Below are 57671 nucleotides of genomic sequence, written 5' to 3' on the forward strand. Positions count from 1 at the left end.
TCACCGAAGATAGCTGCTTCTTCCAGATGTGGATAGCTCGACAAAATAAATGAAGTTACACCAGCGTCTGCGTATTCTAACAAACGATCTGATACTTGATCCGGTGTACCGACAAACATCAATGCTCCACCTGAACGAACATTAGACAGACCTGCCCACAGATTTGGTCCAACAACAAAGTCATTGGCTGCGGCTGCATCACGAATTTGGTTTTGACGATTTTGTCCGGTTGCACCTGTTTTGCTAAATGCAGCTTTGGCACGCTCGATCGTTGCAGGATCAATGTCCTTGATCAAATTGCACGCGGCTTCCCATGCTTCTTCCTCTGTATCACGAACGAGCACCTGAGCACGCATACCAACGCGGAGCGGACGCAGTGTGCCAGTATGCTCTGCATGCTGACGCTGCGATTCCTGCAATTCCTCAATCTGCTGCTTGATCATATCGAGCGGCTCCGACCACATGAGGAATACATCCGCATATTCAGCACCGACACTTTTTGCCATAGGAGAGCTACCGCCGAAATAAATCGGCAAGCCAGGCTGTTGCACGGTAGCAGGACGGCTTTTCCCGCCGTTGATTTCGTAATATGCACCTTTATAATGCAGTTTATGATCGGTAATGGACGCTTCTGCACCAGCACCAAATTCGGTTGAAGCCAGTCCAGAAGCTTGTCCCCATACGCCTTTAATAATATCTAAGTATTCACGAGTGCGCGCATATTTCTCATCATGTGCCCGGGCAAGTGGGTCGCCAAGTTCTTCCAGATCATCAGGTGAGCTACCGGTCACGATGTTAATACGAGCGCGCCCACCTGATAGTTGATCAAGTGCGGCTGCCATACGTGCAGTTAAAACGGGAGCAATCAGACCTGGACGTACTGCTACAAGTGGCTTCAGCGTCGTAGTTGCACTAATGATCGCAGAGCCGACAACCCACGAATCGATACATGCGCCACCCGTTGGAATCAGTACAAATTCAAAGCCCGACTTCTCGGCTGTCTGAGCAACATCGGTTAAATATTCAAGGGTTGGCTTACGCTCGGAATCGCGCCCGAGACTTGTACCGTCACCCATCGTAGGCATAAACCAGCCAAATTCAACTTGATCACGGTAAATAGAATCAGAAGACATAATGATAGCTCCTTTATTATAGAGAGAAGTAATAGTGCACAATCGATGTTTATTCGTTATTGTATCTAATCTGGGAGCAGATGATTTTCATTGTTCAGGCAAGCACATTATACACGTGTATACATAATAAATAACATCCCAGTTGTAGTCGTTGCCAATTAGTTACAAACTAATCCGACAAGCATACTTGGTATAAAAATACTAGCATGTTCCATCTAGTGTGTCAACGCTCTAACGTGAGCTAGATTATGAGAAGTATCGCTGAGAAAATAGTATCTTTTCTTTTATAAAAAAGCACAAAATCACGAAAAAGAAAACAGATTATGTTAGGCTTATACGCAAACATGGTGTATTGGTGCAGCCTACGAGTTTGCGTACACGCTCTAGTAGACTGACCGTGGTAAATAGACAGTTTGATATTGCATAGCAGCGATATTATCCTGCTACAATGCCAGTGTATTTTTCATAAGATGTAGTCAATCAGGCATCGAATTTAAACTGGTCAGCCTACTAGGAGGTGTCTTCAAACTGCTTCGTAGGCAGTTCGATGTGTTTTTTTTATTAGATTACGCTTGTATACGCAGCTCAACTCACCTAAAACGCGATCAACTTGAATAATAAAATGACAACGTGGAAGGTTTGAAGACATTGCCTAGTAGATTGTCTCAAATATATTTACGGTTTGTCGATCTAACCATTGCTTGATGATGAATAGGTTAACGTACGTTCAAACACAATTTACATTTGAGACAGACTACTAGAACTATGAATGCAAACGTAAACGGATTCCTGTATTTTTTATAAAACACTCCGAATTCCTATTTGGCTACATGCTGTCTCTGTTGTAAACTGGTACATAAACTCAGCTTCCGGTAAGATCAAGCTGACCCTGTATAAGTGTCTGATGAATATACTCAACGATTTCATAAACCGCTATGAATCAATATGTGCAACTTAACTGGTACGGTGATGATATAAGCGTTATGTGATCATGTAAGCTAATCGTTTCATCTAAAGGAGAATAAGCGTATGAATAATCCATTATCTGCTGCCTCGCAACAAGAGGTACGCTCATCGACTACATCTAAAGCTAGATCATCTGCATCCAGTTCTACGCACAATCAGAACGAGCAACCAACGAGCACAACGAATACGAAGCTACCGCAACATTCAGCCCAGCTATCGATTGGAGAAGTGGCGGAACGACTTGGACTTAGCGTACATTCGCTACGTTTTTATGAGCGTGAAGGACTGATGCTTACTTTAAAAGTGTCGCGCGATGGAGGTGGAAGACGTCGCTACAATGAAGTTGATGTAGAGTGGCTGCGCATCTGTATTTGCTTGCGTGCGTCAGGAATGCCAATTGCGCAAATTCGACGCTTTGCGGAGTTGGTTCGATTAGGACCAGGCAATGAGCATGAACGTCTTGCGATTTTAAAAGAGCATCAGCAACGTGTCATCGATCAGATGCAGCATTTAAATGAATGTTTAGATGTGATTACAAATAAAGCCAATGTATATGAAAACTATATTTCAAGCTCGTTAGATCGTGCATAAATGGAAAATAAGGGCTTGACCTAGAGTTCACTCTAGGTTGTAAAGTAGACCTGTGATCAATTTCAAATGAGTAGGATGAGAGGAGAATACAAATTATGACAAAAGCTTATCAACAAACACCGCAAGAAAAGATTAACTCCGGATTCGGTTATCGCAGTACAGCAGATGATGTACTGGCAAGTATTGATCTGTCCGGTAAGCTGGCACTCGTTACGGGTGGTTACTCTGGTCTTGGATTGGAAACGACGCGTGCGCTAGTGAAAGCAGGTGCCCATGTGATAGTGCCTGCTCGTCGCCCGGATGCTGCACGTGAAGCACTGGCTGGAATCGAAAAAGTCGAAGTCGATGAGCTTGATCTGTCTGATTTGGACAGTGTACGTGCGTTTGCCCAACGTTTCCTGGATCGTGGACGCAGTATCGATGTGGCAATTTTAAATGCAGGCATTATGGCTTGTCCAGAGACACGTGTCGGTCCTGGTTGGGAATTACAATTTGCGACCAATCATCTCGGACATTATACATTGATCAATCTGCTCTGGCCTGCTTTAAAAGCTAATGGTGGTGCGCGTGTCGTTGCCACATCGTCAACAGGTCACCATCGCTCACCGATTCGTTGGGACAATTTGAACTTTGAAGGCAATTATCAAAAGTTTGAAGCGTATGGACAATCGAAAACGGCGAATGCATTATTTGCCGTAGAACTGGATCGACTTGGTGCAGCACATGGCGTGCGCGCGTTTGCCGTGCATCCAGGTGGAATATTGACTCCGTTACAACGCCATATGCCCAAAGAGGAAATGATTGCGCTCAACTGGATTAGTGAAGATGGAGAAACCGTTAATGAAGCGTTTAAAACACCGGAACAAGGTGCAGCAACACAAGTATGGGCTGCAACTTCGCCACAGCTTGCAGATAAAGGTGGCGTCTATTGTGAAGATTGCGATATCGCAGTACCTTATCAAGCAGACAAACCTTCCGCCGGTGTGAAAGAGTATGCGGTTGATCCAGAACAAGCAAAACGTCTATGGAAACTGTCAGCAGAGCTGACCGGTGCAGACTTGTCCAAAGCATAAATGACTGTATAGGACGATCAGCACAGGCGTCGACATCATAAGGCGAGCTGAAATCGTCCATTCGGACGAATTGTAAATGACAGTATTCTGTTATACTGTTCGTACGCCCATCCGCTCAGCAACGAATGGAACTGTGATTGCGCATTAAATTTACTATATTTTGGGAAATAATCGATTCGATGATTATGCAAAAGGGTATAGTAGAGGATGTGGTACACTTTCATTTACGGGAGGAATGCAATCATGTTAACCCAACCTTATCGTCCGGTTGCTTATCGTAATGAGCATAGGCATGGCCATACGGATCAGACATTGTCTGAACCACGTACAGGGCAGATGATGACACCGTCCGTAAAAGATGCAGTCATCCACTTTGGCACAACTCAGGATCAACACAATACGCGTGAAAAATTGCAGGAAAAAATGGGATTGGTCGGAATTTTTCATATGATCGCCGGTCGTGAAGCAAGAAACAATATGTTGCGCGGCAGACTGGAAGCGACGGGAGAAGATCATTTTGTTATTCGCCATGCGCATAACGGTCAGCGCGAAGTGATCTCGTTTGCGGAGCTGGATCATGCCGTATTTACCGAATCGACTTCAGCGTATACGAATATTTCCGGTCATGCGGCACCAACACGTCAGTTTTTGCCACAGCAATAGACGATCAATCAAATCTTTTATGCTAATAAAATACTAAACGCCGATTATACGGAAAAATTCCGTACAATCGGCGTTTTTTGCTGTAAGGACGATGGGTGCTATAAGCGGCGATTTGGCAAACAATCGATAGGACAACATCGCTAGTAAGATGTCTCAAATAAAAATTGTGTTTAAACGTACCTTAACCTATTCATCACCAAGCGATGATTAGATAGACAAACTGTAAATTCACTGAAGACAAGCTACTAGTAGGCTGTCTCAAATGGAAATTGTGTTTGAACGTACGTTAACCTATTCATCATCAAGCAATGGTTAGATCGACAAACTGTAAATTCACTGAAGACAAGCTACTAGTAGATTGGAGTTCTGCTTGATTTCTATATAATGATAATGGCTTTTGTAAGATCAAGTGTGCATTGGACACACTGTTGCTGCGGTTCATTACGCTTCATTACTGCGATACGGAATCATTATAATCTTGTAATTTTTGCGTAATTTGAGCGGCGGCATCGTCAAGCGCTTGTTGAGGTGTCTTTTTACCAGTCAACGCTTCTTCGATCGCAGTTTCGGTCAATTGACGTGCTTCAGGGAAAATACCCATTACCGCACCTTGTGTAGCTGGATCGATCTTTGTATGATGCAATTGATCGACAGCGGTTTGGAATTGCGGATATTTTTTCAAGTTTTCTTTCATTAGATCGATATCATATGCTTTTTTCGTAATCGGGAAGTAACCGCTATTTACAGACCAGTAGGCTTGATTTTCCGGTTCAGCCAAAAATTTAATAAATTTCCATGCTGCTTGTTGTTCGGCAGTAGGGTGGTTGTTCATAATCCACAAGCTTGCACCACCAATAACAACGCCGCCTTTATCTTTATAAGCCGCCGATGGTTTAGGCAATGGAGCTGTACCGAGTTCGAATTTACCTTGAGAGTTTTTCAGCAAGTTGCGCAGTGCGCCGGTACTGTTCATCGTAATCGCTGTTTGTTCGGCAAGGAACGCTTTGTCGGTATCATCCGGTTTACGACCGAGATTGAGCATCGCTTTTTCATCGACCATCTTTTTCCACCATGTTAGTGTATCAACTGCCGCTTTGGAATTGATCGTCGACTCTGTTGCTGGTGCGCTGCGGCCATTATCGTTATTTAATATTTGTACATCCTGGTTTGCCAACAACTGCTCAAGCAGCCAGCCGTAGATCGGGAACGCCGCTGGTGTGCCTTTTGCCGCCAGTTTTTTCGCCGCCGCTTCAAAATCGGCAAATGTTGTTGGCGGATTGGCAGGGTCAAGTCCAGCAGCTTTAAATAAGTCTTTATTGTAGTAGATCAATGGATTAGACGTATTGAATGGCATCGAATATTGCTTGCCATTGAATGTGTAATAGCTCAAAATGTTTTGTTCAAAGCTGGACAGATCGTATTTGTCTGCATCGATAAATTGCTGCATCGGCGTAATCGCTTTGGAATCGATCATATAACGGCTACCTACATCGTACACTTGCATTAATGTAGGCGCATCATTCGTACCAACTACGGTTTTGAATTTGCTTAGTGCTGTATCGTAGTCGCCCTGGAATACGGCTTCGACTTGCACATCTTTTTGGGAATCGTTAAATTTTTTCACCAGATCATTTACGACATTTTCCAGACTACCGCCCATCGAATGCCAGAACACAACTTTTACAGGCCCCGAACTTGTCGCTGTCGCTTCACTATCCGCAGCGGCTGCTGGCTGAGAACCTGAAGAAGCACCGCCTCCGCTACAAGCTGCCAAAAACAGAAACAGACTTAATGCAAGCAGACTCCATTGACGTGTGAACAACGATTTGAATTTCATGAGTGAATTTGCCCCTTTAACATAAGTTAATAGTCATATGAAACGGTATTGCAAGGCGAGCGATGTTACAGTAAAGCAAGGATGATGACCATTTGACTGTGCCGAATATTTCACAATTAATTCATTCATGTAGCGACTTTTTAGCAACGTTGTGAAAATGTACTGTTGTTATCCTTTTAACGACCCAGCAGTTAAGCCACCGACTAGACGACCAAGCCCAACCGCAAGCAAAATGAGCGAAGGCAGCAGCACAAGTACGATTCCTGCCATAACGACATTCCATGCAGTCGATTCGGCAAATTGCAACATGCTCACACCGATCTGTACGGTGCGCATACTGTCGGAATTCGTAATGAGCAGTGGCCACAAATACATATTCCAATGTGTCAGAAAAGAATACACACCAAGCGTCGCCAGCCCGGGAATCGATAATGGCACAACGAGTGAAGCGAAAATACGCAGATGACCACAACCGTCGATCCGTGCCGCTTCCATCAGTTCTTTGGGCAGTTGCATAAAAAATTGCCGCATCAAAAACGTTCCGAACGCGGTAGCGAGAAAAGGCACGGTTAAACCAGCATACGAATCGAGCCAATTCCAGCTGCGCACTGTCAAATAGTTCGGAATAATCGTCACTTCCCACGGAATCATCATCGTAGCGAGAAACAGCGAGAACAGCAGCTTACGTCCCGGAAATCTTAAAAAAGCAAATGCATAAGCAGCCATACAAGAAGTCGCCAGCTGACCGATCGTAATGATCAAGCTCGTCAGCAAGCTGTTTGTCATAAAACGCAAAATCGGAATCGTATTCAGTACATCGATAAAGTTTTGCACATTCCAGTGAGACGGAATCAGCTTCGGCGGATATGTAGCCGAATCCGCAGCAGTCATGAACGAGTTGGACAATGCCGTCCAGAACGGAAACAGAATCAGAATAGAAGCAAAGATCAGCACGGTATATGCCGAGCCAAGTCGAACCCAATTAGGTTTCACTGGTAATGCACCTTCTTTTCACCGAATTTGAACTGGATGATCGTCAAAATGAGAATTAACACAAACAATACAAGCGCCTGCGCACTGCCTGAGCCAAAGCGGAAATTTACAAAGGCATCCTGATACAGATTGAACACAAGCACATTCGTGCTGTTAACCGGCCCCCCTTTAGTTAGTATGTTAATTTGCCCGAATGATTGAAACGCACTAATGATCGATGTGACCGTAGCGAAAAACAATGTCGGTGAGATCAGCGGTAATGTTAAACGGAAAAAAGTAAGCAATGGCCCAGCGCCGTCCATCCGGGCGCTTTCGTAAATTTCCTCGGATACGCCTTCCATACCGCCCAGCAGCAAAATAAACAGAAAGCCTACATTCATCCATACGGTCATAATCGAAATGGAAATGAGCGCCCAGTTGGGGCTTGTTAACCATTGAATGCCTGGCAAACCGATAAGTTGTAACAAGTAGTTGGGCATACCGAGCGTTGGGTGAAACAGCATCATCCAGATGACCGAACCGGTACCGACCGAAATCGCCAGCGGCAATGAGAAAATAAACCGGAACACTTTGCTGCCGCGCAAATGAGTACGACAAATCGCGGCAAGAATTAGTGCGAGCACGATGGACGTGGGCACTGTAAACAGCATAAATTGCACGGTGACCCATAAGCTGTTCAAAAAGCCGCTCGCTTCAAACAGACGCTCAAAATTGCGCAGTCCGATATATTTGGCAACATCACCGCGCGGTGTCGTGGAATGAAGACTTAAGTACACCGACTGTACTAACGGATAAAATAGAAAAATGCTGAATAATGCTACCGATGGAGCGAGAAACAATGCAGCTAGTGAATATTCTTGTAACCGACCAGTGCGACGGGGGAGGCGTATCCGGGATCGCTCGCGATCCATAGTTCGTTTGAGCGTGCGCCTTGAAGGCACAACCGACGATTTGTCCAAAACAATCAACCTCACTTTGTTGTATAGTTTCAATGCCTTTCGCACACATGCATACGATGCTGTTCACCTGCTAAAGTATAAAGAGCGCATGTTAAGAGAACGTGATGAAATTGTAAAAATTTTGTTGTCTAGACGACTTCACAGGAGGTCGGGTAGATTTGACTGTTTTTGTTTTCGCGCTATAATATAATTAGGCAACGTCTATACTTACATATGAAATGAGGTGAAACCATTGGGAAATTGACGGTACACATGAAATGGCGCACAATTCAAAAATCTACTATTCGAAGGAGGTGAACCCGTTGCTGTATCGATATCCGCTTAGCGGACGACAGCGCGGGAGACACACTTGACTGACCCCTTACCCAGTTTATTGAGCATTTTGCTCGTATTTGTACTCGTATTGTTAAATGGTTTTTTTGTGGCGGCGGAATTTGCAATGGTTAAAATTCGCAGCAGTCGATTGGAAACACTAGTTGATGAAGGTAATACACGGGCGCGCTTTGCGCAGTCCATTGTGAACAATTTGGATGCCTATTTGTCGGCATGTCAGCTTGGTATTACGCTGGCATCTCTGGGACTTGGCTGGATTGGTGAGCCGGCGATTGCCGATCTAATCCGACCAGTATTCACAGCGATAGGCTGGAACAACGAAATCGCCATCCACAGCGTTTCGATTGCAATCGCCTTTATCATTATTACGATTTTGCATATCGTGCTGGGTGAGCTTGCTCCGAAGTCGCTTGCGATCCGTAAAGCGGAGACGGTGACACTTTGGACAGCTGCACCGATGTTGTTGTTCCACAAAATAATGTATCCTTTTATTTGGATGTTGAACGGCATGGCTAATGCATTGCTTAAACTGTTCGGTATTGCTCCGGCATCCGAACACGAATCCGCTCATACTGAAGAAGAGATACGCATACTGATGAAAGAAAGCAACAAGAGCGGGCTGATCGATAATACCGAACTGGCGCTGGTTGATAATATATTTGAGTTTGCCGATACAACCGCCCACGAAATTATGATTCCACGTACCGAGATGATCTGTCTCAGTCTGCATGCTTCGCGTGAAGAAAATTTGCAGATTGCCCTGAATGGTATGTGCACACGGTATCCGGTGTGCGATGGCGACAAAGACCATATTGTCGGCTTCTTGCACATTAAAGACCTGTTGCGTTACCAGATCATTGACTCGGTCAAGCTGATTCGTCCGATTATTGCTGTACCGGAATCGATCAAAATTAGCGAGCTGATGAAATTAATGCAGCGCGGCAAAACACAAATTGCCATTTTGATCGATGAATATGGCGGTACAGCAGGTTTGGTGACGCTGGAAGATATTATGGAGGAGATTGTTGGCGAAATACAGGATGAGTTTGATCATGAGCGTCCGATCATTGAGCCGATCAACGAAATGATGTATTCCATCGATGGAATGATGCTGATTGAGGAGTTTAATACACGCTTTTCGCTTGATCTGGACATGTCCGAATACGATACGATCGGCGGTTGGCTGTATTCCCGTGTTGAATCCCTGCCTCCTAAGGTAGGACAAAGCGTGGCGCATGACGGGCATTTACTCGTAGTTGAAGAAGTGGAAAATAAACGCATTTCGCGTATCAAGCTGGTCATTACACAATTCGCTGTGACGACTAATCAGGCAGGAGCTTGAATAAGCAGCTCGGATCATGCTATGTTCAGTCCGATCATGCCGATTAATATGCAGCAAAAGTAGCGTAAAAGGCAACGTAAAGTGAAGCGGACGGAATAAACAGTGTCGTTGTTTCAATCGAACGACATGCAGCAACAACGCATACAAAAAAGGAATGGATCGTTTAAACCGATCCATTCCTTTTTTGATTACTGCGCTTATGAGCTGTGTATCGGCTCATTCGCTAATCCAAATACAGTTAGTTTTGCATATGAAGGCGAATTTGGATGCTTTGCATGCTAAATGCTCGCACTAGATATGAGTGAACGGTGTATATGCACATCGGAACATTTTATGATCCAATCACCAGCGTCGATGGTGATCGTGCGTCAACTGTAACACAATTAACGGCGGCGATCCGCTTCTTCCACTTCAGCGTCAATCTGCTCGTCTGCTTCATCGACCTGAAGTTCAGTATCGCCTTCGCCATGACGTTCATACGTACGGGAAGCAGGCCCTTCTTCTACATGGCGATGGTTGCCTTCGATATCGTTAGCCGCAAAGCTTTCGACACTTTCGGTAAAGTTTTCCTCGTCTGCTGCGCCTTCAGCCAACTCATTATAGCTGTGTACTTCGCGCTGTGCACTCATCGCCGGGGAGTCGGCAACACCGTAATCTTCCACTGCCTGCCATGCACCGGCATCGTCAAAACGACCGGTGTTATGCTGGCGATTTTCGCCCGAACCTTTGGCAGGCGGGGTAATTAGGTCTTCTTCTACCGGACGATAGTCATTTACATTGTCCTGCTGTGGGCTTTCGTCCACCAAATACGTCGTAAATGGCAATGCTTGCAAACGTTCAAATGGAATCTGTTTACCACTCACTTCGCTAATGCCGTACGTACCGTCTTCGATCCGCTGTAAAGCCGCGTTCACCTGTTCCAATGTATCGCTCATCTGATCATCGATCGCCAGATCGCGTTCACGTTCAAACGTTTCCGTACCGAGATCAGCAGGATGATTGTCGACTGCGGACAGTTCACCTGTAGACATACGCTCCGATTCGATTTGTCCATCCATTGTATCTTTATCGACATCAAAATGCCGTTCCAATTCCTTTTTTTCTTCCAGTAAGCTATTTTTAAGTTCTTCGATTTGTGCGTTCGTTAAATGGTTCATGATGAGGACTCCCTTCGGTGTTAAACTGCATGCAGCTGCAATTACATGAAGCTACCGCTTGTTATGCATTTCATTACCCTGTGTGCAAGCGAATTAATCTTTGGGCAGTTAGAAGGGATGGAGCACTTAATCGTAATCGATACTGTTTTGCTCGATGACGTTAAAACAGCATCCAGGTTGGTTAATACAACAGAGACCATTGTGTATCATTTTGGCTTAATTTCTACAATATGGCTTTTTATTGTAGATCATATGTGTACTTGTATAACGGATGATGTATAAGTTTAAATGCGTACAATGTATTCAATTTCAGTGTTGGCGAATTTTAAACACGAGCTGCAACTGCACGAAGTAGAATGTATTTAGCGCAGGTAATTATTTGCCATATGCGTAGCGATCATTCGGATGTTATGAACTAACATGTATTTGGATCAAAGTGTGATATTACTGTTGTTTTAATAAGCACAGAAAATCGTTACAATGATTGAAAAGTCGGCAACAACGGCGGAATCTATTTCTTTTTTGAAATGAGCACGATGGGCGGATAGCGCCACATACTTTCTATTACGAGAAAGGGGAATTTATAATGAAAGCACTCACGTTTCAAGGTAAACAAAAAGTCAGCGTCAAAAATGTAGAGGATGCACGTATTCAAAAGGATGACGATATCGTAATTCGTGTCACTTCGACGGCAATCTGTGGTTCGGATTTACACATTTTTAATGGAGCGATGCCGGTTGTGCATGACGATTATATTATCGGACACGAGCCGATGGGGATCGTAGAAGAAGTTGGTCCTGGTGTTACACGTGTGAAAAAAGGCGATCGTGTTGTCGTTCCATTTAACGTATCATGTGGTGAATGTTTTTTCTGTAAACATCAGATGGAAAGCCAATGCGACAATTCCAACAAAATGGAGGAGAAAAATACAGGCGCTTATTTTGGCTTTGACATTTACGGTGGTTATCCAGGTGGTCAAGCTGAGCTGATGCGTGTGCCGTATGCGAATTTCTTACCATTTGTCGTGCCAGAAGCGGCTGAAGTGACCGATGAGCAAGTGTTATTTCTGTCCGATATTATTCCAACCGCATACTGGAGCGTGGAAAGCGGCGGCGTGAAAGCTGGTGATACGGTAATCATTCTCGGTTGCGGCCCGGTCGGTCTGCTCGCACAAAAATTCGCTTGGCAAAAAGGTGCCAAACGCGTAATCGCTGTCGATCATCTGCCGTACCGACTCGCTCATGCCAAGCGTACAAACAATGTCGAAGTGATTAACTTCAAAGAAGTCGATGAAGTCGATCAACATTTGCTAGAGATAACTAGTGGTGGTGCGGATGTTGTGATTGATTGTGTCGGGCTGGATGCGGAGAAAAATGTAGGCGAACGTTTACAAACCGCATTGAAGCTGCAAGGCGGTAGTCTGAGTGCTTTTAATATCGCCGCTAACGTCGTGCGCAAATTCGGCACGATTCAAGTTACCGGTGTATATGGGGAAACGTATAATGGCTTTCCGCTCGGTCATCTGTTTGAGCGTAATGTAAAGCTGGCGATGGGTCAAGCACCGGTCGTGCATTATATGCCAGAGCTGTTCAAACAAATCGTCGACGGCAAACTAGATGCCACCGATATTATTACACATCATATCCCACTACAGGACGCGGCGCATGCGTATGATATTTTCAATGATAAGCATGATGATTGCATTAAAGTCATTTTAAAACCGTAAGTGGCAGTGTAACAGATCGATAATGGATAGAAGCGATCGTTTAACTTAATTTTATGTCTTATTGAAACAACTAATAAAAAGCGGATAATATATTCATTTCTGTCGTTACAAACACGTCTAGTAGCTTGTCTCAAATTTATTCAGGAATTGCGTTCATCTGAATGCTACACGGTTCAAGCAGGATTCAGATGGACGCAACCTTACATCTTCTTGAGACAAGTCGCTAGTATGAATGCTTTTATCGTTGTTTTATCACTAAACAAGCCTGCACTAGATTCGTTTAACGTGCAGGCTTTGTGCTATGTCATTTATAATGTGCAAGCGTAAACAAATGCAGGGATGTGATCGGGAAGCAATTCCTGTTATTTTTCGTCTAACCAATCATGCATAACAATTGTGCTGACATAATGGCAGCGTGACGTAGTAGGAGCGAGCGCTCGTTTTATAGGTAAACAGTATGCCAACACAAACAGGCACCCTTATGGATGCCTGTCTGTGTTTATTGTAAATGTTGTTTTAGAACTTGTTGCTGTTACAGATTGTACTGATCTGCAATCCGTTAAAATGCCCAACCGCCATTTTTGAAAATAGGCTCTTTGGTGCCGTCGGCAGTGATGCCGTAAATGTCCATTTCGCCAGAACCGATCATAAAGTCAACATGGGCAAGGCTGTTGTTCAGACCACGTGCAGTCAGTTCTTCACGGGACATTTGTTTGCCGCCTTGCAGGTTGAATGCATATGCACTACCGATCGCCAGGTGATTTGAAGCATTTTCATCAAATAGTGTATTATAATACAAAATATTCGATTCCGAGATCGGCGAACGATGAGGAACGAGTGCTACTTCGCCCAAATAATGAGAGCCTTCGTCCATTTCGACCAGATGTTGCAATGTTTCTTGACCTTTCTCTGCTTCCACGCCAACGATTCGACCGTCTTTGAATGTCAGCTTAAAGTTGTCGATAATCGTGCCACCGTAGCTAAGCGGTTTTGTGCTGCTCACATAACCGTTCACATCCGTTTTGAGGGGAGCGGTAAACACTTCCTCGGTTGGCATATTAGCGATAAACGCATCACCACGTTCGCTGACGCTATCTGCTGCCGCCCATAGATGGCCTTCCGGCAAGCCGATCGTCAAATCTGTACCTGGTGCGATGTAATGCAATTGCTTGTACGCTTTTTCATTCAAATAAGCGGATTTCTCGTTCAGCAACGACACATGTTTTTGCCATTCTGCAATCGTATCGCCTTCGCCAACACGAACCGCTTTAAAAATATAATTCCACATGCTGTTCACTTGCTCATCTGCAGGCAGTTCTGGAAATACTTTGGCTGCCCAAGCCGCAGACGGTACAGCTACGATCGACCAACTCATTTTGTCGGACTGTACATATTCGCGATATTTGGACAGCACGGTGCTGGATGCTTTTTGAAAAGCGGCGATCCGTTTGGAATCGATGCCTTTCAGCAGATCAGGATCATCCGAAATGACGTGTAGGACAGCACCTTGATGCTCGGCAAGCTCCTCCATTTCGGCTGCATACCATTTCGGTCCAATCTCAAACGATTCATCCGGTGCAAGCTCATAACGCAGACGTGTAATCTGGTCATCGCTCCAGTTGATTCTAACAAGCAAAGCTCCGGCTTCATACGCTTTACGTGTCAAAAGACGAACAAATTCGGCTGCATGAATAGGAGCGTTAATGATCAATTTCTGCCCAGCCTGTACGTTAACGCCAACGCGTATAGCCAGCTCGGCATATTGCTCAAGATGAGTTTGAAAATCTGACATGAATAGTTCCTCCGTTTCGACTGTCTGTATGTGCATCGTTTATGCGCACCGAATAAAAGTAGGCATTACGAGATAACTGGGATTGTTGCTGCAGATAACCCGTCCCGTCTATTTTACAAGATGTGCCCGTTAATGAAAACCTTTACCGCAGATAAAATCGTTAAAATTAATGTATACAATTACATAAGGTGTGAACAAGGTTGGAAATATGGGTAAATTCTTATACAATACGTTGTACATCTCACTGTTATCCGCAGAACCGAGATCGCTTCCCAGACGAAGGTATGCAGATCAAAACGGTGCAGGAGAGAGGGGAACATTCATGATGGAAGACTGGAAACAAGCACAGGAAGCATTAAGCCAAATTACGGTGACTGGCAGTGAGGATAATGAACCGGTTGTGATTTCCGGTTATGCGGAAGGGGTACGCTGTGTCGGCATAGGCACAGATGCGGCTGTATTTACGTATGATCAGACGCCAGGCTATGCGTTTAAAGTGTTCACCGAACAGGCAAAAGACAAAATTCAGGTAGAGTTATCGGTATATGAGCGTTTAAAAGGTTCAGCTTTTTTTCCGATTTGTTACGGTCATAATGACAATTATCTTGTGCTCAGCTATGAAGCAGGCCCTACTTTACAAGACTGTTTGCTGCAAGGGATCGAGGTGCCCAAACAGGTCATTATAGATGTGGAGGCAGCTCGTAAATACGTACGAGGTGTTGGCTTGAATCCGCGCGATATTCATTTAAAAAATGTCATTATGCAGCATGGTCGCGCCAAAGTAATCGATGTATCCGAATATATCCATGAAGGCGATGATCGACGTTGGGATCATCTTGTATGGGCATATGAGCAATTGTATGATCGTATCGCCGGCAAAAGTATCCCGTCATGGGTGCTTGATACGATCAAAAACTGGTATGCGCGTATCGGAAGTGTAAATAATACGCTTAATGTAGAAGAACTAGCCAAAAAAGCGGGTGATCTGTTTTCACGATATATGAAATAAATAAACCGTCAACAGGCAGGGGCTCTATTTAAGCTTTGCAGATGCATATGTAATGTAAACATGATAACGTCAGTATTACTTTTAGCTAGCTTGTCCGTTTCCTAATGACTTTATATGCTTATTGCGCTATATGGACGCAAAGCATTTGCTTGACAAAAAGCCTCCTGCTTAGCACTGAATCGGTTATTGTACCGAAGTGCGCTTGTGTCAGGAGGCTTTGTCGTGATGTTTGTTATTTTCATATTTATATTTATTTATATTTGTGTTGCATCATGCGCATTACAGTTTGCAGCCAGCGATCAATTGTTGCAATTCTTCTGCCATTACAGACAAATGGCGGGCAGAGGAAGCGACGTCTTCCATCGTAGACAATTGCTGTTCGCTCGCAGCATTCACTTCTTCGATACCAGCATAACCTTCTTCTGACAATGCACTTAGATGTTCCATCGCTTCGGCAATTTGGCGGGATTGCAAGTTCGTATTGTCGATCAATTTGCCAGTTGTGCCAATCCGCTGAGCAGTGCTATCTACCGATTCACGAATCGCTTCAAAAGCAACCATGACGCGCTGGCTTCCATCTACTCCCGCTTGTACGCTGCCAACCGATTCTTGTGCTTGGGCGACCGCACTTTGGCTTTCCCGCTGTACATCCGATACAAGTCCGGTAATAAGTGTGGACGATTCCGCTGCACTTTCGGCAAGCTTGCGAATTTCTTCAGCGACAACGGCAAAGCCACGGCCTGCTTCACCAGCACGCGCTGCTTCAATGGAAGCGTTAAGTGCAAGCAAGTTGGTCTGTTTAGCAATTTGCTGAATAGCGGAGGAAGCATAGCCGATTTGCTCTGATTTTTCATTCAACGTTGTCAGCACGTGCAAAGTAGAGTTAATGTCATATGCCAACTGCTGGATACGACTCGTAATATCGCGTACTTCACCTAAACCTTGATCTGCATTATGTTTCATCGTTGTCGTCAGTTCATCGATCTCTCTGCTCGTATTAGACACTTGCTGCATTTGATTTGCCATCGTATTCACCGAATCAGTTACGTCAATGACCGTTTTCGTTTGCGATGACATGCCTGTAGCCAATTCTCCTGAAGATACCGCAATATGGGAAGAAGCCTGAGCGGTTTGATCTGCACTTGCTGTCAGCTCCTCAGAGGAAGCGGACAATGTCATTGCACTGTCATCGACACTTTTTATAATTTTACGCATACTTTCAATCAGTTTGTTAAAGCCGTCTGCGACTAGTCCGATTTCATCGCGAGCTTGATAATCGGCAGTGACGGTCAGATCACCATTAGCTGCTTGTTGCATCAAGTTTTTGACACGGGTGAGCGGATTGGAGATCAATCTAGTAATCCAGATTCCGACTAGCAATGATACGATAATACCGGCAGCAATTACAATAATGATAATCCATGTGGATGTGGAATACGTTTTGTCTGCATTTTCTTTGCTTTGGGTAGCTTCATTAATCATATTGGTGCGCAGTGCGTTTACATTTTCATTTAAAGTTGTACGATAATTTTCCAAATCGACGTACTTAGCTTGGGCTTCACTTACGTTATCGGCAAGCAGTGAATCAAGTAAAGACTGGCGCGTTTGCGCAAATTGATCGGCTGTTTTAACCAGATTGGCTAAAAGTGTCTGGTTAGCAGGGCTAAGTTGCATTTGTTGAAGCTGGGCATACTGTTTTTTCGTATCATCAGCAGTTTTTTGCACATCATCAACTAACGCTTTCTGTTGATTGTCATCGGTAGTATGCATTAAACGTAATAACTTTACGGCATTAGTGCTATAGTTAATCGGAATTTGATCCATTACCATTAACGGCCGCAGATTCGTTTCATACACATGAGTGGAAATGTTTGCCATCGTACGGGTTGAGCTTGTTCCTGTTAGCCCGACGATAGCGAGCAGCAGCATATTAATAGCGATCAAAATAATAATTTTAGTACGAACGCGAATATTTTTCATAGTTATCATTCCTTTTCTGTTCTAAGATAGTTAATTTGCTGTAAGCATTGTGTAAGTGATCTAAGCGATAATAAAGCTAAGCGTAAAACGCAATAAGAGAAGTGATACATACAAAATTGAAGGCGTTATCATAAAGACGGTAATCGGGAAGCGAAAATATTGTGCTTGCTTGTTTATCACTTTGTTGAAGATGAAGCAAGGCAGTTCGATTAGCACACAAGACCTAAGCGATGATGAAACACAACCGTCTGACACTGTACGTATCGATTAGTGATTGCCATGTATAAGCAGAAAATATAGCAGCCTCCGCTCCTAGGCTATCGATCTATTATGGGATATATATACTGCGTCTTTCGATTTAGAAATACATTGAGAAGTTGAATCGTTATAACTAATTGAATTAATCTTAACCGGATTTGATTGCAGAAAAAATAGGAAATATATCTTATTTTGTCGAAAATGATCGAATTAAGATAGGATTTGGTAAATGCAACTTATTGGACATTTCATGATGGCACGATTAAGCTGGATATAGTGCGGTTAAAACTACGATAGACGTGTGTTTGCAGTCATTTTGACATCCATATGATCGTTATCGTACGATCGACATCATTGCTCACAGTGATAAGGAAAGGAATGAGAATCATGACAGAGCAGTTAAATCCTATTGCCAAAAAGCATCTATATATAGGAGGAAAGTGGGAGCACGCCGTTTCCTATACGCCATTGTATGCTCCATATAATGGCGTATTAATCGCTGAAGTAGCAGAAGCGACCGTAAGAGAGGTAAGGCTGGCGATTGCAGCTGCAGCTGATGCGGCGGCGACGATGAGGACGATGCCGGCTCATCAACGGGCATCCATTTTGGAAAAGCTCGTTCAGTTGCTGGAACAACGCAAGGAAGAAGCGGCACGACTAATTGCGCTGGAAGGCTCCAAGCCGCTTAAAGCAGCGCGCGCAGAAGTAGCACGTACGATTGAAACGTATAAATTTTCCGCTGAAGAAGCCAAACGTATTCATGGTGAAACCGTGCCGCTTGATGCGGCAGTAACAGGTGAAGGCAAGTTTGGTTATACGATCAAAGAACCGGTCGGTGTTGTCGGTGCGATCACACCGTTTAATTTTCCGATGAATCTCGTCGCCCACAAAGTAGGCCCAGCGCTTGCGGCAGGCAATACGGTCGTCTTAAAACCGGCAGAGCAAACGCCGCTGTCTTCTTTCCTGTTAGCGGAATTGCTAGAGCAGGCGGGTTTGCCGGCGGGCGCACTGAATGTTGTTACCGGTGATGGCAAAACGGTTGGCGACGCGATCGTCACGGATGATCGGGTCAAAGCATTGTCGTTTACCGGTAGCCCTGCTGTTGGCCTATCGATCCGTGCCCGTTCCGGTCTGAAAAAAGTGACGCTAGAGCTTGGTTCCAACTCAGGACTTATTATCGATAAAGATACCGATATCGCCAATATGATCGATCGTGTAGTCGGCGGTGCATTTGGCAATCAAGGTCAAGTGTGCATATCGGTACAGCGCATTTATGTGCATGAGCAACTGTTCGATTCATTTGTGGAACAGTTTGTTGCGGCTACCGCTAACCTTAAGCTAGGTGATCCATTGTCCGAGGATACGGATGTGGCGGCAATGATTTCACACAAAGAGCAGCAGCGGGCGCTGGAATGGATTGCGGAAGCGATCGAACAAGGAGCCGAGGTGGTATGCGGTAATAAAGTGGACGGCGGCTGCCTAAAGCCGACGGTGCTATTACATGTGTCGCCACAAGCGCGTATCGCTTGTCGCGAAGTGTTCGCTCCGGTAGTGATGATCAACCGGGTCAGTAGTATGGACGAAGCAGTACAAGCGGTGAATGATTCCGATTATGGACTGCAAGCAGGCATTTATACGACGACAATTGATACGGCATTCCGGGCGATTCGGCAGCTTGAAGTTGGCGGTGTGATCATCAACGACATTCCATCCTTCCGTGTTGATCAAATGCCTTACGGTGGAGTAAAGCAAAGCGGAATCGGTCGTGAAGGTGTTAAATATGCGATGGAAGATATGTTGGAAACTAAATTTGTCGTATTTAATCAGCCGCGTTAACATCAGGCATCAAGTTGGAGCTGCAAGCAGATTGCTGAGCACTCCATTGAGAAGATAGTACGATGGCTTGGAATCGTCAGCTATGTCCAGTAAAATGTAATATAGTCTAGCTCATGTCTGTAAATCAGTGATACTGCATTTCCTTTTTACACAATTAAATGTGTTTCAAGCCTTATCACATCATTGTTATTAACTTCAATTGTTCGTGATTCCTATACAAAATGATGCAGTGGCTAAAATAATATGTAAAACAAGACTTATAATTACGTAAATACGTAACTATAGGTCTTGTTTGCGTTATAAATTCGCTTTTTATTTGACCGTTTGTTAATTAAAGGTACGCCGTATGTTAGTTATTGAACTATTTTGCATATTTTTTCATTTTTTTAGTTAAAAGGGTATTTATTTTTTTTAGGAATCGTGATACGCTTTCTCCCGACACCAAATGTGTTCCATTAATTGCCAATTGAGGCTAATGTGAGGTGAGGAAGCGTACATAGTGACATGAGCAAGGGCAGGCCGCTATACATAGCTGGCAGTGCATGTGGAACAGGCAATAGCTGAACTCCGTTTGATCTTTCTGGCAATGCACAACGCTTCACCATTTGCATTACAAAAAAACCAAGTGAACAGGGGAGAATACTTTGAAAAAAACAGTTGGTCTTTTACTTGCAGGTAGCTTGCTCGTCGGTGCTACAACGTCCGCTTTCGCAGCAGAAGCAAATGATTTGGCTCCACTCGGTGATTACACACCGAAATTAATCACACAAGCGACAGGCATTACTGGCGCCAATGGTGATGCTAAAGTATGGAAATTTTTGGAGAAACAAAAGCGTACGATCGTAACCGATAATACCGCTGCTGCGGATGTAAAAGAATTGTTCGAAATTACAAAACGTCAATCCGATTCCCAGACAGGCACAGAGCACTATCGTCTGAATCAGACATTCCAAGGCGTGCCGGTTTATGGTGCAGAGCAAACGCTGCATTTTGACAAAGCTGGTAATGTGTCGCTGTATATGGGTCAAGTCGTTGAAGATGTATCCGGTAAGCTGGAAGCTTCTGACGCTAACCGTGGCGTAACCGAGGATGTGTATGCTGTTAACAATAAAGAGCTGGTAACACCGAACATCAGCGCTTCCGAAGCGATCTCAATCGCTGAAAAAGATGCCGCTGCCAAAATCGGTACGCTCGGTGAAGAACAAAAAACACCAGAGGCAAAACTGTACATCTATGCACCTGAAGATCAGGCAGCACGTCTTGCTTATGTAACAGAAGTGAATGTATTGGAACCGGAACCACTGCGTACGCGTTATTTTGTCGATGCTAAAACCGGTTCGATTTTGTTTCAATACGATCTGATTGAGCATGCAACAGGTACAGGTAAAGGTGTACTTGGCGATACGAAAACATTTACGGTTGGCACATCCGGTTCTTCTTATGTGATGGTAGACAATACACGTGGTAAAGGTGTGCAAACGTACACCGCTTCTAACCGGACTTCACTGCCAGGCAGCACGGTAACGAGCAGCAGCAGCACATTTAATGATCCAGCATCGGTTGATGCGCATGCGTATGCACAAAAAGTATATGATTTCTACAAATCAAACTTTGGTCGCAACAGCATTGATGGCAATGGGCTGGCGATTCGTTCGACAACCCATTATTCGACTCGTTACAACAATGCGTTCTGGAACGGGACACAAATGGTATACGGAGACGGTGATGGTAGCCAATTTATCGCATTTTCCGGCGATTTGGACGTAGTTGGTCATGAGCTGACGCACGGTGTAACTGAGTATACCGCTAATTTGGAATACTACGGTCAATCCGGTGCGCTGAATGAAGCGATTTCCGATATGTTTGGCAATACAATCGAAGGCAAAAACTGGATGATTGGTGATGCGATTTACACACCAGGCATCTCTGGTGATGCATTGCGTTATATGGATAACCCGGAAAAAGGCGGACAGCCTGCCCGGATGGCTGATTACAAAAACACAAGCGCCGACAATGGCGGTGTGCACACAAACAGCGGTATTCCGAACAAAGCGTTCTACCTGCTAGCACAAGGCGGTACATTTGACGGTGTGAACGTAAACGGTATCGGTCGCTCGCAAGCGATTCAAATCGTCTATCGTGCATTGACATACTATCTGACGTCGACATCGAATTTCTCTAACTATCGTTCTGCCCTAGTGCAAGCATCGACTGATTTATATGGTGCAAGCTCGGCTCAAACGACAGCGGTGAAAAACTCGCTGAGTGCAGTTGGCATTAACTAATTTACAATTGCTTTTTCCTGCTTAATGGAATGGAGCAGTCGATATGCATCATACGCATACCGACTGCTCCTTCTATTATCCTTTTGTAAAAATTAGCGGCATTATAGCGATAATTAACCGGTTGTCAATAAAAAAAAGTGATTTTTGACCATTTGTTTAATAATATAACTCTAAATGTAATCTATATTTTAAATTTTATAAAAAATTCCTTTAATTTAGCTAAAAAAGTATTTATTTTCTTTAGGAATCATGATAATATTTTCCCAACACATACTAAGGTGTTACATTATTTACATAGTTATGGAATTAAAGGGAGGTGATGTTGTTCAAAGTATGCTTTTCGATCTGCCTCATACATAATCGTTCTTTTACACTCTAGCATTGGCTATATGCCAAACAGGGGCAAGCAGCAAGCACAATCATACGGCAGAATGTTTTGCGGATGGGATGGATGTACGCTTATTGAGCGTCGATTGCACCTGGAGCGACAACGTCGCTGCGATCGATCCGATGTATAGTTCAATAAGCAGTTACCTATGAACGAACGGCTGAACAAACGGCAATCTATATTGCCCATTTTACAGGAATAGGGGATAATTCTATGAAAAAAACGGCAAGCTTTTTACTCGCAGGTACATTGTTAATTAGCGCTAACACATCCATTTTTGCAGCGGGCACAAGCGAACTTGCACCACTGGGCGATTACACACCAAAAATGATCACGCAAACGAGCATTAGTGGCACTTCGAACGATGATAAAGTATGGAAGTTTCTGGAGAGGCAAAAACGCTCACTCGTTCCAAGTAGCGCATCGTCTGAAAATGTAAAAGAACTGTTCGAGATTACGAAACGCGAACCAGATGCCCAAACAGGCACAGACCACTATCGGATTGCGCAAACGTACAAAGGAGTGCCTGTCTATGGTGCAGAGCAGACGCTGCATTTTGACAAAGCTGGCAATGTATCGTTGTATATGGGTAAAGTTGTCGAAGATGTGTACAGTAAGCTGAGTACAGGCGAGAGCACAGCCGCAGCGAAAGTAACGGATGATGTGTACAACACTGAAAATAGTACAAAAGCTATTAATAATCTTGTAACACCGGATATTAGCGCTTCAGAGGCGATTGGAATTGCCGAAAAAGATGCTGCTTCCAAAATCGGGACACTCGGTGAGGCGCTTAGCCCTGAGCAGGCGAAGCTATACATTTACGCACCGGAAGATCAGGAAGCACGTCTCGTCTATGTGACCGAGGTAAATGTGCTTGATCCGCAACCGCTGCGCACACGGTATTTTGTCGATGCCAAAACCGGTTCGATTCTGTTCCACTATGATCTGCTAGAGCATGCAACCGGTAGCGGTAAAGGTGTACTTGGTGATGCGAAGTCGCTAACGGTCACGCAATCCGGTTCACGTTATCTGCTGCGTGATAAGACCCGTGGTGGCGGAATCGAAACGTATACGATCAACAACCGTACATCCGGTTCGTTGTCAACGGTGTCCAGCAACAGCTCGGTATTTAACGATCCGGCAGCGGTAGATGCGCATGCTTATGCCGCTAAAGTGTATGATTTTTACAAAAATACGTTTAACCGCAACAGCATTGACGGCGCTGGCATGAGAATCCAATCGGTTACACATTACAGCAGCAACTACAACAATGCGTTCTGGAACGGTACGTATATGGTATACGGTGATGGCGATGGAAAATTATTTGCCCCATTGTCCGGAGCGCTGGATGTCGTCGGTCATGAAATGACACACGGTGTAATTGAACATACGGCGAATCTTGAATATATGAATCAATCAGGTGCACTAAATGAAGCGCTTGCCGATATGTTCGGTAGCGTCATTCAAGGCAAAAACGACTGGTTGATCGGTGAAGATGTGTACACACCTGGCAAATCCGGCGATGCGCTTCGTTCGATGGCTGATCCGACGCTGTATGGCGATCCAGCCCATATGGACGATTACAAAAACTTGCCAAACACCGAAGCCGGCGATTATGGCGGTGTGCATACGAACAGCGGCATTCCGAACAAAGCGTTCTACCTGCTGTCCAATGGCGGAACATTTGAAGGTGTAAACGTAAAAGGCATCGGCAACAATCAAGCGATTGCGATCGTATATCGTGCGCTAACATTGTATTTGACATCGACTTCTGATTTTGCGGATTTCCGTGCAGCGATGACACAAGCAGCGACCGATCTGTACGGTGCAAGCGCCAGCCAGACCGCTTCTGTAAAAAGCGCCTTTGATGCTGTAGGTATTTTTTAGGCTAGACCGTCTATATGATGTATAATGACCTGTCTGTTAATGGCTGCTCATCTGCAATACGTGTGAAATAGTGGTATATGTCTCAGGTGGTGCAGATGAAGCGAAAGCAAGCTAATATAGGCAACCAACAATATATATGTTGAAAACAAACATAAAATGTTGGTTTAGGTCATTGTAATACCGACGACTGATCATTCCCCCGATCAGTCGTCTTTTTTGTGTAATTTGTTTCTGCAATCCGGTTTTCATTCCTAAATTGAGTCTTAGCGCCTACTCGCACAAATGAAATCGTTTTAAGTTTACATCTTATGAAAGAGATAATCCGTAAATGAAAGATAATGAATATAAACAGGGACTTTAATCCCAAAAATTAATGTTGTTTTATGTCGCAAAAAATGATCTGATTTACATATAATTTTACTTTATCAACATTATAAATTTGTTTTACAAGAAAATTTTCAAAAAAATCAACAAAAATGCAAAGAATGATGCTATGATAAGCGACATAACAAATCATTTCTCTTTGAAAACCCACAAAAAGGAGTGGAAGACATGGAACGCGAATTAGCTTTGGAAATTGTAAGAGTAACGGAAGTAGCAGCGTTGGCTTCGGCTCCCTGGATGGGTCGCGGCGATAAAAACAGCGCAGATGAAGCAGCAACACTTGCGATGAGAGCGATGTTCGACTCGGTATCGATTAACGGTACCGTCGTCATCGGCGAAGGGGAAATGGATGAAGCACCGATGCTCTATATTGGAGAAAAAGTAGGTCATACGGAGGCTCCCGAAGTGGACGTGGCTGTCGATCCGTTGGAAGGCACAGCGATCGTGGCAAAAGGGCTGAACAATGCGCTATCCGTAATTGCGGTTGCCGATAAAGGCAATCTTTTGCATGCGCCGGATATGTATATGGAAAAACTAGCGGTTGGGCCCGCACTGGTCGGTAAGCTGAGTATCGAAGACCCTGTTGATGTGACACTGCGCAAAGCAGCCAAAGCACTCGGCAAAAAGATGGCGGATTTGACGGTCATGATTCTGGATCGTGATCGACACGAAAGCATTATTAAAGTGCTGCGCAAAACAGGCGTGCGCATCAAGTTTCTAAGCGATGGCGATGTGGCAGGTGCGATGGCACCTGCGTTTCCAGAAGCAGGGATCGATCTGTATATCGGTTCCGGCGGTGCACCAGAAGGGGTACTTGCAGCAGCTGCATTGTCTTGCCTTGGCGGTGAAATTCAAGGCAGATTGATGCCCGCCAATGCGGACGAGTTCGCTCGCTGCAAAGCGATGGGCATTGAAGACCCTTATCGTGTGCTGACTATGCAGGATATGATCGGTACCGACGATGTGATCTTTGCTGCAACTGGCGTGACACCAGGCGAAATTCTCGGTGGTGTTCGTTATTTGGCAGATGATCGTGCCGAAACCCATTCGATCGTTATGCGTGCTAAAACTAAAACGATCCGTTACATTAAATCGCTACATTACTTGCCGAATAAAGAAGTCGTGCACAAAGTGCAACAAATTCAAGCATCCGGTTCACCAGAGCAACGTCGTTCTGCCGCGATTGATACGGTAAACGCCAAATCTAAACAAGTAGCGGTGACACAGGCATAAGTGCAGTGCAGTGCAGCGATGCGTTATATCCGACGAATAGCGTATCGCTTCCTTTAGCCGAATAGCCAAACCTACATTGAACACGCTCACTGGATATGGATTACGAATGCTGGAGAATGCTGGATTGGCAACATGTACGCTCTAGTGAATGAACAGTTGATCTGAAATGACGTTATCACAACTTGATGTGATTGATCGGTGTTCTCTCCATTCAACAGGTGTGTGGTCTCCCCCATACACCTGTTGCCGCCAGGAAGCATCGCCTTATGCTTAATGGAGAGCACTGTTAATCTATATTGTATTACCTCCGCATTTGGGCAGCCCAGTAAGGGTTGCCTCTTTTTTGTTTTGAACACTACGGTAGATTTAGAGCTGAACATAAGCGGTTATGTTATCGTGTTGCAGCTGGTAACATTTTGAATGAAAAACGATAGCTTATAGGGGCTACTGTGCGAGATAGTGTTTTCAAACCTTTATCATCGTCATTTTAGTAGTCAAAATGATCGTACTGCAAGCGAAATAAATTGCTTAGCCCATCGCCTAATGCAAATAAAACATATCGAGCTGTCTGTAAAGCAATGTGAAGACATGTTCTAATGAGCGAGTTAATGAAGAACGATATGGAAGCGATGTCCAGGCAAGTTTGTTACGGTTTGAACTGCATCGTAAAATCGGCTACGATAAAAGGACATCCCTAGTATACAGGGAACTTTAGCGGGCGATATGCCATCGTTGTAGAGAAGCGTTTTGTCCGTATGCTCTCGATCGGCACATGAGCCAAAGGAGGAAATTATGATTATTGGAGTCGTATCGGATACACATTTGCTCAGTCATCGGTTAATTGTTCCGACCACATTGCTGGAAGGATTGGCAGACGCTGAGCTGATTATTCATGCGGGTGATTTTTGTGATTGGGGCGTGTATGAGCGTCTGGAGCAGATTGCACCTGTTGAAGCGGTAGCAGGCAACAATGATGCGAACGACATCGTAAAGCGGCTCGGAGAACGGAAAATTATTGAGCGCGGAGGTAAACGTATCGGCATCGTACACGGTGATGGAGGTTTTCGCGGTAGTACGCCAGATCGTTCCTTTCATGCGTTTACACCAGCTGAAGTCGATGTGATCGTGTTCGGTCATTCTCATGTTCCGTATGCGGAACAACGTGAAGGTGTACTGTTATTCAATCCCGGTTCGCCTACCGATAAGCGTATGCAGCCGCGTTATTCGTACGGCAAGCTATTTATCGAAGCGGATGAGATTCGGTATGAGCATTATTTTTTTGATAAAGAACAGACGGGTAGGTAAGCTGGAAATAAAATAGAACACCGTAAACAACAGTTATTTTTCGCATCCATAGTGTAGTGGAAACGCTATCTTATGACGTGGGAGGACTTGTCGATTGCGTGTGTTCTATTTTTTATGAATTTTTAAGATTTTTATGAGCTATTCTTAATGTTGTTCATCCAAAATACATATACGTCTTATTTAATAGAGCAACGGGATGTGTCTGATGATCGGTCAGACGATCTGCGACCGCTAAACGGTTATGAGCGGATATGCTCTATGCTACATAACCGCGCATGTTAAGGATGTTTTATATCATCCAATCATTATTCAATTCGGGAGGAAGTTCAATGCAATCCAACACAACTACTGTATCTCGTTCAAGGGTGGATATTCCCCTTATTCTCATTTTGCTGCTTTCTGCCTTTTTGAATATATGGCACATATGGGATAACGGCAATGCCAATTCGTACTATACGGCTGCCGTCACAAGTATGCTTCAAAGTTTTCACAATTTCTTTTATGCTTCATTTGATCCTGCCGGCTTCGTCACGATCGATAAGCCGCCAGTCGCGTTCTGGCTGCAAACGTTATTTGCGGCTGTATTTGGCGTGCATGGCTGGAGCGTTACATTACCGGCAGCATTGGCGGGTGTCGGCTCGGTCGGTTTGCTTTATTTAATTATGAAGCCGACATTTGGCATCTATGCAGCACGAATTGCTGCCTTGTTTATGGCAGTTACACCAGTGGCTGTCGCTGTACAGCGTTCGAACAATGTAGACGGATTGCTCGTTTTCACATTGCTGCTCGCTACTTGGATGCTGATGAAAGGCATTCGTTTGCACAAGGTAGGCTGGATTTTGGGCGCATTTGCGCTGATCGGTGTGGCATTTAATGAAAAGATGTTGCAGGCGTATATGATTTTGCCGGCAGTATATGTATTTTATTGGCTTGCATTTAAAGTGAACTGGAAAAAGAAATTATCTGTTTTACTGATTAGCACCGTTATTTTGGCAGCGGTATCTCTGTCGTGGCCGATAATTGTAGATAGCGTGCCAGCTAGTCAGCGTCCTTATATTGGCAGCAGTGAGACGAATTCAGTGCTGGAGCTGGCGTTTGGATATAATGGGCTTAGCCGGTTGACCGGAGAAACACAAACATTCGGTAGTGGAGGCGATATGCCGGGTACAAATGGTGCTGCTGCTGGAGCCAATCCAGGAGAGACGGCGACTAGCAATGCGGAAACAGGCAGTATTGCAGGCAATCCGCTTAGCGCAGGTATGATTCAGGGCGGATTGATCCAGCCGCCGGGTGGTGGTGATTTGCAGCGCCGTACCGGAGGGATGTTTAATACCGGTGATGCAGGGCCATTGCGTCTGTTCCAAAAGGCATTGTCCGGGCAAGCGAGTCTGCTGCTGCCATTTGCCATTTTGTCATTAGTGGCGCTGTTTGCCCGTTTGCGCCGGTTTAATTGGCGTGAGCCAAAGCATACGGAAATGGTGTTCTGGTTGTTGTGGCTCATTCCAGTTGGTGGATTTTTTAGCATTGCGAACTTTTTTCATCAATATTATTTGATTATGCTGGCACCGCCTGTCGTAGCGATTGCTGGCGCTGGATTGATTGCGCAATGGCGTGATTATCGTGCAGGCAATGGCTGGTTGGCATGGTTGCTGCCGCTTAATGTCGCTGCTACAACCGCATTTCAATTGTATGTTATTTATCCATATCGACATGAAATTAATGCATACTGGTTCTATCTCATTGCAGCGCTAGGAGGGCTCATTACACTCGGATTGCTGATCGGTACTCGTATGCAAACGATGAGCCGTAGCAAAGCTTATCTTACCGTTGCCGCAATAGGCGCATTACTGCTGACACCGCTGTATTGGTCTTCTTTTCCGATGATGAATCCGTCCAGCAATATTGCGCTGCCATACGGTGGGCCGCTTACGGAAATGGATTTTGGCGGTGGTGGACGCTCAACTAATGACCGGGATGCACAATTAACTGCCACCCATTATGATCGTAGCCGTACAGACAGCATATCTAGCGGTTCAGCAGCATCCAGTCAGAGCGGAGCTTCCGGTAATAGGAATGGTGGAGCAACAGGTGGACAAACATCAACGAAACATGATCGCGATCGGTCGCGAGGTGGCGGTATCGCTGATTCGGTCAATGAAAAATTGCTGCAATATGTAACCGAAAATAATCATGGCGAGAAATTTCTATTTGCGGTAACTAATGCCAATTCAGCATCTGCTTATATTATCCGAACTGGAAAAGCGGTGATGGCGATGGGCGGATACAATGGTAATGATCCGATTTTGACAGTCGATAAATTAAAAACATTAATTCGCAATGGTGAAGTGAAATATTTCCTGTTAAATGGTATGGGGCGTGGCGGTTCAACCGAAGTCGCGGAATGGATTAAACAACATGGTACGATTGTGCCTTCAGCCGATTGGGAAGAAACATCCGGTTCGGTAATCCAAAACAGCATAAGCGATTCCAAAGACAAAACAGATACGAATGCAAGCGGCATGATGAATCCGGCGCGCGACAAAAATGACTTGGGCGGATTTGGTATGATGACGAGCACATTGTATGAGATTACACGGGAAGATTTGAACGACTAATATACGTTATAACCAGTATATTGACCAAGTTAAATGTTAGTTTTGATTGTGTACTTGAATCCTGATCGATGCGATCTTAAAACAGATTCAACACTTAAATTAATCTCGGTCAAGGTGCTAGCTGTGTTTTACTTGCGGGAATATAGTTTTGATGATCCTGTCATTCTTTTGGAATGGCAGGATTTTTAATTTTGGAGTTGGATAGCTCATTTAGGTTGATTTATCCCTATATTGTTAAGAGTCTAACAGACGATTGGATAAAGACAATGTATTAGCCGTGCCGGTCTGTCCTGTCTGCTGTTCGTAAACACCAGATACATATGAATAAGATGCGAATTACGTTTCAATCAGCAGCACTAGTTTACATATTAACGTATAAGCATTTTTATGTAAGTGCTGGATTTGTTCATTTATTGAATGCTTTATCCAAAAATGTGAGTAGATGATACTGTGCACATCCGAGCGGACGTATATACAACGATGTAGGTTGCGAACAGTATTTCATGTTGCTAATTAAGCTAAAGGGGGCTATATGATGATTGATAGTAATACGTATTACGATTGCATTATTGTAGGTGGGGGCATTGCCGGGCTTCAGGCAGCCGTCCAGCTTGGACGATATTCAGCACATCGTGTGCTAGTCATTGATGCGGGAGTTGGACGTTCCACATTATGCCAAAATTATGGCAATCTACTCGGTTTTCCCGATGGTGTATCCGGTGAGCAATTGCGTGAAATCGGCAGACAGCAAGCCGAACCGCTTGGCATTGAATTTCATCAAGATCGCATATTGGAAGCAAAGCGTCAAGATGATCATTTTTTGTTAAAAGGGGCAGAAGGGGAAAGTTACCGTGCACGGACATTGCTAATCGCGACCGGATTGATCGATCGTTTCCCTAGATTGCCAGGGCTTACGGAAACGCTCGGTTTTAGCATGTATGTCTGTCCTGATTGCGATGGGTACGAGATCGAAGGTCGCCGTACGGTTGTGATCGGAGCGGGGGAGGCGGGTGCGCAGATGGCGCTTATTTTGGCACCGCGTACCGATCAGCTTCTGTACATTAATCATGAAGGCACATCGTTTAAGCCGGAAACGATGAAACGTTTGCAAGAGCATGGGATCGATTATATCGAATCTGCTGTCGATCGTGTAGAGCATAGCGGGGATGGGATGTTGGAAGCAGTCAAGCTAAAAGATGGACAGACGATTGAGGCGGAACGCGGCTTTATTGCATTCGGTGGCAATCATGTCAATTCTGAACTTGCCGAGCAGCTCGGTGTGGAAACATTGCATAATCACCATATTGAAGTGGATGCACGCTCCAAAATGACGAATATTGAACATGTATGGGTCGCTGGCGATCTTGCCGCTCATTCGGAACAGGCGAATATCGCGATGGGGGAAGGTGCACAGGCAGCCATTTGGATACACAAAACGCTGTCACGTATGAAAAACAATACGTCCGTTCACACCGGGCGCTAAATTCACTGCACTACTGCCATCATTGATTTGGAGCTGATGGAATGCTATTGCTGGCAAGGTCGCGATAACAAAGCTATTCTACTTTATTTTGGCGGAGTTGTTATGGTATGATGTTGACGATATACTATTTTGTTGCCAGGTGGGATGCAATTGAGTTTCCATCCTAAAAAAGGGTTTAAACTTGTAACTATCGTTAGCTTTATTATTATTGTATCCATTATGCTTACGATGCTAATCTCCATTCATTCATCTTACAGCATCAGCAGGCAATCCCTGGTCAATAACTATTTGAGCGGAAATTACGATCGGGCGATGGACTTGTCCGCAGCTACCGGTGATTTGCTCGTTCGTATTCAGAATAGCGTCAATTCGATGGCGGAAATCTGGCAGCGCAATGAACGTATTGATCCTGCACTTTTGAATGATTTGTATGCAACCCATCGCGAGTATTTTGAATCGCTTACGATCGTGCGCAAAGATAAAGTGCTAATGGAAATCGCCTCATCCAACAAGAAGCAATTGCAGATCGGAACGAATGTGGATGGCCCGATTGTGCGTACTCTGATCAAGCTGAGAGAGCCGCAGATGACGGAGCCTTTTATCGGTAAAACGGGCAATTTGCTCATTCTCGTCACTAGCCCATTGTTTGACAAAAACAACGATTATTACGGCTATATTGCAGGCACGATTTATTTGCACGATTCTAATATTTTGCAGCTTATTTTGCAGCAAAAATACGAGTCTAACGGTTCATACGTGTTTGCGGTCGATTCTAAAGGGAATGTCATCTTTCATCCTGATCCGAATATGATTGGGAAAAATTTTGCGTCCAATGAAGTAGTATGGAAGCTAATGGCAGGGCTGAACGGATCAATGGAGTATACGGATAATGATGGTAAGTCATTTTATGCGGGTTATGCGTACAATATGAATTCGGGCTGGGGAATCGTATCGCAAACGCCAGCGGATGTTGTAAATGCGCCACTCAATGATTTGCTGGAAAGCAGCATTTTGCAATCATTACCGTTACTGCTCATTACGCTGGCTGCGGGTTGGCTGCTTACATATTTGGTTGTGCGCCCGCTTCATATGCTGGCAGAGTATTCTAACCGGATGTTGAAAGAATGGAGTGCAGATGACATGCCACCGATTCGCTCGGCAACGTATGAGATTAAGCTGCTCTATTCCACTCTGCGTGTGACAGCTAGACAAATGCAAAAGTATATTCGCAAGCTGCGTAATGAAACAGCATTGGACGGCTTGACCGGGCTTGCCAATCGCCGTAATTTTGATGCGACATTAGAGGCATGGTGTCTGGCAGAAGAACCATTTGCACTTATTATGCTCGATATTGATCATTTTAAGCGGGTTAATGATACGTATGGTCATTTGGTCGGTGATCAGGTAATTCAGCATTTGGCAGCAACGATGCGGAATGTATCGCGTGAGGGAGACCTTTGTTTCCGTTATGGTGGGGAAGAATTGGGTATTTTGGTGCGTGGAGCCAATAGTGGGCGTGCTTATCTTTTGGCAGAGCGGTTACGACAGACTGTCAATGCGATGCCAAGCCCGTCCGGTCAGTGTATTACGATTTCGCTCGGAATTGCAGTTTTTCCGGAACATGGAAGTTCGGCGGAAGAATTGATTGTCAAAGCGGATGCAGCATTATACACGTCCAAACATGAAGGACGCGACCGCACAACGATCTATGCACAGCAAGCTGTAACAACTGTGCCGGAATAATCACGAATCGTATACGCAAGCATAGTAGCGCCGAAGCATGTTGACGAAGATCGTAGTCATCAACACGCTTCGGCTATTAGTGCAACGATACATAGCGGCTTGAGCGCCAGTTAGGAAAATTGAGTTTGGATGTTGTTTAGTATGATTTATTTAACTCGGAAAATCACTTTGAACTAGGATAGAATGGCTTCGTTTGACGAATAACATACGTTGTACTTTGTTACAGAAGTTGGAAATTTTTAAAATGATTTTGGTAAAATCAGTTAGTACAGATGGAAGGCTGGGTAAATAATATGTGGGAACGTCGATATACAATTTGAAAGTTAAGCTAAGAGCGTAAGTGAGTCGGGCTACATAATTGTAGCGTTACCGCTTCACGATCTGCTGCCTGACCTCAAGCCGAAAAAGATAATTTATGCCAAATCAGCAATATTGTCCGCTGATTGACATTTACCATAACTACACACTGCTGATCGATCATGCTGATAAGATGGACAATGATCATTTGGTTCGTATCATGTTATGGCGTAATTACTGTGCTTATTAAATATACAGTATAGTTAATCTATTGCTAAAGCGCTACCAAAATGTATATCGATCTCTCATAACAACAAATACAAAACACTATTGGAGGGACTATTGATGAAAAAGAAATCGAATATTAAAAAACCGGTTTATGCACTTGCTTCAATGACACTTGCGGCATCATTGCTGCTTCCTGGCGCAGCTTTGGCGGAGGAAAACACAGATGCTTCCGGCAGCTTCAACCTCAATAGCAATACGTATTTGTCCAATACCGGATGGAGCGGTAATACAGGCAGTATGACTTCTACGAATCAAGCGATGACGAATGGACAATCCATTTTTTACGATAATGCCAACTCGTTTGGCTATACATGGGCTTACCCGGCGGATGCAACAGGTGTGCAATCTTCCCCTGCCGTGTCTTATGGCTGGCATTGGACAAATGGGTATGAAGGTGCAGGCAATATGCCAGTCGATGTATTCCGTGATAATGCCCGCAGCAGTTCTTCCAGCCGCAGCACACAAATGAAAAATATCGATACATCGGTAGCTTACTCGACTGCTGATGCGACCGGTGATTATGCAACAGGTTATACGATGTACATTCATAGCACACAACAGGCAGGGATGGAAACGACGCCAAAAGCTATAATTAAAGTAATCACATCCACGTCCACTAATCCGGCTGCTACGGATGAGACCGGGATGATGAATACATCTGAGGCGGCGAATCGCGCCGAGACGAGCACAGGCAACGATATGTTTGCCGGCAATACCGCAGCTGCATCCGGTAATATGATGCAAGCGGATTCCAATGCCGGAGCATGGGGGCAATGGCTGGATACGATTAGCCTTGGCGGTTCAACCTGGAACGTCTATCGCAGCACGAGCAATAGCGATAATACCGTAACCGTAGGCAATATGAATGATACTGTAACATTTACGTATGTGCGCACCGCCAATACGAATGCGATTTCGCTGAATTTGACTGATTTTGTGAAAAACTTGCTTGATCGTAATGAGCTGATGATAACAGGGGATTATATTAGCGGTGTAACATTCGGTACGGATGTGATGAGCGGTAGTGGTAAGCTAACCGTAACGGACTGGAATATTAATGTACAATAATCGGTTAGTCGAGTAGATCGCTTGACACCGGAATGATCGCTGCATAACAAAAAAGCTGCTTTGCCATTCGGCAGCAGCTTTTTTGCTATAAGTAGCATCGTTATAGTATGTCATATGTGTAGATCAAGCTTGCTCTGTTTCTGCCAGCAAAGCTTGAGTGCAAAACTAGGCTAGCGACAGATGATCTAAGTCCGGTAAATTGCCTACAGGCATCGGATAGCTGAACCAGTAGCCTTGAAATTCCTTATACCCCAGCTCTACAAGACGATCCCATTGCTGCTGATCTTCGATCCCTTCAGCAACCACTTGCAAATTCAGCGCTTCAGCCATCGTGATCAACGCTTTAAGCACAGGCGGGTTCATTTGGGTTACAAATGACCGGTCAATTTTGATTTTATCGATCGGAAGACGGGTGAGCATGCTAAGGGAAGAATAACCTGTACCAAAATCGTCCAATGAAATCGTATAGCCTTGCTCACGCAGTTTGGACAGTGAAGATTGCTCCTCGACCGCATTGCTTGTCGCTACACTCTCGGTAATCTCCAAATCAATACAGTTAGCATCAATACGTTCTTCTTCTAAAATGCGATTTAACCTGTAAATGAAATCCGGATCATCCAGCTGAATTCTGGAAATATTGACCGCAATTCGAATGCGATTGCCGTATTTCCGTTGCAGTATCGGCAAATCACGGCATACTTGACGAATGACCCAGTCTCCAATCGGGATAATTAGACCGGTTTCTTCGGCTACCGGGATAAATTCGGCGGGTGATACAAGCTGCTTATGATTTTTGTGCCAGCGCAGCAACGCTTCCACGATCACTACACGCTGCTGCTCGGTACTGTAAATAGGTTGATACAAAAGCTGCAATTCATCTCGTTCCAAGCAGTGATTTAAAGCAAGCTCATGATGAAAACGAATAATTTGCTCATAACGAAGCGATGTGTCAAATACGTGGTAACGGCTGCGTCCTTGGCTTTTGGCGTAATGTAGCGCGATGTCCGCATGACGTAGCGCCGTCTGTGTGTTGATGTCCTGCCGTAACGGAGCAATCCCGATGCTGGCGGTAATCTTCACTTCCCGATCCTTTAATATAAATGGGCCACTCAGCGCACGCAACATCATCTGTGCAGTGAGATGTGGAACCCGTTCCATATTCTGGCATACAACGAGGAATTCATCGCCGCCGAGTCGACAAATAATCTCTCCATCTGTAAATAGCTGCTTGATACGCGCAGCGACTTGGATCAATAATGCGTCACCATTCTCATGACCCATCATATCGTTAATGCCTTTAAAATTATCGATATTGAGCAGCAGCAACGTCCCGATTTCGATCTTGTATTCATACAAAAAGCGCCTGTTAAACAAATGAGTCAATTCATCGTAATAGGCGTAAAACTTTAGCTTTTCTTCATATCTGCTACGTTCGGTACAGTCCCGGGTCACACAGATGAGATGCGTGATACGTTGATCGTCGTCGCGCAGGGGAGAAATAATACTTTCGCCGCTCAGATTACCGTTAGGCAGCACGTTTCCGTCCTCAAAGCGTGTGCTCTTGCCGGCAGATAAAGCTTTCATATATTTGTTATGCAAATAATTTGCCATCTCCGGTTCATTTGCATAACAATCAAAAAAAGTTTTTCCTAAATCTTGCTTACTTACACTACTGAATTTTGCAGCCGAACGATTCACATAGCTGTAATAAAACTGCTCATTATGCACACGCATAACATACACAAAATCTTCGATTGCATCCAGAGCGAGAGCAAGAAGCGGAGGTATTTCATTCAAATCATTAGACATGCGTTCCACTCCCTCGACCATGCTTTTACAATGTCGTTTATCTCGTCTTCTCAAATGATTCATACTATTCAAATGATTCACACTATATAGTATAGTTCGGTCAAATGCACCTATATGCTTAGCAATAATTGTATAGTTTCCATAAATGTTAATCATAAAAGGTGAGCAAACTTATTTTATAGCGATATTCGACTTTATTTTACATATAATATGTGACAAAAGCGAAAACACGTTGCAGCTTGGTTGCAAACGTGCAGACGATACCGGATAATACCAGAGAAATAAGCATAGCACAGGAGGTCTATTTTTCATATGAAACCAATTATCGAAATCGCTAGGCAGATCGGAATAGAGATGGAATACATAGAGCCTTATGGAAAATACAAAGCAAAGCTTGAACCGGGACTACTGGAGCAATGGCAAGGCAAGCCTGACGGTAAAATCGTACTCGTAACCGCCATCAATCCGACCCCGGCGGGTGAAGGTAAAACATTGACATCGATCGGGCTGGCGCAATCGCTGTCTGCGCTTGGTGTGCGAGCGATTGCGGCATTACGTGAACCATCGCTTGGTCCGTGTTTTGGTATGAAAGGTGGAGCGACAGGAAGCGGACGTGCGCAGATCGTACCGGCTGACGATATTAATTTGCATTTTACAGGCGATATGCATGCGATTACGAGTGCGCACAATTTGTTGTCAGCGATGATTGACAATCATCTGTATCACGGCAATGAACTGGGCATCGATCCGAACCAAATAACATGGAAACGTACGGTCGATATGAATGACCGCAGCTTACGCAGCATTGTGCAATGGTATGGCAAATTTGCGCCGTCATGTACGTAATTTGCAGTCATTCGGCGTGCCAGTTATGGTGGTGATTAATCATTTTGCTGGTGATACGGTGCAAGAACTGGAACTGATTGAGCAGGAATGCAGCCGCTTGAATGTGCCGGTGGAAATATCACGCGTTTGGGCAGAAGGAAGTGTGGGAGGAGCAGCGATGGCACGTTGTTTGCTACATGTATTGGAGACGCAGTTGTCGACATTTACACCATTGTATGCAGACGAATGCTCGCTGACAGATAAGATCGAACGCATCGTCACATCGATTTATGGGGGGGATGGAGTCGTATATGCGCCTGCAGCGCGCCGGATGTTGGAGCAGTTGGAGCAACAAGGGTTTGGCGTATTGCCGGTATGTATGGCAAAGACACCGTATTCGTTTACTGATCAGCCGAGTCGGCTTGGGGCACCGAGTGGGTTTTCGATTCAAGTGTCTCGTGTGTCACTGTCAGCAGGGGCAGGCTTTGTCGTCGTGGAAACAGGCAATACGATGAAGATGCCTGGTTTGCCGCGTGTCCCTGCAGCAGAACGTATGGTGATGGATGAACACGGTATGATTGATGGGTTGTTTTGAATACTGTGCCTATAGCAATAATGAGTGATGGATCATAAGGGATAAAAGACCGCATAAATAATAAGCATAGGTCGATTTATCCCTTGTGTATTGTTAATGTATATGATATTAATTAAGCATAATGTAAATTATACAAAAATTGTTTTTGAAAGCGTTATCTTTGTTGGGGATAATGCTTATTGTTAGCAGCAATGGTAGAAAGATATAACTTCATATAGGCATTTATGATCATTATGAAATTTGGAAGGGAGATTGTTATCGATGACACCAACGAGCAAAGTCATGCATACATTTAGCCCCAAACAAGTGCGTATTCAGGATCGTTTCTGGTCGGATTATCAGCGATTAGTGAAGGAGGTCGTCATTCCGTATCAGTACGATGCATTGCATGATCGGATTGCGGATGCAGAGCCGAGTTATGCGATTCGTAATTTGGAGATTGCTGCTGGGCGATGTGAAGGTGAATTTCACGGTTTTGTGTTTCAGGATACAGATGTGGCGAAATGGATTGAAGCGGTTGCGTATTCGTTAATGACAGCGCCTGATGCGGAACTGGAACGAATGACGGATGAGGTGATCGCCTTAATTGCCGAGGCGCAAGGGCAAGATGGTTATTTGAATACATATTTTACGATCAAGGAGCCGGATAAACGCTGGACAAATCTGGTCGATTGTCATGAGCTGTATACTGCCGGGCATATGATTGAGGCTGGTGTAGCTTATTATGAAGCGACAGGCAAGCGTCAGCTGCTGGATGTAGTATGTCGGTTGGCAGATCATATCGACGGGCAATTCGGCGCAGAAGCAGGCAAAAGGCGTGGTTATGATGGACACCAGGAAATTGAGCTGGCGCTGGTGAAATTGTATCGATTGACAGGGGAAAAACGGTATGTGCAGCTAAGTCAATTTTTTATTGATGAGCGCGGGCAGGAGCCGAATTATTTGCGTCAGGAATGGGAGCGACGTGATCGATATAGTTTTTATGGCGGCGCTCAGCAAGAGCGAATTAATCTGGAATATTGTCAAGCACATTTGCCTGTACGTGAGCAAAAGGTCGCCATCGGGCATGCGGTACGTGCGGTATATATGTATACGGCAATGGCGGATTTGGCGCGTTTGAATGGGGATGAGCGCTTGCATGAAGCTTGTCGTACATTATGGCGTAACATCGTGGATCGTCAAATGTACATTATCGGTGGGATCGGTTCTACCCATCATGGCGAGGCGTTCACATTCGATTACGATCTACCAAATGATACGGTCTATGCGGAAACATGCGCAGCGGTCGGGCTGGTGTTTTTTGCGTTTCGGATGTTGCAACTGGAGCCGCATGGCGAATATGGGGACGTATTGGAACGCGCGTTGTACAATAATGTGATTGGCGGTATGTCACAAGACGGGCGGCATTATTTTTACGTGAATCCGCTGGAAGTATGGCCGGCAGCGAGTCATCATAATCCGGATAGACAGCATGTGAAACCGGTGCGGCAAAAATGGTTTGGCTGTTCTTGCTGTCCGCCCAATGTCGCCAGACTGCTCGCTTCACTCGGACAGTATGTGTATACAAGTGCAAACGAGACGATTTATACGCATCTGTTTATCGGAAGCGAGACGACAGTTGGCATCGGCGATCGTGCTGTCACGCTTCGGCAGACGACAGAGTATCCGTGGCAGGGGACGACACGTTTCAGTTTACAGGTAGAGCATCCGCTTTCGTTCACACTAGCGCTACGATTACCTGGTTGGTGTCAGCGAGCGAAGTTGCTTATTAATGGGGAGCCAATCGATTACACATCGATGCTACGACATAGTTATGTGCATATTCAGCGTCAATGGACAGCAGCCGATACAATCGAATGGAGTATGGATATGGATGTGCAAGTTATGTATGCACATCCTGAACTTCGCGCCAATGCTGGACGAATCGCTTTACAGCGCGGCCCGCTCGTCTATTGTATCGAAGCAGCGGACAATGAAGCAGCGCTTGCTTCGCTGGCGATTCAAACGGAACTGCCGCTGCAAGCGCAGCAAGACGACCGTATATTAAATGGATGTATCGTCATTACAGGTACAGCGGTGCGTGAGCGAATGGATGACGAACAGCGCTTGTATCGTTTACAAGCGCCGGAACGGGTGAAGCAGTCTTTTACCGCCATTCCTTATTTTCTGTGGGGCAATCGTGGGGAAGGCGAAATGTCGGTTTGGTTGCGCAAAGCGTAAGCGATAGGTAGATGTGAGCGGCGATGAAAGGGAAGTAGTACAGATTATGGCTAGGTACGCATTACTGGCTGATTAGGCTGTAATGATCGATAAGAGGGCGCTTGACTGTATGAAGGTCAAGCGTCGTTGTTATTGGAAGGCTGTTATAACGTTATTTATTTGACCGCTTTGACCGCTGACTTTGACTGCTTGTTGGCGTCGCTAAATAAAGAAGTAATTGAAATATCTCCCAAATTTGCATGAAGTGCGGTCAATGTATTAGTATGCTCGATTGGATCATATCATAATAAACAGTCATTTTGTTGCTCATCATTGAAAACGCTTGCATTTTACATAAATTGGAGTTATTTTAATAATAAGCACGTTGTTTTTAGCGCTCATTTTACTCGTAAATACCGGTCTTTAGCGCATAACGCTTTATGCATTGCAGAGTGATTGTAATTCCATTTCAAAGGAGGAATTCATGATGGCGATCTCGCATGTGCTTGTCCCCTATGATGGTTCATTGCATTCCCAGCGTGCGCTTGAACGCGCAGCAGCGTTGGCTGAAAGTTTGCAGGCGGAGCTTGAGATTCTGTATGTAGATTGTGCAGCAGTAGATGAGCTGCGCCAGCCGCTTATTATGACATCGAGTGAATTGGAAACGTATTTTGATCATAAAGAGGATGAGGTACGTCACAATCTGCGCCAGATGATCGCTCGAATTCCGAATGCGAAGACAGTCATCATCTGCGGCAATGCCGCCAAAGGGATCGTTGACTATTCTATGCAATCCAATCCGGACTTGATCATTATGGGTACGCGTGGGCTGAGCACGATTAATGAATTAATGAAAGGCAGTGTCAGCCGTTACGTAACGCAACGTGCTACGGCACCGGTAATGATCGTTAAATAAGCGCTGATGATCGACAATATCATTTTTATGCGTTGGCACGGATAATTGGCAAGCATCGACGATTGTGAGAAATTATAAATTAAGCATACTGCGCAGCTTGTTTGTTCATAACATAAATTGCTGCGCGAAAACGAACTAACAGCAGAACGAATACCAAAAAATGAATAGCTAAATGAATATGCATTTAGACCGTCCGCATGCCAGTTGTATGAGCGGACGGTTTTTTTGCGATTTGGATCGGTAGCGAGACGTTCATCTGTGACTTCATTCGGAACATTTGTTCTTATTTTTTTGCGCAAACTATTGTAACTCATCAGATGAACCGTTAAAATAAAAAGGAGAATATAGTAGGGAGGTCTTACATTGGCTAAAGCAAAAGTGGCCAAGCGTCCAACACGCGATGAATTTGTTCTGGAAGAACTCGGTAATCAATTGACGGAAGCCTATCGTGAAAAATCGGAAATTGTCCTCACCGTATGGGGTTGGGAAGAAACCGTACGTGGTCAGATCGTAACGATGGATTCCCGAACTGGCAAAGTGCATCTGCAACAGATGGAGGATTTATACAAAATTCCGTTTATGGATATTATGCAAGTGAATTACCCGCGCGATTAAATGATGTATTTAAGTACATGCTGACTTAGCCGATTGACGGCTAGGTCAGTATTTGTTATGGGCAGGTTTTAGTTTCGGAAAGGAGTGCAGCGCAGTAAATGAAGGTAAGCCTAGCTCGTTGCTATTATTTTGACTGCGCTAAATGTGAAGTTTGATGTCGTATAGCTGAAATATGTTTATTTTAGGATGCAAGTTCATTTTGTATGAAATACATTCGATCAGTTGAAGTGACAAATCTTTATTTTTATACCTTAAAGTTCTATATATTAATAGTCAATTCTGAATTATCGGAAAGGAGAACTAGCGCATAAGACGAATGTATAAAAGGCAGTATTGAATGCGCTTACATAAAAGGAGGAATTCGATGATAACACCGCAAATGTCAAACGCTGATGCTGGAACAACAGGACAGACAGAACATAACGCCAAGACGCTAGAGCACAATGTACGATTGAAAACTACGCACAAACAGGGAGGATTTGCCAAGCTATGGCGCCGTACTTGTGTAGCTGTATTTGCTGGCTTGATGCTAACAAGTATGTATACTGCACTGCCTAGCGAGCAGGCTGTTGCAGCGACAGGTTATAAGTTTGATTTTGGCAATGGCGTGGTGCAAGCTGGTTATACAGGGGTTCGTGCGGAGGACGGTTATAGTGCGGCACGTGGTTTTGGTTTTAATACACCAAACAATATGCGCAATGTGTCTGCTTCCGGTTCGGGAGTCGGCAGTGATTCCGTGCAATTTCTCGTTTATGGCATCAAAAGCAGCAATACATTCAATGTTGATCTGCCGAACGGCTTGTACAATGTTAAAGTAATGCTGGGCAATACGACTCGTTCCAGTGTCGCTGCTGAAGGGGTTTATCAGCTCATCAATATGACCGGTAACAACGCGGAAGATCAGTTCCAAATTCCAATTACTGATGGGCAATTGAATCTGCTCGTTACCGAGGGCAAGGCTGGAGCTAATTTCACTTTAAGTGCGCTGGAAATTACGCAATTGTCTACTAATCCGCAGACACGACCGACCATTTATATCGGCGGGGATTCTACGGTAGCCAATTATTATCCGCTCGATACTAGCGTACAAGGTGGTTGGGGACAAATGTTGCAGCAGTATGTAAATCCATCCAACTATTTGGTGCGCAATATAGCTTCCGGTGGGCAGATTGCACGCGGTTTCCTTAATGATGGACAAATGGAAGCGATTTTGAAATATATTAAACCAGGCGATCTGTTTATCGTCCAGCTTGGTATTAACGATACGAATCGGAAAAACAACACAACCGAAGCCGAATTTAAACAATATATGCGCGATATGATTCGTCAAGCGAAAGCAAAAGGCGCAACCGCGATTTTGTCCACTCCGCAAGGGCGTGCCACCGATTTTAACAGCGCTGGTGTACACGATGCGAAAGGCAGATGGTATCGGTCTGCAACTGTTGCATTGGCACAAGAAGAACAGGTGCCATTAGTTGATCTGAATGTGATTAGTTCTAATTATTTTACATCGATTGGTCAGGCGGCTACACTTGATCTGTATATGGACGGCGATTCATTGCATCCGAATCGTGCGGGAGCGATTCAATTGGCACGGCTTGTATCGGAGGAGCTGCAACGTCAAGGTTTGCTACCGTGATCCCGTTTGATTGCAGATCGTAGGAGTGGGCTAACGGATTGTGCATTATCGCTGTATAGATGAGTAAATGAAACGGAACGATAAACAATGAATACACCGGCAAACAGTTCGCTTGATCTGTTTGCCGGTGTATTGACGTCTGCAAAAACGGTATAGACGCGAAAATTTGTCTTTTTTTATACATACGAAAAATAATGTAGTATAATATGATAAGCATTTTTGCGAGGATATGGAGGAAGATAGAGATGACAATGCAGCTCATTGATCCGATATTGATCCAGCGTCGTTTAAACGAACTTCAAGATCAGGATTTGTATATTCACTTAGAAATGACGACTGGCGCGTATGCGTCCCATTTGGACAGCAGCAAGCACCCGTCAGCGACATTTATTAGCAATGCACGTCTGCGTTACAGTACAGGCTCGATTTCGGAGCAAGCGCCCTTTTTCCGTGTTGGTCTGAAAACGGAAACCGGTTGGGTCTATTCCGAAGGCTTAACCCATTATGAAGATACCGAGCAGGAGCGTCTAATTATGGCAGGTCATGACGCGCAAGGCAAGCTTGTCGTTGCATTGCAGCTCAGTAAGGAGCCTTTCTAATGAGTAAGGAGATGAACCCGATGAAACTGACGCTACCTGACAATTCCCGTATATTGGTTGTATTGCCTCATCCGGATGATGAGTGCTACAGTCTGTCCGGTACATTGTCCAAACATATTGCCGCTGGCGGGCAAGTGACGTATGCTTGCCTTACATTGGGCGAAATGGGACGTAATATGGGCACACCGCCATTTACGAACCGTGTCAATCTGCCTACGATTCGCCGCGAAGAATTGAAAAAGTCCGCTGATGCGATCGGTATTCAAGATTTGCGTATGATGGGCTTCCATGATAAAACGATTGAGTTTGAAGATCGCCAAGTGCTGGATGGTACGATCGTCAAGCTGTTGCAGGAGCTAAAGCCAGCGGCAGTGTTTACCTTTTATCCAGGCTATAGCGTACACCCTGATCATGATGCTACAGGCGCTGCCGTTGTGCGTGCATTCGCTCAATTGCCGGAAGCAGAACGTCCGCCGCTGTATACGATGGCATTCTCCCGTAATTGCACCGATGAAATCGGTTATCCTGACGTGGAAAATGATGTGAGCGACTTCGTTCAAAACAAGCTTGATTCCATCCATGCGCATCGTTCTCAATTTCCTTCACCAGGTGAACTGGGCAAAAGTAAAAAGATGGATCGTGAGCTGCGCGAACGGTTTAGCCGTGAACGTTTCTGGACGTATCATTCCTTTACGCAGTCTTAATTGTTACCAAAACAAAGAGCAAAGCCGTTTTGCCCGTCAGGCAAGGCGGCTTTGTTGCGTGTAGGCGTTGCTTGCATATTAGAAGTTTTGCCATATCATTTAACAATGTTGATATATAGGTGGCGATTCGATTTGATCTGTTTGTCTGCTCATCGCTATCTTACAAATCGTTTTGATTTTGGATAAGATAACGCTTACAATATAGCTGTTGTTGTATTTTATTTCAAAAGGAGTGTATGACGATGGAGCGAGTATCGTTTGTGTTAAACATACAGCCGGAAGATCGTGATGAATACATACGCCGACATCAGGCGGTTGATCCGGAGTTGTTAGCAGCATTCGGACAGGTTGGTATTCGCACGTACAGCATTTTTCTGCATGATGGGGCGCTATTTGCATATATGGAAGTTGATAATTATCGGCAGGCGATGGAAACGCTGGCTACTCATCTCGCCAATACGCGCTGGCAGGCATATATGTCTGATTTGCTGCTAATTAATGAGCAAGGAACGACGTCGCAAGACATACCAGAAGTGTTTCATTATGAAAACTATGCCTGAATAGATCATAAGTACGCAAGTCATTACAAGCACAAAGCACTGCTACATTGTTTCCATTAAATTCATCGTATGCCTATGTTATGATCGCTTTATCATGAAACATGTTGAAATGCGCTTGAACGTGATTTTGAATGGAGAAATCCTACTAATCGTAACGTTGTTGCTGATTTTTGCCCATGCTTTGTAAGCAAGACGTGCAGCAATAACACTAATTTGACGCCAATCGACAACCTAAAGTTGTATCAGCACCTCTAACATGTCATCATAAGTGTTGGAGGTGTATTTGTAATGAAATATGTACATTATGAATGGAATGGTCAACGCCAGCTTGGTATTCGTTTGAATGAAGGTATTTTGCCATTGGCTGTACTGGAGCAGCAGTCCGGTGGAACGCTGCAATTGCCGCAAACGGTCGAGCAATTATTGAACACCACGGAGCTACATACACAGATTGAGCAATGGCTTGAGCAAGCAGCAAACATATCGTCTGAACAGTTCATACAGGAGCAGGACGTTCGCTGGCTGCCCCCAGTATCGCAGCCTGGCAAAGTGATCTGCATCGGGCTAAATTATCGTAAACATGCTGCCGAAACTGGCATGGCAGAACCGCAAACACCGATCGTATTCAGCAAATTTTCCGATACGGTAGCCGCTCATTTGGACATTGTGCCTTTGCCGGCGTTCAGCCAGCAGGTCGATTATGAAGCAGAGCTGTGCATCGTCATCGGCAAAAAGGCGGAGCAAGTGAGCCAAGCAACAGCGCTTCAATATGTGTTTGGTTATTGTGCATCTAATGATGTGTCCGCACGGGATTTGCAAATGCAGACGAGTCAGTGGCTGTTGGGCAAAACATGTGCTAATTTTGCTCCAATTGGGCCGTATCTTGTGACCGCAGACGAAGTGGGCGATCCGAATTCGCTAGGCATTCGTGCATATGTCAATGATCGTATCGTCCAACAGTCCAATACATCGGATATGATCTTTCACTGCGATGAAATTGTGCATTATGTATCCCAATATATGACGCTGTTGCCGGGGGATATTATTTTGACCGGTACACCGGAAGGCGTTATTCTCGGACAGCCGCCAGGCGAGCAGCAATGGTTGAAAGATGGCGACCAAGTGACGATTGAGATCGACAAGCTCGGACGGCTCACGAATACGTTCAAGGCTGTTGCCGCTAAATAAGCGATTGGATTGAAGTGCATGTGGAGCTTGCCCGATAAGAGGCGATACCGGTTATGGGCGGCAGCAACGGTATGGACTAGTGATCATAAGTTTGCGGTAAGGGACGAACGGTTACTTTTGACAACCAGACGTACAGGATGTCGGTGACAGCACGCTGCAAACACGTTATTATGAAAGAAGTGGACACAAATAGAGAAGGGGTCTGTGAATGAAGTTTAGGGAATGGATAAACCATGAAGGGATGAGACGGATCATTGTGCTTGGGATATTGATCCTGCTGATCTATTCAATGTTGAGCATGATGAATATTGTACTGATGACACTGCTGTTAACGATTTTGATCGGCAGTCTGTATAAAGGAGTCATGAAGCTGTTTCAAAAGGTAATTCCCAATGTATCTCCGTTTTTTGTTATTCCGCTCGTTTATGTCGTATTGCTGGCGGTAATTAGCTGGGGGATTTATCGGATGGTGCCGACTGTCAGTATGCAGGTTGTGCAAATTTACGATATGATTCAGAATGTGTACGCCAATCCGCATGCAAACAAATGGAATCATTATGTAGTGGAATTGATGCGTACGCTGAATATCGAGCAGCTTTTGGAAAATGTAGGTAAATTTATCGGTCCCGGTTTTACGGTATTGTTGAAAATTAGTCAACTGGGATCGCAATTGTTTATCGCGATTTTGCTCAGTTTGTTCTTTTTGCTTGATCGCTCGCATATCGCACGTTTTACAGCGTCATTTCAAGATAGCAAGCTAAGCTGGTTTTTTACCGAAGTTGGTTATTTTGGCAAAATGTTTTTAAATACATTTGGCAAAGTGATCGAAGCGCAATTGCTTATTTCGTTTATTAATACGATTTTGACGATTACGATGTTATGGATTATGGGCTTTCCTAATCTGATTGGTCTAGCCGTGATTGTATTTGTACTTGGACTGGTGCCGGTAGCGGGTGTGTTTATTTCGCTCATTCCACTTGGATTAACTGCACTGAGTGTGGGCGGTATTAAATATGTTGTTTATTTGCTCATACTTATTTTGATTATTCATGCGATTGAAGCGTATCTGCTCAATCCAAAGTTGATGTCAAGCAAAACGAATTTGCCGGTATTTTATACGTTTGTCATTTTGATCTTTTCCGAGCATTTTATCGGGCCGTGGGGCTTGATTATCGGGATACCGTTATTCGTCTTTTTCCTCGATCTGATCGGTGTGAATCGCGTCAAAACGTCCAGCGGTTCTTATCCACCGCATGCTGCTAAAGAACAAGTATCTCCACCAGATCAACTTAGTTAATTAGCGCATGCTCATATGATACTAAAATGATGGATAGTTGATCGTAAAAAGAAGCCATATTCCTAATTCCTGCAAACGATGTTGTACGCTCGATTTCGTTTGTAAGAGCGGGAAAGTGGCTTTTTGTTTATGACAGTTGATGATTACGATGTACGTTTGGATGATCGTAGTTATCGTTTATGCCTAAGCATAGTATGAAATTATATTTTACAATCGCTCAATCAATGGAAGCTTAATTCACTTTGAAGTTACGATAAACGTAAAGTCGATCAGCAGCGGATTGTGATGTGTTTAATGATATAGTTTATTTTAATGCGTATGTGCAATTTTGGATGTTAATTTGATTAATATTTTACAAAAAAAATTACTTTTGCATATATTTCCATGTTAGAATGATAACGTTATTCTAATTTCATAATACATAGGAGGAAACATATGCTTACATGTACTGAATGGCGGTCAAAGTTGGCAAAAAGTTTGCTAGCGTTTTCATTGTTGATGCCGCTGCCTGCTGCACTGCTGACAGGAGGGATAGCGCATGCCGAAACTGCAAGTGACCCGGCTCCATTTATTGAAGCGAAAATCATTAACGGCAATGCTGGCAAAAAAGTATTGTTTGACAACTCGCATGCACAGACTGCGGGTGCAGCAGATTGGGTCATTGATGGCGGGTTTTCCGATTTTGCGAATGCGCTAGCTAATGATGGTTATGATGTTAAAGAGCTGCGCAAGTCAGTTCCGTTTACATATGCAGATTTGAGTACGTATGACGTATTTGTCATCGCTGAACCGAATGTGCCGTTCAAAACGAGTGAACAGGATGCGATGAAGCAATATGTGCAAAATGGCGGCAGTATTTTCTTTATCGGTGATCATTATAACGCAGATCGTAACAAAAACCGTTGGGACGGTTCCGAAGTTATTAACGGATATCGGCGTGGGGCATGGACAGACCCTGCCAAAGGCATGTCTGCCGAAGAACGCAATTCCGCAGCGATGCAAAATGTAGTTAGCTCGGATTGGCTGTCTGATAACTTTGGTGTTCGTTTCCGTTATAATGCGCTCGGTGATATTAATGCAAACAACATCGTTGCTCCCAATCAGGCATTTGGCATTACGGAAGGGGTGAACAGTGTAGCTATGCATGCTGGCTCCACACTGGCGATTACCGATCCGAGCAAAGCGAAAGGGATCGTGTACTTGCCGCAAACTAAAGACGCCTGGCCGAATGCTGTCGATCAAGGTGTGTATAATGGCGGCGGTGTAGCGGAAGGGCCGTATGTTGCCGTATCTAAGCTTGGTGCCGGTAAAGCGGCATTTATCGGTGATTCTTCCCCGGTCGAAGATGCGACACCTAAATATTTGCGCGAAGAAAACGGCGCCAAAAAGACGACATATGATGGCTTCAAAGAAGTGGATGACGGCAAGTTGCTCGTCAATGCGGTAAACTGGCTGTCCACCAAGGAAAGTTATACGAGTTTGGCGCAAGTAGATGGATTGCAGCTCGATCAGCCGACTGCACTGTTGCCGATCGAAACGCCGCAAACATCAACTGAGCCGCAGGCAGAACCGTGGGCAGCACCGGCTGCCGGTTATAAATGGTGGGATTCCTCAACGTTTAAGCCAGGCGCGTATGGCAGCTCGGTAAAGGTGACGAATCCAGCCTATAGCCTTGTCTATCAGTCCCAGTTGCCCAATGCCGAACCGTTCCAAATTCGCGTAGTTGCGGATGATTTGCTACCAAACAGCACTGTATCTGGCTTTAGTGCAGGCATTTATGTAACAGGCGGCACACAGGTGGCGCAAATTCAAAACGCAGATGGCACATGGCCAACCTCATACGGGTATAGCGCTACGTATAGTTTAACTGCGGACAGCAAAGGTCATGCGATCAAAGATTTGACCGTACGTATAAAGCCGGGTACAACAGGTGCTGCCAGCTTGCGTTTACGTCAAAATGGCGGTAATGTGCTCACTCAGTCCGTCACGATCGCTAACGTTCCGGCAGAGCCATTGCCAGTCGATCAAGGCGGCGTTATTATTCCCGAGCTAAGCACGATTGCGGCAGCACGTAGTCAAAGTGCAGGTGCGCTTGTGACGGTAGAAGGTGTAGTGACGACTGTACCAGGTGCGTTTGGCGGTCAGGCGTTTTATGTACAAGATGCGACAGGTGGCATTTATGTGTATCAAAATCAAAGCGGTTTTACGCCGGGTGATGTCGTGCGTATTACCGCCTCCACGACGGTGTACAATTCCGAACTGGAACTAACCGATCCGGTTGCGATCGCTAAAAAAGGAACAACCGCTGTGCCGACACCAGTTAGCGCGGTAACGGTGGATGCGTACAATCAAGGTGAGCTGATCCAGCTACAGCAAGTGCAGATTAGCAATATCGTTAGCGCTACACCAACCGGTTCATTTGAATTTGATGTGACCGGTGATGTGTATACCGATCAAGCGACAACGACCCATGTACGTGTAGATGCACGTACAGGCTTGACACAGGACAAATTCCCTTATCAAGCAGGTGATTGGGTTCATATCAGCGGCATCGCTGCTATTTTCAAAGGGAGCTATCAGCTTAAACCGCGTGGACTGGATGATCTGACAGCCGCCGCTGCACCGGTAACACCGGAGCCGCCGACAGAACAACCGCTGGCGACAGATGTGCCGGGAACACCGGTGCTGTCCGACGATAATGGGCATGATACCGGGTTGTTGGATGGCAGTTACGGAGTGACGATGAATATGTGGTGGGGCAATAACGGCTCGACATACAAGCTATATGAAAATGATACATTGATCGCCACTGGCAAGCTGGCTGACCGATCCCCGGCAGCACAGCAAGTAACGACACCGATCACAGGCAAAACGAATGGCAATTATACGTATGTGCTGGAACTGACCAATCATTTCGGTACAGTCAAAAGCGCACCATTAACGGTGAAAGTGACCGATGCCAATCCAGGTCAACCGGTACTGGCAAGCGATAACTGGGATGGCGATGGAAGCTATATCATCAGCATGAATATGTGGTGGGGCACAAATGCGACGCAATACCGTCTGTATGAGGATGGGAAGCTGATCGATCAACAGCAGTTGCAAGCGGGCACACCACAGGCACAACGAGCGGTAACTGCCATTTCCGGTAAAGCGCCAGGTAAATACGTATATACTGCTGAACTTGTAAACGAGTCCGGCGTAACGGTAAGTGAGCCGATTACCGTTCAAGTTACACCGTAACACGAAAATGTTATTGGATATGAACACCCCAAACAACCGACCTGGCTGGAATGCAGCCTCAGTCGGTTTATTTGGGGTGTTTTTATTCATTTACCGTTGCATGACAGCGATCGCCAGCAGTACCCAGCCTGCCAGAAACAGCAAGCCGCCGAGCGGTGTGATCGCGCCTAGCTTGCGAATGCCGCTCAGACTAAGCGCATACAAGCTGCCGGAAAAGAGCACAATTCCGCCCACCAGACACCAACCTGCGGCTGTTGCAAGCGTATGTCCGTGCGTTAACTGGCTGCTTGCAATTCCGGCAGCGATTATACCGATTCCGTGCACCAAATGATACTGGACACCTGTTTCATAAATTTTAAGCATGTCTGCATTCAGACGCGGTTTCAGCGCATGGGCGCCAAAGGCACCGATGGCGACCGCCAGAAACATCATAATACTTCCGAGAACAAGCATAGTTTGCATACATAAACTCCTTTTATTTTATAGGTATAATGACTTAACTATCAGGATGGAGTGTGAGGTGGAGCAGCCGCTTTATTTATGCCAAAGCACCGCTTGATCGTATCCGTTCAGCCGTCATTTACAATTTGCGCAAAAAGATATTTTGGATGCTATGATCGGCTTCTTTTTTCAAAATAAGCTGTGCCCGCTCACGGGTTGGCAAAATATTTTCATGCAAATTGCGCGCATTGATCGTTTTCCATGTATGTTTGGCTGCCGCATCCGCTTCTTCTTCGGACAAATTGGCAAAACGTCCGTGAAAATACGAGTGCGGATTTTGGAAAGCGCTCTGCCGCAGCAGCTGGAAGCGCTCGATATACCAGCGCGCAATATCCTGTTCTTCGGCATCGATAAAAATGGAAAAGTCAAAAAAGTCGCTCACAAACAGCGGCGTTTCTTTTTTGACTTGCAGCACATTAATGCCTTCCACAATCAAAATATCCGGCGTCTGAATGATGCTTTCCTGATCAGGCAGCACATCATAGGTCAGATGGGAATATTGCGGAGCATGCACTTCCGGCTTGCCTGATTTAATATCACCCATAAATTGAATTAGACGCTTAATATCGTAGCTTTCTGGAAACCCTTTGCGATTCATAATTTTGCGTTTTTCCAAAATCGCATTCGGGTAAAGGAAACCATCGGTCGTTACCAGATCGACTTTACGATGTGTATGCCAGCGCGATAATAGCGTTTGCAATAAGCGGGCTGTCGTGCTTTTGCCTACAGCGACGCTACCGGCGATGCCGATAATAAAGGGGGTTTTGGGAGCTTGAATGTGTAGGAAGCTGCCGGTCAGCTGATGAAGCTGCTGTGAAGCGCCCACATACAGATGAATTAAATGGGTAAGCGGCAAATAAATTTCCTGCACTTCCTGCAAAGATACATGCTCATTGAGCCCCTTTAATTGCTCCAATTCGTGCTCGGTTAGAGGTAGTGGGGTATGACTATCGCTCAGAGACGCCCAGTACTGGCGATTGAATTCGATGTATGGCGAATAACGTTTCATGTGCTCTCACTTTCTGCAAGTTTATTTATTTTACAGTGTATCAAATTTGGCGCATAAAAACCTTATATACGCTTAGAAAAGTTAGAATGGCAGCCCAAACTACCAAATTGAAAAAAATGTTTGCTGAATGTAAAGGAAAAGTGCAAAAAAGACTTATCATCCATAATTCATTAAGCTATAGTTAGTAATATATTTGTAAAGTGCGGCAATAGATGCAATTATATATCCATTTCCCGTGTATAATAGTAATTCAAGGATATTCACTATTCAATATATTACATAACGATTTTTTGTATAGAACATTATTCATATTCTTTTAATATTTTTGTTTATCTCTTGCATTTAAGAGATAAGCAGGCTGATTGCTGTAGCACCACATCATCGATCCGGTGCTGCTTATGTCAAGAAGGAGGAAGCCGCATGTCCAATTCAACCGATAAACATTCCATCCCGATCTATCAGGATGAGCAAGCGGATAAAGAAGAACCGGGCGTGCCCCGTAACAAACATCTGATTCATCATCCGACTGAAGCTTTCTCCAAAATGCTGGATACCCTTGAATTGTTACCCTACCGAAATGTGAATGCATCCGTATCGGCAGCTCAGCGTGCGCTGCAAGTAGCACAGCAAACTGGCGATGAAGCGTTGATCATTCGCACGCGTCTCATCCAAGCCGATATTATGGCGCGTCAGGGCAAAGTTGCCGAAGCAGGGCGGATTATTCGCCAGGCGAACGAATGGGCGGAGAACAATGACCATAAACATATTCTTGCACGAAGCCATCGGCTGTTAGCCGGCTTTTTTCGTCGTCTTGGCGACAATGAAAGTGCGCTTCAGCATGCCGTCATCTGTTTGCAGCAGCTACCTGAACAGGCGATTCCTTCGCTGCGTGCGGATCATCTGATGATGCTTGCACTTACGCTGGATGAGGTAGGGGCGTATGATGATTCCTCCAAACATTTTGATGAAGTACTCACGATTGCGAGAGCGACGGATGATACACTACTTAGCTTGTTTGCGCTCAACAATATGGCGTATACGCGCTGCGAGCTTGGTGAGGGCGAAGCCGCGTATCGGCTTGCCAACGAGCTGCGCGATATCGCAGCACGTGCCAATATGCAGCTTAGTGCATCTCATCTCGATACGATCGCTTCGATCGAAATTTTGCTCGGTCATCCTGAAAAAGCAGAAGCGACATTGGCACCGATGCTGCGTGATCCGCTAAGTCGCAAGCTTGGCGATTTGAATGTGTTGCCGGAATGTCTGCTTACTGCTGCCGAGGCGCAGCGGCTACAAGGCAAGCTAAAACAAGCGCAAAAGACGCTTAATGAAGCGCGCCATCTATGTCGTGAACAAGGGTTGTCCGGCTTGATGGTACGCGTACGGTTGCAGCAATCAGAAATGTATGCCGCTGCTGGCGATTATCGCAGAGCGTATGAAGAACACAAGCTGTATCATCAGGAAAGTGAAGCGAAGCGCTCAGCAGAACGCGAAGCGCGTGCACGTATTTTGCAAATGACGTTTGATGCGGAGGAAGCGCGTAGAGACAGTGAATATTTTAAAGAGATGGCGCTGCGTGATCCGTTAACCGGCTTGCACAATCGTCGTTTTATGGACCCCTATTTGGATGATTTGCTTGCCCAGTCGCTGCTTAGCGGTCAGCCTGTTACCGCTGTGCTGATCGATTTGGATCATTTTAAAGAAATCAATGATACGCTGTCTCATCAGGTTGGTGATACCGTGCTCGTCAATGTTGCCAAAATTATGTCGCTTACCGCACCTTCGTCCTCTGCGCTGGCGCGAATCGGCGGTGAGGAATTTCTGGCTGTATTCAAAGATACCGATGCCGAGCGCGGTATGTTGTATGCTCATCGTCTTTGTCAGGCGATCCATGCGGCAGATTGGAGCCCGATTACAGGCAATATGCCAGTTACCGCAAGTCTTGGCGTAAGTACGACAGCGGGTGGCAATCTGAATCGGATGGAGCTGCTGGCGATTGCTGACCGTCATTTATATGAAGCGAAACATGCCGGACGAAATCGTGTTGTCGGTTGCAGTACAGCAACGAATTCCTAAGATTGGCAAAATTTCAAATGAGTTAATAAAACGTTTGACCGATCACGCTGAACAGGCACAATAACGATATGGCTATCGCTGCAAATGATTATGCCGCTTGTCTGAGGCGTATATAATGTTGCCGCATACGGCTACCGATGATTGTGCCCTAACTACAGCGCTAGATTCGATAGTATAAAACAAATTGTTTATCGTTTCGGCTCATCTTATCGTTTGGCAAAGGCTGGATTTTCTGATTCAAGAGGCGGATAATAGGATAGGTAACCTTTACAGTTGCTTATTAAAGGAGGACTATCTGTGTCTGAACCAAATGCATCTTTCGTTCCGGGTCATCCCGGTTATATACCGTTATCTGTGCTCGATCTTGCCCCTGTAACCGCCGGTTCCACACCGGCGCAATCGTTTCGCAACAGTTTAGAGCTTGCCCGTCATGCCGAGCAGCTTGGCTACCAGCGTTATTGGCTTGCCGAGCATCATAATATGCCGGGTGTAGCCAGTTCAGCAACATCGGTCGTCATCGGCTATATCGCCGCCAAAACGAGTCGGATTCGTGTCGGCTCTGGCGGTATTATGTTGCCTAACCATGCACCACTAGTCATCGCTGAGCAATTTGGCACATTGGAATCGATGTATCCAGGTCGAATCGATCTTGGATTAGGTCGTGCGCCCGGCAGCGATCGCCGCACTACACTTGCACTGCGACGCGACATAAACAGCGGCGAGGATTTTCCGGAATTGCTGGATGAACTGCAAACGTTTTTAAATGCGTCTGCCACTTCGTATCATGCGCCGGTTCGTGCGGTGCCTGGCGAAGGATTGAACATTCCGATCTGGCTGCTTGGCTCCAGCGATTTCAGCGCTAAACTGGCTGCGCAAAAAGGACTGCCGTTTGCGTTTGCTGGTCATTTCTCGCCCGATTATACACAGCGTGCATTGCGTATGTACCGCGAATATTTTCAGCCTTCCGCATCGTTAAAAGAGCCTTATGCCATTCTCGGTGTAAATGCAATCGCCGCCGATACGGATGAAGAAGCCGAGTGGTTATCGACAACGATGCAACAGCAATTTCTGAATATTATTCGCGGACGCACAGGTCAAATTCAGCCCCCTGCTGCAATGGAAGGCAAATGGACAGATTACGAACAAGCCGCTGTAGCCAAACAACTTAGCTCTACCATCAAAGGTGGGCCAGAGCGTATTCGACAAGGACTACAACGTTATATACAAGATACTGGCGTAAATGAGTTAATTATGACGAGCATGATCTATGATCATACGGCAAGATTACGCTCCTATGAACTGATCGCCCAAGCTGCCGGTCTGCCGCAAGCGAAACAAGGGCAAACGACGACATAACGGTTACTTTTTTGAAAACAGTTGTGTTGTTTTAATCGATATATGCTGCATATTGCTGCTGATAAGACAATAATGCCAATGTGAATAAAGCGATCGCGAAACGAAAGAGACTGCATATGACTGCGGTCTCTTTTTTGTGTGACTATAGGAGGGGCAAATAACAGGTGACAAGGTAGTAGTTGAAGATATAAATGTTAATAATTCGTTGTTAAACGTATATAAGCGATAAAACTAAGACGAATAGGCTATTATGCACCTCTATTGAATAGGTAAAGCGTGTATAGATATAATGGGGTTCACGTTTAGTGATAAGAGGTATTGTAGTGCAGGCGGATGATACGTAATGAGAGGAGTGTGATTCGCATGACAAGGGATGCTTATTTTGACAATTTAAAATTTGTGCTCATTACACTCGTTGTCATCGGGCATTTGATTGAGCCGCTGTATGATGATCCGTGGTTGCAACCTTTATATGTAATGATTTATACATTTCATATTCCGCTGTTTGTGCTAGTCTCTGGTTACTTTGCCAAACAGATCGGCACAGGTGATTATTTTACTAAAGTGATTAGCAAGCTGGTCATCCCGTATTTGATCTTTGAGACGTTGTATTCGTTGTTTGATTACTGGCTGTACGATCGACTACAGCTCATTTTTTCTTATTTTACGCCATACTGGTTAATGTGGTTTTTGTTCAGCATGGTGTTATGGAAAACGGCAATGCCGTATATGATTCGGATCAAATATGCGGTGCCGCTTTCCATCGTATTGGCGATTGTAGCTGGTTATGCTAATGATGCGGAATATTATGCTAGCGTGTCGCGCACGATCGTATTTTTCCCGTTTTTCTTGGCAGGTTATTACATGGATCGTTCGTGGATTACGATGTTGCAGCGACCGATGATGAAAACAATAGCGGTGTTGTCGCTTATAACTGCTACTATTGTGATTGCTGTATATTCGCCGTTTGTCGTCAAAGAGTGGCTGTATGGAAGCTTCTCTTATGAATCGCTTGGACATTACGAATGGACAGCAGGATTGTACCGGATTGGTGTGTATGCCGTTGCAGTCATCATTGGCGGTGCGGTCATGAGCCTAATTCCGACGCGTCCGCTCGGTATAGTTTCGGAGCTGGGCAGCAATACGTTGTATACGTATGTACTGCATGGTTTTATTGTGATGGCGTTAACCGCTAGCGGTATGTATGACTGGCTCGGCATCGAAGTGGCAAGACTGCTTATTGTGCCGCTTGGTCTAATGGTGACCGTATTGTTATCGCTTAGCCGTGTGCGTGTCGCTTCAGCCTGGCTAGTAGAGCCGGGAGTAAAACGCATATTCAAACGTCAGAGCAGCCGTACTGATCTAGGCTAGTAGGCTGATCGCGCTAAAGAAAGGTGTAGTTTAATGTCGTATAGATAGCCTAGAGAAGTTTATAGTGTCATGCAGATGTATGTTCATACGATGGAGTCGATCAGATAGCACATGTAAAGCTGGACACGCCCTAGCTCGGGTCATACGCTTCAAGTATATATGTAATATATTCAGTTTAACGATCGGGAAAGGATGAGTTATACTATATAGGGAACGTTAGCGTATACGCGCCATCTTAACCTCAGCTATCTGACAAAGGAGGAATTATTTATGCTTCATCTGCAATCAACAACAAAGCTGTCTAACGGTGTACAGATGCCGTGGTTTGGTCTCGGTGTATATAAAGTGGAGGAAGGCGCACAAGTCGTCAATTCAGTAAAATGGGCGCTTGAAGCAGGTTATCGCAGCATCGATACGGCAGCACTTTATCAAAATGAAGAAGGTGTTGGACAAGCGATCCGCGAATCAGGCGTAGCGCGTGCAGATTTGTTTATTACGACAAAAGTATGGAATTCGGAGCAAGGCTATGATACAACATTGGCAGC

Annotated in this window: 40 protein-coding genes and 1 pseudogene (2 of these 41 cut by a window edge); 31 read left to right on the forward strand and 10 right to left on the reverse strand. The window is 45.0% G+C overall.

The window, feature by feature from the left end:
- Positions 1-1133, reverse strand: partial view of an LLM class flavin-dependent oxidoreductase gene (locus tag U1I11_RS09995; RefSeq protein WP_322905955.1) — the 5' portion only. Its footprint begins 79 nt before the window's first position; 1133 of the gene's 1212 nt are visible here — the first part of the coding sequence; the start codon lies at positions 1131-1133; the stop codon falls past the left edge of the window.
- Positions 1134-2162: 1029 nt separating this feature from the next.
- On the opposite strand from U1I11_RS09995, the gene U1I11_RS10000 reads away from it, so the two are divergent.
- From U1I11_RS10000 to U1I11_RS10010, 3 genes are all read left to right on the forward strand, one after another.
- A complete protein-coding gene (locus tag U1I11_RS10000) occupies positions 2163-2690 on the forward strand; it encodes a MerR family transcriptional regulator (protein ID WP_322905956.1) in 528 nt (175 codons plus the stop codon).
- A 95-nt stretch (positions 2691-2785) separates the two neighbouring features.
- The gene (locus tag U1I11_RS10005; protein ID WP_322905957.1) at positions 2786-3763 is read left to right on the forward strand and encodes an SDR family NAD(P)-dependent oxidoreductase; all 978 of its coding nucleotides are present in this window, start codon (positions 2786-2788) and stop codon (positions 3761-3763) included.
- 243 nt (positions 3764-4006) lie between these two features.
- A complete protein-coding gene (locus tag U1I11_RS10010; RefSeq protein ID WP_322905958.1) occupies positions 4007-4426 on the forward strand; it encodes a spore coat protein GerQ in 420 nt (139 codons plus the stop codon).
- Between the two features lie 451 nt (positions 4427-4877).
- Here U1I11_RS10010 and U1I11_RS10015 read toward each other — a convergent pair whose 3' ends face one another.
- From U1I11_RS10015 to U1I11_RS10025, 3 genes are all read right to left on the reverse strand, one after another.
- Positions 4878-6263: an ABC transporter substrate-binding protein gene (locus U1I11_RS10015; protein WP_322905959.1), complete on the reverse strand. Its 1386-nt coding sequence runs from the start codon at positions 6261-6263 to the stop codon at positions 4878-4880.
- 168 nt (positions 6264-6431) lie between these two features.
- Positions 6432-7256, reverse strand: a complete 825-nt coding sequence (locus U1I11_RS10020) for a carbohydrate ABC transporter permease (protein WP_416235429.1) — start codon at positions 7254-7256, stop codon at positions 6432-6434.
- A complete protein-coding gene (locus tag U1I11_RS10025) occupies positions 7253-8167 on the reverse strand; it encodes a carbohydrate ABC transporter permease (protein WP_322906193.1) in 915 nt (304 codons plus the stop codon). The genes U1I11_RS10020 and U1I11_RS10025 overlap by 4 nt, the downstream gene beginning before the upstream one ends.
- A gap of 397 nt (positions 8168-8564) precedes the next feature.
- Here U1I11_RS10025 and U1I11_RS10030 point away from each other — a divergent pair, with 397 nt between their 5' ends.
- Complete coding sequence (locus U1I11_RS10030) at positions 8565-9890, forward strand: hemolysin family protein (protein WP_322905960.1); 1326 nt, start codon at positions 8565-8567, stop codon at positions 9888-9890.
- A gap of 383 nt (positions 9891-10273) precedes the next feature.
- Here U1I11_RS10030 and U1I11_RS10035 read toward each other — a convergent pair whose 3' ends face one another.
- Positions 10274-11047, reverse strand: coding sequence for a TraR/DksA C4-type zinc finger protein (locus U1I11_RS10035; RefSeq protein ID WP_322905961.1), 774 nt, complete (start codon positions 11045-11047; stop codon positions 10274-10276).
- Between the two features lie 586 nt (positions 11048-11633).
- On the opposite strand from U1I11_RS10035, the gene U1I11_RS10040 reads away from it, so the two are divergent.
- Entirely contained in the window at positions 11634-12773 is a 1140-nt protein-coding gene (locus U1I11_RS10040) for a zinc-dependent alcohol dehydrogenase (RefSeq protein WP_322905962.1), read from the forward strand.
- A gap of 559 nt (positions 12774-13332) precedes the next feature.
- Here the strand turns inward: U1I11_RS10040 and U1I11_RS10045 are convergent.
- Positions 13333-14565, reverse strand: a complete 1233-nt coding sequence (locus tag U1I11_RS10045) for an aminopeptidase (protein WP_322905963.1) — start codon at positions 14563-14565, stop codon at positions 13333-13335.
- A 322-nt stretch (positions 14566-14887) separates the two neighbouring features.
- Here U1I11_RS10045 and U1I11_RS10050 point away from each other — a divergent pair, with 322 nt between their 5' ends.
- Positions 14888-15574, forward strand: coding sequence for a serine/threonine protein kinase (locus U1I11_RS10050; protein ID WP_322905964.1), 687 nt, complete (start codon positions 14888-14890; stop codon positions 15572-15574).
- Positions 15575-15853: 279 nt separating this feature from the next.
- On the opposite strand, the gene U1I11_RS10055 is transcribed toward U1I11_RS10050, so the two are convergent.
- Entirely contained in the window at positions 15854-17554 is a 1701-nt protein-coding gene (locus U1I11_RS10055) for a methyl-accepting chemotaxis protein (RefSeq protein ID WP_322905965.1), read from the reverse strand.
- Positions 17555-18199: 645 nt separating this feature from the next.
- Here U1I11_RS10055 and U1I11_RS10060 point away from each other — a divergent pair.
- The 9 genes from U1I11_RS10060 to U1I11_RS10100 all read left to right on the forward strand — a co-directional run bounded on the left by U1I11_RS10060 (position 18200) and on the right by U1I11_RS10100 (position 34624).
- Positions 18200-19648, forward strand: coding sequence for an aldehyde dehydrogenase family protein (locus tag U1I11_RS10060; RefSeq protein ID WP_322905966.1), 1449 nt, complete (start codon positions 18200-18202; stop codon positions 19646-19648).
- A gap of 644 nt (positions 19649-20292) precedes the next feature.
- Positions 20293-21933 (forward strand): M4 family metallopeptidase, encoded by a 1641-nt coding sequence (locus tag U1I11_RS10065; protein ID WP_322905967.1) that lies wholly within the window; start codon positions 20293-20295, stop codon positions 21931-21933.
- A 601-nt stretch (positions 21934-22534) separates the two neighbouring features.
- A complete protein-coding gene (locus U1I11_RS10070) occupies positions 22535-24208 on the forward strand; it encodes a M4 family metallopeptidase (RefSeq protein ID WP_322905968.1) in 1674 nt (557 codons plus the stop codon).
- A gap of 552 nt (positions 24209-24760) precedes the next feature.
- Positions 24761-25825, forward strand: a complete 1065-nt coding sequence (gene glpX, locus U1I11_RS10075; protein ID WP_322905969.1) for a class II fructose-bisphosphatase — start codon at positions 24761-24763, stop codon at positions 25823-25825.
- A gap of 792 nt (positions 25826-26617) precedes the next feature.
- Positions 26618-27130 (forward strand): metallophosphoesterase family protein, encoded by a 513-nt coding sequence (locus U1I11_RS10080; protein ID WP_322905970.1) that lies wholly within the window; start codon positions 26618-26620, stop codon positions 27128-27130.
- A 329-nt stretch (positions 27131-27459) separates the two neighbouring features.
- Positions 27460-29745: a glycosyltransferase family 39 protein gene (locus tag U1I11_RS10085; protein WP_322905971.1), complete on the forward strand. Its 2286-nt coding sequence runs from the start codon at positions 27460-27462 to the stop codon at positions 29743-29745.
- Positions 29746-30280: 535 nt separating this feature from the next.
- A complete protein-coding gene (locus tag U1I11_RS10090; protein ID WP_322906194.1) occupies positions 30281-31228 on the forward strand; it encodes an NAD(P)/FAD-dependent oxidoreductase in 948 nt (315 codons plus the stop codon).
- A 150-nt stretch (positions 31229-31378) separates the two neighbouring features.
- On the forward strand, positions 31379-32971 hold the full coding sequence (locus tag U1I11_RS10095) for a sensor domain-containing diguanylate cyclase (protein WP_322905972.1): 1593 nt from the start codon (positions 31379-31381) through the stop codon (positions 32969-32971).
- Positions 32972-33613: 642 nt separating this feature from the next.
- On the forward strand, positions 33614-34624 hold the full coding sequence (locus U1I11_RS10100) for a GH12 family glycosyl hydrolase domain-containing protein (protein ID WP_322905973.1): 1011 nt from the start codon (positions 33614-33616) through the stop codon (positions 34622-34624).
- Between the two features lie 165 nt (positions 34625-34789).
- Here U1I11_RS10100 and U1I11_RS10105 read toward each other — a convergent pair whose 3' ends face one another.
- Entirely contained in the window at positions 34790-36433 is a 1644-nt protein-coding gene (locus tag U1I11_RS10105; protein WP_322905974.1) for a sensor domain-containing protein, read from the reverse strand.
- A gap of 312 nt (positions 36434-36745) precedes the next feature.
- On the opposite strand from U1I11_RS10105, the pseudogene U1I11_RS21650 reads away from it, so the two are divergent.
- The 12 genes and pseudogenes from U1I11_RS21650 to U1I11_RS10160 all read left to right on the forward strand — a co-directional run.
- Positions 36746-37255: pseudogene (locus tag U1I11_RS21650) on the forward strand (formate--tetrahydrofolate ligase); the annotation flags it as partial.
- A 4-nt stretch (positions 37256-37259) separates the two neighbouring features.
- Positions 37260-37853: a formate--tetrahydrofolate ligase gene (locus U1I11_RS21655; protein WP_474100271.1), complete on the forward strand. Its 594-nt coding sequence runs from the start codon at positions 37260-37262 to the stop codon at positions 37851-37853.
- Positions 37854-38114: 261 nt separating this feature from the next.
- The gene (locus U1I11_RS10115) at positions 38115-40073 is read left to right on the forward strand and encodes a glycoside hydrolase family 127 protein (RefSeq protein ID WP_322905975.1); all 1959 of its coding nucleotides are present in this window, start codon (positions 38115-38117) and stop codon (positions 40071-40073) included.
- A 463-nt stretch (positions 40074-40536) separates the two neighbouring features.
- Positions 40537-40968, forward strand: coding sequence for a universal stress protein (locus tag U1I11_RS10120; protein ID WP_322905976.1), 432 nt, complete (start codon positions 40537-40539; stop codon positions 40966-40968).
- A gap of 363 nt (positions 40969-41331) precedes the next feature.
- The gene (locus tag U1I11_RS10125) at positions 41332-41583 is read left to right on the forward strand and encodes a YolD-like family protein (RefSeq protein ID WP_322905977.1); all 252 of its coding nucleotides are present in this window, start codon (positions 41332-41334) and stop codon (positions 41581-41583) included.
- 526 nt (positions 41584-42109) lie between these two features.
- The gene (locus U1I11_RS10130) at positions 42110-43222 is read left to right on the forward strand and encodes a rhamnogalacturonan acetylesterase (protein ID WP_322906195.1); all 1113 of its coding nucleotides are present in this window, start codon (positions 42110-42112) and stop codon (positions 43220-43222) included.
- A gap of 251 nt (positions 43223-43473) precedes the next feature.
- Positions 43474-43821: a YojF family protein gene (locus tag U1I11_RS10135; RefSeq protein ID WP_322906196.1), complete on the forward strand. Its 348-nt coding sequence runs from the start codon at positions 43474-43476 to the stop codon at positions 43819-43821.
- Positions 43821-44525, forward strand: a complete 705-nt coding sequence (gene bshB2 / locus U1I11_RS10140) for a bacillithiol biosynthesis deacetylase BshB2 (RefSeq protein ID WP_322905978.1) — start codon at positions 43821-43823, stop codon at positions 44523-44525. Before U1I11_RS10135 ends, bshB2 begins: the two co-directional genes overlap by 1 nt.
- Positions 44526-44767: 242 nt before the next feature.
- Positions 44768-45085 carry an L-rhamnose mutarotase gene (locus U1I11_RS10145; RefSeq protein ID WP_322905979.1) on the forward strand — a complete coding sequence of 106 codons (318 nt, stop codon included), beginning with the start codon at positions 44768-44770 and terminating at the stop codon, positions 45083-45085.
- A 288-nt stretch (positions 45086-45373) separates the two neighbouring features.
- Positions 45374-46273, forward strand: coding sequence for a fumarylacetoacetate hydrolase family protein (locus tag U1I11_RS10150; RefSeq protein ID WP_322905980.1), 900 nt, complete (start codon positions 45374-45376; stop codon positions 46271-46273).
- A 208-nt stretch (positions 46274-46481) separates the two neighbouring features.
- Positions 46482-47570, forward strand: a complete 1089-nt coding sequence (locus U1I11_RS10155; protein WP_322905981.1) for an AI-2E family transporter — start codon at positions 46482-46484, stop codon at positions 47568-47570.
- A gap of 435 nt (positions 47571-48005) precedes the next feature.
- Positions 48006-50813 (forward strand): chitinase N-terminal domain-containing protein, encoded by a 2808-nt coding sequence (locus tag U1I11_RS10160; RefSeq protein WP_416235612.1) that lies wholly within the window; start codon positions 48006-48008, stop codon positions 50811-50813.
- Positions 50814-50903: 90 nt separating this feature from the next.
- Here U1I11_RS10160 and U1I11_RS10165 read toward each other — a convergent pair whose 3' ends face one another.
- Both U1I11_RS10165 and coaA read right to left on the reverse strand, forming a co-directional pair.
- Positions 50904-51275, reverse strand: a complete 372-nt coding sequence (locus U1I11_RS10165; protein WP_322905982.1) for a DUF423 domain-containing protein — start codon at positions 51273-51275, stop codon at positions 50904-50906.
- Positions 51276-51393: 118 nt separating this feature from the next.
- Entirely contained in the window at positions 51394-52323 is a 930-nt protein-coding gene (coaA, locus tag U1I11_RS10170) for a type I pantothenate kinase (protein ID WP_322905983.1), read from the reverse strand.
- Between the two features lie 420 nt (positions 52324-52743).
- Between coaA and U1I11_RS10175 the strand changes: the two genes are divergently transcribed.
- The 4 genes from U1I11_RS10175 to U1I11_RS10190 all read left to right on the forward strand — a co-directional run.
- A complete protein-coding gene (locus tag U1I11_RS10175) occupies positions 52744-54399 on the forward strand; it encodes a GGDEF domain-containing protein (RefSeq protein WP_322905984.1) in 1656 nt (551 codons plus the stop codon).
- Positions 54400-54696: 297 nt separating this feature from the next.
- Positions 54697-55755 carry an LLM class flavin-dependent oxidoreductase gene (locus U1I11_RS10180; protein ID WP_322905985.1) on the forward strand — a complete coding sequence of 353 codons (1059 nt, stop codon included), beginning with the start codon at positions 54697-54699 and terminating at the stop codon, positions 55753-55755.
- 363 nt (positions 55756-56118) lie between these two features.
- Positions 56119-57126 (forward strand): acyltransferase family protein, encoded by a 1008-nt coding sequence (locus U1I11_RS10185; protein ID WP_322905986.1) that lies wholly within the window; start codon positions 56119-56121, stop codon positions 57124-57126.
- A 270-nt stretch (positions 57127-57396) separates the two neighbouring features.
- On the forward strand, positions 57397-57671 hold the start of the coding sequence (locus tag U1I11_RS10190) for an aldo/keto reductase (protein ID WP_322905987.1). It continues 553 nt past the right edge of the window; the window shows 275 of its 828 coding nt (coding positions 1-275); the start codon lies at positions 57397-57399; its stop codon lies off the right edge, out of view.

Source organism: Paenibacillus campi, from assembly GCF_034659835.1.
GTDB classification, from domain to species: domain Bacteria; phylum Bacillota; class Bacilli; order Paenibacillales; family Paenibacillaceae; genus Saccharibacillus; species Saccharibacillus campi.

Excerpts from the sequence above, each read along its gene's own strand:
- U1I11_RS10000 (WP_322905956.1), top strand. The coding sequence starts at position 2,163 with ATGAATAATCCATTATCTGCTGCCTCGCAACAAGAGGTACGCTCATCG.
- U1I11_RS10005 (WP_322905957.1), top strand. The coding sequence starts at position 2,786 with ATGACAAAAGCTTATCAACAAACACCGCAAGAAAAGATTAACTCCGGA.
- U1I11_RS10010 (WP_322905958.1), top strand. The coding sequence starts at position 4,007 with ATGTTAACCCAACCTTATCGTCCGGTTGCTTATCGTAATGAGCATAGG.
- U1I11_RS10015 (WP_322905959.1), bottom strand. The coding sequence starts at position 6,263 with ATGAAATTCAAATCGTTGTTCACACGTCAATGGAGTCTGCTTGCATTA.
- U1I11_RS10025 (WP_322906193.1), bottom strand. The coding sequence starts at position 8,167 with ATGGATCGCGAGCGATCCCGGATACGCCTCCCCCGTCGCACTGGTCGG.
- U1I11_RS10035 (WP_322905961.1), bottom strand. The coding sequence starts at position 11,047 with ATGAACCATTTAACGAACGCACAAATCGAAGAACTTAAAAATAGCTTA.
- U1I11_RS10040 (WP_322905962.1), top strand. The coding sequence starts at position 11,634 with ATGAAAGCACTCACGTTTCAAGGTAAACAAAAAGTCAGCGTCAAAAAT.
- U1I11_RS10045 (WP_322905963.1), bottom strand. The coding sequence starts at position 14,565 with ATGTCAGATTTTCAAACTCATCTTGAGCAATATGCCGAGCTGGCTATA.
- U1I11_RS10050 (WP_322905964.1), top strand. The coding sequence starts at position 14,888 with ATGATGGAAGACTGGAAACAAGCACAGGAAGCATTAAGCCAAATTACG.
- U1I11_RS10055 (WP_322905965.1), bottom strand. The coding sequence starts at position 17,554 with ATGAAAAATATTCGCGTTCGTACTAAAATTATTATTTTGATCGCTATT.
- U1I11_RS10060 (WP_322905966.1), top strand. The coding sequence starts at position 18,200 with ATGACAGAGCAGTTAAATCCTATTGCCAAAAAGCATCTATATATAGGA.
- U1I11_RS10070 (WP_322905968.1), top strand. The coding sequence starts at position 22,535 with ATGAAAAAAACGGCAAGCTTTTTACTCGCAGGTACATTGTTAATTAGC.
- glpX (WP_322905969.1), top strand. The coding sequence starts at position 24,761 with ATGGAACGCGAATTAGCTTTGGAAATTGTAAGAGTAACGGAAGTAGCA.
- U1I11_RS10080 (WP_322905970.1), top strand. The coding sequence starts at position 26,618 with ATGATTATTGGAGTCGTATCGGATACACATTTGCTCAGTCATCGGTTA.
- U1I11_RS10085 (WP_322905971.1), top strand. The coding sequence starts at position 27,460 with ATGCAATCCAACACAACTACTGTATCTCGTTCAAGGGTGGATATTCCC.
- U1I11_RS10090 (WP_322906194.1), top strand. The coding sequence starts at position 30,281 with ATGATTGATAGTAATACGTATTACGATTGCATTATTGTAGGTGGGGGC.
- U1I11_RS10100 (WP_322905973.1), top strand. The coding sequence starts at position 33,614 with ATGAAAAAGAAATCGAATATTAAAAAACCGGTTTATGCACTTGCTTCA.
- U1I11_RS10105 (WP_322905974.1), bottom strand. The coding sequence starts at position 36,433 with ATGTCTAATGATTTGAATGAAATACCTCCGCTTCTTGCTCTCGCTCTG.
- U1I11_RS10115 (WP_322905975.1), top strand. The coding sequence starts at position 38,115 with ATGACACCAACGAGCAAAGTCATGCATACATTTAGCCCCAAACAAGTG.
- U1I11_RS10120 (WP_322905976.1), top strand. The coding sequence starts at position 40,537 with ATGATGGCGATCTCGCATGTGCTTGTCCCCTATGATGGTTCATTGCAT.
- U1I11_RS10130 (WP_322906195.1), top strand. The coding sequence starts at position 42,110 with ATGCTAACAAGTATGTATACTGCACTGCCTAGCGAGCAGGCTGTTGCA.
- U1I11_RS10135 (WP_322906196.1), top strand. The coding sequence starts at position 43,474 with ATGCAGCTCATTGATCCGATATTGATCCAGCGTCGTTTAAACGAACTT.
- bshB2 (WP_322905978.1), top strand. The coding sequence starts at position 43,821 with ATGAGTAAGGAGATGAACCCGATGAAACTGACGCTACCTGACAATTCC.
- U1I11_RS10145 (WP_322905979.1), top strand. The coding sequence starts at position 44,768 with ATGGAGCGAGTATCGTTTGTGTTAAACATACAGCCGGAAGATCGTGAT.
- U1I11_RS10150 (WP_322905980.1), top strand. The coding sequence starts at position 45,374 with ATGAAATATGTACATTATGAATGGAATGGTCAACGCCAGCTTGGTATT.
- U1I11_RS10155 (WP_322905981.1), top strand. The coding sequence starts at position 46,482 with ATGAAGTTTAGGGAATGGATAAACCATGAAGGGATGAGACGGATCATT.
- U1I11_RS10160 (WP_416235612.1), top strand. The coding sequence starts at position 48,006 with ATGCTTACATGTACTGAATGGCGGTCAAAGTTGGCAAAAAGTTTGCTA.
- U1I11_RS10165 (WP_322905982.1), bottom strand. The coding sequence starts at position 51,275 with ATGCAAACTATGCTTGTTCTCGGAAGTATTATGATGTTTCTGGCGGTC.
- coaA (WP_322905983.1), bottom strand. The coding sequence starts at position 52,323 with ATGAAACGTTATTCGCCATACATCGAATTCAATCGCCAGTACTGGGCG.
- U1I11_RS10175 (WP_322905984.1), top strand. The coding sequence starts at position 52,744 with ATGTCCAATTCAACCGATAAACATTCCATCCCGATCTATCAGGATGAG.
- U1I11_RS10185 (WP_322905986.1), top strand. The coding sequence starts at position 56,119 with ATGACAAGGGATGCTTATTTTGACAATTTAAAATTTGTGCTCATTACA.